The organism is Thiohalophilus sp. (genome assembly GCF_046483665.1).
Classification (GTDB): domain Bacteria; phylum Pseudomonadota; class Gammaproteobacteria; order UBA6429; family Thiohalophilaceae; genus Thiohalophilus.
In genome coordinates, this window is record NZ_JAWOCR010000012.1 from 1 (window position 1) to 50,383 (window position 50,383).

At 55.2% G+C, this 50,383-nt stretch carries 44 protein-coding genes, 1 tRNA gene and 1 other RNA gene; 6 read left to right on the top strand and 40 right to left on the bottom strand.

The annotated features are described in order from the left end of the window. From R6U90_RS02925 to rlmE, 26 genes are all read right to left on the bottom strand, one after another. A partial coding sequence (locus R6U90_RS02925) for a hypothetical protein (protein WP_410351168.1) occupies positions 1 to 389 on the bottom strand: 389 nt, incomplete at its 3' end. Positions 390 to 576: 187 nt separating this feature from the next. Beyond that, positions 577 to 1,941, bottom strand: a complete 1,365-nt coding sequence (locus R6U90_RS02930) for a sigma-54-dependent transcriptional regulator (RefSeq protein ID WP_410351169.1) — start codon at positions 1,939 to 1,941, stop codon at positions 577 to 579. Then, entirely contained in the window at positions 1,931 to 3,895 is a 1,965-nt protein-coding gene (locus tag R6U90_RS02935; RefSeq protein WP_410351170.1) for an ATP-binding protein, read from the bottom strand. The genes R6U90_RS02930 and R6U90_RS02935 overlap by 11 nt, the downstream gene beginning before the upstream one ends. A 139-nt stretch (positions 3,896 to 4,034) precedes the next feature. Continuing rightward, complete coding sequence (locus R6U90_RS02940; RefSeq protein WP_410351171.1) at positions 4,035 to 4,358, bottom strand: DUF2818 family protein; 324 nt, start codon at positions 4,356 to 4,358, stop codon at positions 4,035 to 4,037. 25 nt (positions 4,359 to 4,383) lie between these two features. Beyond that, on the bottom strand, positions 4,384 to 5,823 hold the full coding sequence (gene nuoN, locus R6U90_RS02945; protein ID WP_410351172.1) for an NADH-quinone oxidoreductase subunit NuoN: 1,440 nt from the start codon (positions 5,821 to 5,823) through the stop codon (positions 4,384 to 4,386). 16 nt (positions 5,824 to 5,839) lie between these two features. After that, a complete protein-coding gene (locus R6U90_RS02950; RefSeq protein ID WP_410351173.1) occupies positions 5,840 to 7,363 on the bottom strand; it encodes an NADH-quinone oxidoreductase subunit M in 1,524 nt (507 codons plus the stop codon). A 29-nt stretch (positions 7,364 to 7,392) separates the two neighbouring features. Further along, positions 7,393 to 9,348, bottom strand: coding sequence for an NADH-quinone oxidoreductase subunit L (gene nuoL, locus R6U90_RS02955; protein ID WP_410351207.1), 1,956 nt, complete (start codon positions 9,346 to 9,348; stop codon positions 7,393 to 7,395). A gap of 16 nt (positions 9,349 to 9,364) precedes the next feature. Further along, positions 9,365 to 9,670 carry an NADH-quinone oxidoreductase subunit NuoK gene (nuoK, locus tag R6U90_RS02960; RefSeq protein WP_410351174.1) on the bottom strand — a complete coding sequence of 102 codons (306 nt, stop codon included), beginning with the start codon at positions 9,668 to 9,670 and terminating at the stop codon, positions 9,365 to 9,367. Positions 9,671 to 9,680: 10 nt separating this feature from the next. Further along, positions 9,681 to 10,283 carry an NADH-quinone oxidoreductase subunit J gene (locus R6U90_RS02965; RefSeq protein WP_410351175.1) on the bottom strand — a complete coding sequence of 201 codons (603 nt, stop codon included), beginning with the start codon at positions 10,281 to 10,283 and terminating at the stop codon, positions 9,681 to 9,683. Between the two features lie 41 nt (positions 10,284 to 10,324). After that, positions 10,325 to 10,813, bottom strand: coding sequence for an NADH-quinone oxidoreductase subunit NuoI (gene nuoI, locus R6U90_RS02970; protein WP_410351208.1), 489 nt, complete (start codon positions 10,811 to 10,813; stop codon positions 10,325 to 10,327). A gap of 18 nt (positions 10,814 to 10,831) precedes the next feature. Beyond that, positions 10,832 to 11,890, bottom strand: coding sequence for an NADH-quinone oxidoreductase subunit NuoH (nuoH, locus tag R6U90_RS02975; RefSeq protein WP_410351209.1), 1,059 nt, complete (start codon positions 11,888 to 11,890; stop codon positions 10,832 to 10,834). A gap of 41 nt (positions 11,891 to 11,931) precedes the next feature. Continuing rightward, on the bottom strand, positions 11,932 to 14,301 hold the full coding sequence (nuoG, locus tag R6U90_RS02980) for an NADH-quinone oxidoreductase subunit NuoG (protein ID WP_410351176.1): 2,370 nt from the start codon (positions 14,299 to 14,301) through the stop codon (positions 11,932 to 11,934). Positions 14,302 to 14,321: 20 nt separating this feature from the next. Continuing rightward, the gene (nuoF, locus tag R6U90_RS02985; RefSeq protein WP_410351177.1) at positions 14,322 to 15,599 is read right to left on the bottom strand and encodes an NADH-quinone oxidoreductase subunit NuoF; all 1,278 of its coding nucleotides are present in this window, start codon (positions 15,597 to 15,599) and stop codon (positions 14,322 to 14,324) included. Between the two features lie 51 nt (positions 15,600 to 15,650). After that, the gene (gene nuoE, locus R6U90_RS02990) at positions 15,651 to 16,163 is read right to left on the bottom strand and encodes an NADH-quinone oxidoreductase subunit NuoE (protein ID WP_410351178.1); all 513 of its coding nucleotides are present in this window, start codon (positions 16,161 to 16,163) and stop codon (positions 15,651 to 15,653) included. Further along, positions 16,160 to 17,413: an NADH-quinone oxidoreductase subunit D gene (locus R6U90_RS02995; RefSeq protein WP_410351179.1), complete on the bottom strand. Its 1,254-nt coding sequence runs from the start codon at positions 17,411 to 17,413 to the stop codon at positions 16,160 to 16,162. The genes nuoE and R6U90_RS02995 overlap by 4 nt, the downstream gene beginning before the upstream one ends. Before the next feature lie 2 nt (positions 17,414 to 17,415). After that, entirely contained in the window at positions 17,416 to 18,036 is a 621-nt protein-coding gene (locus R6U90_RS03000; RefSeq protein ID WP_410351180.1) for an NADH-quinone oxidoreductase subunit C, read from the bottom strand. A 10-nt stretch (positions 18,037 to 18,046) separates the two neighbouring features. Continuing rightward, the gene (locus R6U90_RS03005) at positions 18,047 to 18,523 is read right to left on the bottom strand and encodes an NADH-quinone oxidoreductase subunit B family protein (protein ID WP_310693835.1); all 477 of its coding nucleotides are present in this window, start codon (positions 18,521 to 18,523) and stop codon (positions 18,047 to 18,049) included. Beyond that, positions 18,514 to 18,870 (bottom strand): NADH-quinone oxidoreductase subunit A, encoded by a 357-nt coding sequence (locus R6U90_RS03010; protein ID WP_410351181.1) that lies wholly within the window; start codon positions 18,868 to 18,870, stop codon positions 18,514 to 18,516. Before R6U90_RS03010 ends, R6U90_RS03005 begins: the two co-directional genes overlap by 10 nt. Before the next feature lie 374 nt (positions 18,871 to 19,244). After that, positions 19,245 to 19,329 (bottom strand) — tRNA-Leu (locus tag R6U90_RS03015). Between the two features lie 58 nt (positions 19,330 to 19,387). Continuing rightward, positions 19,388 to 19,777 carry a preprotein translocase subunit SecG gene (gene secG / locus R6U90_RS03020; protein WP_410351182.1) on the bottom strand — a complete coding sequence of 130 codons (390 nt, stop codon included), beginning with the start codon at positions 19,775 to 19,777 and terminating at the stop codon, positions 19,388 to 19,390. Between the two features lie 19 nt (positions 19,778 to 19,796). After that, complete coding sequence (gene tpiA / locus R6U90_RS03025; protein ID WP_410351183.1) at positions 19,797 to 20,555, bottom strand: triose-phosphate isomerase; 759 nt, start codon at positions 20,553 to 20,555, stop codon at positions 19,797 to 19,799. Positions 20,556 to 20,689: 134 nt separating this feature from the next. Continuing rightward, on the bottom strand, positions 20,690 to 22,030 hold the full coding sequence (glmM, locus tag R6U90_RS03030) for a phosphoglucosamine mutase (protein ID WP_410351184.1): 1,341 nt from the start codon (positions 22,028 to 22,030) through the stop codon (positions 20,690 to 20,692). Positions 22,031 to 22,110: 80 nt separating this feature from the next. Then, the gene (gene folP, locus R6U90_RS03035; RefSeq protein ID WP_410351185.1) at positions 22,111 to 22,929 is read right to left on the bottom strand and encodes a dihydropteroate synthase; all 819 of its coding nucleotides are present in this window, start codon (positions 22,927 to 22,929) and stop codon (positions 22,111 to 22,113) included. Between the two features lie 144 nt (positions 22,930 to 23,073). Continuing rightward, positions 23,074 to 25,494 (bottom strand): DUF748 domain-containing protein, encoded by a 2,421-nt coding sequence (locus R6U90_RS03040; protein WP_410351186.1) that lies wholly within the window; start codon positions 25,492 to 25,494, stop codon positions 23,074 to 23,076. A gap of 96 nt (positions 25,495 to 25,590) precedes the next feature. Beyond that, positions 25,591 to 27,516, bottom strand: coding sequence for an ATP-dependent zinc metalloprotease FtsH (ftsH, locus tag R6U90_RS03045; RefSeq protein ID WP_410351187.1), 1,926 nt, complete (start codon positions 27,514 to 27,516; stop codon positions 25,591 to 25,593). Between the two features lie 55 nt (positions 27,517 to 27,571). Then, entirely contained in the window at positions 27,572 to 28,192 is a 621-nt protein-coding gene (gene rlmE, locus R6U90_RS03050; RefSeq protein ID WP_410351188.1) for a 23S rRNA (uridine(2552)-2'-O)-methyltransferase RlmE, read from the bottom strand. A 91-nt stretch (positions 28,193 to 28,283) separates the two neighbouring features. Between rlmE and yhbY the strand changes: the two genes are divergently transcribed. Further along, on the top strand, positions 28,284 to 28,577 hold the full coding sequence (gene yhbY / locus R6U90_RS03055) for a ribosome assembly RNA-binding protein YhbY (protein ID WP_410351189.1): 294 nt from the start codon (positions 28,284 to 28,286) through the stop codon (positions 28,575 to 28,577). Here the strand turns inward: yhbY and R6U90_RS03060 are convergent. The 9 genes from R6U90_RS03060 to hrcA all read right to left on the bottom strand — a co-directional run bounded on the left by R6U90_RS03060 (position 28,562) and on the right by hrcA (position 40,634). Continuing rightward, positions 28,562 to 29,020: a DUF4149 domain-containing protein gene (locus R6U90_RS03060; RefSeq protein WP_410351190.1), complete on the bottom strand. Its 459-nt coding sequence runs from the start codon at positions 29,018 to 29,020 to the stop codon at positions 28,562 to 28,564. The two genes, yhbY and R6U90_RS03060, sit on opposite strands and share 16 nt — an antisense overlap. A 212-nt stretch (positions 29,021 to 29,232) precedes the next feature. Continuing rightward, entirely contained in the window at positions 29,233 to 29,715 is a 483-nt protein-coding gene (greA, locus tag R6U90_RS03065; protein WP_410351191.1) for a transcription elongation factor GreA, read from the bottom strand. Further along, a complete protein-coding gene (gene carB, locus R6U90_RS03070) occupies positions 29,712 to 32,933 on the bottom strand; it encodes a carbamoyl-phosphate synthase large subunit (protein ID WP_410351192.1) in 3,222 nt (1,073 codons plus the stop codon). Before carB ends, greA begins: the two co-directional genes overlap by 4 nt. A gap of 36 nt (positions 32,934 to 32,969) precedes the next feature. Then, positions 32,970 to 34,118 carry a glutamine-hydrolyzing carbamoyl-phosphate synthase small subunit gene (carA, locus tag R6U90_RS03075; RefSeq protein WP_410351193.1) on the bottom strand — a complete coding sequence of 383 codons (1,149 nt, stop codon included), beginning with the start codon at positions 34,116 to 34,118 and terminating at the stop codon, positions 32,970 to 32,972. A 277-nt stretch (positions 34,119 to 34,395) separates the two neighbouring features. Beyond that, positions 34,396 to 35,208 carry a 4-hydroxy-tetrahydrodipicolinate reductase gene (dapB, locus tag R6U90_RS03080; protein WP_410351194.1) on the bottom strand — a complete coding sequence of 271 codons (813 nt, stop codon included), beginning with the start codon at positions 35,206 to 35,208 and terminating at the stop codon, positions 34,396 to 34,398. 222 nt (positions 35,209 to 35,430) lie between these two features. Next, positions 35,431 to 36,573, bottom strand: a complete 1,143-nt coding sequence (gene dnaJ / locus R6U90_RS03085; protein ID WP_410351195.1) for a molecular chaperone DnaJ — start codon at positions 36,571 to 36,573, stop codon at positions 35,431 to 35,433. A 320-nt stretch (positions 36,574 to 36,893) separates the two neighbouring features. After that, a complete protein-coding gene (gene dnaK, locus R6U90_RS03090) occupies positions 36,894 to 38,831 on the bottom strand; it encodes a molecular chaperone DnaK (RefSeq protein ID WP_410351196.1) in 1,938 nt (645 codons plus the stop codon). A gap of 79 nt (positions 38,832 to 38,910) precedes the next feature. Then, positions 38,911 to 39,522, bottom strand: coding sequence for a nucleotide exchange factor GrpE (grpE, locus tag R6U90_RS03095; protein WP_410351197.1), 612 nt, complete (start codon positions 39,520 to 39,522; stop codon positions 38,911 to 38,913). Positions 39,523 to 39,596: 74 nt separating this feature from the next. Further along, positions 39,597 to 40,634, bottom strand: a complete 1,038-nt coding sequence (gene hrcA, locus R6U90_RS03100) for a heat-inducible transcriptional repressor HrcA (RefSeq protein ID WP_410351198.1) — start codon at positions 40,632 to 40,634, stop codon at positions 39,597 to 39,599. 141 nt (positions 40,635 to 40,775) lie between these two features. Between hrcA and R6U90_RS03105 the strand changes: the two genes are divergently transcribed. Together R6U90_RS03105 and recN are read left to right on the top strand one after the other, a co-directional pair. After that, positions 40,776 to 41,654: an NAD(+) kinase gene (locus R6U90_RS03105; RefSeq protein WP_410351199.1), complete on the top strand. Its 879-nt coding sequence runs from the start codon at positions 40,776 to 40,778 to the stop codon at positions 41,652 to 41,654. A 233-nt stretch (positions 41,655 to 41,887) separates the two neighbouring features. Further along, positions 41,888 to 43,561, top strand: a complete 1,674-nt coding sequence (recN, locus tag R6U90_RS03110; RefSeq protein ID WP_410351200.1) for a DNA repair protein RecN — start codon at positions 41,888 to 41,890, stop codon at positions 43,559 to 43,561. Positions 43,562 to 43,859: 298 nt separating this feature from the next. On the opposite strand, the gene fur is transcribed toward recN, so the two are convergent. After that, entirely contained in the window at positions 43,860 to 44,279 is a 420-nt protein-coding gene (gene fur, locus R6U90_RS03115; protein WP_410351210.1) for a ferric iron uptake transcriptional regulator, read from the bottom strand. Between the two features lie 71 nt (positions 44,280 to 44,350). Between fur and R6U90_RS03120 the strand changes: the two genes are divergently transcribed. Further along, positions 44,351 to 44,791 carry an outer membrane protein assembly factor BamE gene (locus R6U90_RS03120; protein WP_410351201.1) on the top strand — a complete coding sequence of 147 codons (441 nt, stop codon included), beginning with the start codon at positions 44,351 to 44,353 and terminating at the stop codon, positions 44,789 to 44,791. Between the two features lie 10 nt (positions 44,792 to 44,801). Here R6U90_RS03120 and R6U90_RS03125 read toward each other — a convergent pair whose 3' ends face one another. The 3 genes from R6U90_RS03125 to R6U90_RS03135 are packed head-to-tail and all read right to left on the bottom strand — an operon-like array spanning position 44,802 to position 46,932. Beyond that, positions 44,802 to 45,116, bottom strand: a complete 315-nt coding sequence (locus R6U90_RS03125; RefSeq protein WP_410351202.1) for an RnfH family protein — start codon at positions 45,114 to 45,116, stop codon at positions 44,802 to 44,804. Continuing rightward, positions 45,109 to 45,537 carry a type II toxin-antitoxin system RatA family toxin gene (locus R6U90_RS03130; protein WP_410351203.1) on the bottom strand — a complete coding sequence of 143 codons (429 nt, stop codon included), beginning with the start codon at positions 45,535 to 45,537 and terminating at the stop codon, positions 45,109 to 45,111. The genes R6U90_RS03125 and R6U90_RS03130 overlap by 8 nt, the downstream gene beginning before the upstream one ends. A gap of 18 nt (positions 45,538 to 45,555) precedes the next feature. Beyond that, entirely contained in the window at positions 45,556 to 46,932 is a 1,377-nt protein-coding gene (locus tag R6U90_RS03135) for a sodium-dependent transporter (protein WP_410351204.1), read from the bottom strand. Positions 46,933 to 47,059: 127 nt separating this feature from the next. On the opposite strand from R6U90_RS03135, the gene smpB reads away from it, so the two are divergent. Together smpB and ssrA are read left to right on the top strand one after the other, a co-directional pair. Beyond that, positions 47,060 to 47,545 carry an SsrA-binding protein SmpB gene (gene smpB / locus R6U90_RS03140; RefSeq protein WP_410351205.1) on the top strand — a complete coding sequence of 162 codons (486 nt, stop codon included), beginning with the start codon at positions 47,060 to 47,062 and terminating at the stop codon, positions 47,543 to 47,545. Between the two features lie 139 nt (positions 47,546 to 47,684). Next, positions 47,685 to 48,048, top strand: a transfer-messenger RNA (tmRNA) gene (ssrA, locus tag R6U90_RS03145). A 100-nt stretch (positions 48,049 to 48,148) separates the two neighbouring features. Here the strand turns inward: ssrA and R6U90_RS03150 are convergent. Beyond that, positions 48,149 to 50,383: EAL domain-containing protein (locus R6U90_RS03150; protein WP_410351206.1), on the bottom strand; the 2,235-nt coding region annotated here is incomplete at its 5' end.

Sequence of the window (50,383 nt, forward strand, 5' to 3'; positions counted from 1 at the left end):
GGGCTGACCTTGTTCTTGTCGATCTTCTTGCCACGGATCGTGTTGGCGCAGATCTGGAACTTGACGCCACGGTTGGCCAGACCGGCAATAGTGTCTCGAAAATCATAGACCTTACCGTTTTTGTCTTTCTTGCCCATGGAATCGTCAACCATCGCGAAGGCACCGCTGCTGTGGGTAACCACGATGACTTCGACGTTTTCATCACCGGTCGCGTTGAGGTGATTCTTGACGTTACGCAAGGCACCCGTGGCAGTGTGAATGTTGTTCACGTGATAGACGACTTTCTGCTTGTCGTAACCGTTATTGGCGCTACCGGCCTGAGCAGTAAAAGCCAGACCCAGCAGGGAAACGCCCAGCACCAGACTTTTTGAGAGGCTTGATCGCATCATACTCGTTCTCCTCATGGTTTTAGAGTAGTTATGTGGTTTATATCAAAGCAAGGATTATTCCAGTTTTGCCAAATGCCACTATTTTGGTTTTTATCAACCACTTACAGATCAAGAACATGAATAGCTGCTAATATATTGATAGACAGAAGGTGCAGTTTGCAGAAGAAATATTTTGAAAGGGTGTAATTTACACCGCCTCATCGGTCTCCAGCCGGCGCAGTTTTCGCCACAGGGTTGTTTTATCGATGCCCAGCACTTCGGCAGCGCGGGTTTTCTTGCCATTGAAACAGCGCAGCACATGATGAATGTATTCCTGTTCCAGTTCGTTGAGCGAGAAGAATTCCTGCTCGGAAAACTGTACCGGCAGACCAGAGCTGTTCTGCTGTGAAGGCGCCCCTTCCCAGTGCAATATGGGGCCTTCTGCGAGAATGACACTGCGCTCAATCGTATTGCGTAATTCGCGCACATTGCCCGGCCAGTTTGCATCGCAGAGACGTCGCATTGACGCTTTATCGAACCCCTCTACCTGACGGACATAACGTTGTGCGAATTCACGCACAAATTTTTCTATCAAAGCGGGGATATCCTCACGTCTTTCTGAGAGGGACGGCACGTGAATATTAACCACATTAAGTCGATGATAAAAATCATGTCGCAGGGTTCCTTCTTCGACCATCTGTTCGAGATGGCGATTACTGGCTGCAATGACGCGCACATCAACGGGTATTGACGAGGCAGCCCCGACACGCGTCACGGTACCACTCTCCAGGGCACGCATGAGTTTAATTTGCATGGTATCGGAAATATTGCAAATCTCGTCAAGAAACAGCGTACCGCCATCGGCCTGTTCCATCACCCCGTATTTGCGCTGGGTTGCCCCGGTAAAGGCGCCTTTCTCATGGCCAAACAGTTCACTTTCGAGCAAGGTTGTTGTCAGGGCGCCGCAATCCACCGCCACAAACGGCTCGTCCTTGCGAGGACTGTAATCGTGCAGTGCACGAGCGACCAGTTCCTTGCCGGTACCCGATTCACCACTGATAATGGCGCTGCATCTGACTTCAGATACCTTCTCAATAGTATTGAACAGAGTTTTCATTATGGCGGAGTCACCGATCATGCCAAAATGATTGCGATTTTCCTCCAGTCGTTTTTTCAGCAGGCGATTCTCATTATGCAGTCGGGTCGCTTTAAGTGCCCGCTCCATAAGCAGACGAAGCTCGGCAAAATCAAATGGCTTTTTAATGAAATCCGAGGCACCCCGCTTCATGGCCTCTACGGCATTTTCCACCGATGAGTAGCCGGTCATCACCAGTACAGGCACTACCGTGTCGATCTTACGGATTTCACTCAATAGTTCAAAACCGTTCATATCCGGCATACGCAAGTCGGTAATGACCAAATCGGCTCCCTCGTTAGTGAAAGCAGACAGACAGTCATGCGCATTTTGATATGCCTGGCAATGGTAATTGGCATTATCGCAATTACGTTGCATAACCCGACAGGTCACCAGGTCATCATCCACAAAAAGGATCCGTGGTGTTTTATCCGACATCTCTTGTCTCCAGTACTTCAAAGGTATTCAGTTCCTGTAACTCGCTCTGTTTGGGTAGCCGGATATGAACTCTCACTCCGGCATGTTTGCTGTTCTCCAGTGTAATATTGCCTCCATGGCGTTTGACTATGCCATAGCTTACCGACAACCCCAGACCAGTCCCCTGGCCTTCCGGCTTGGTGGTGAAAAAAGGATCGAATATCTTCGAGAAGTTCTCGGCCCGGACACCTTCGCCTTCATCGATAATCTCCAGATTAATATGTTCATGACTGGAACAGGCAGTTACATGCAATCGACACTTGGCCGGTGTAGCCTGAATGGCATTCAGCAGGATATTTACCAGCACCTGTTGCAGTTGTGGGGCATCACCTTCCATCAGCAGGGGGGGTTCGATCAGGCTCTGCAACTCGATTTCCTCGGACTCGATACGATGCTGCAGCAGGTCCAGTGTTTCATGGAGCAGAACCGCCATATCGAATTCCTCGAACTTCGGCTCACTCTGTCGGGCAAAATTAAGAATCCCCTGTACGATTTGGGCACAACGCTCGCCTTCTTTTTTTAGCAGTTGCAAATCGTTACGCCCCTGTTTGTCATCGTCGGACAACGAATCCTCGACGAGTGATGCCAGCGACATCATATTCATTAATGGATTATTGATTTCATGGCCGATACCGGCAGCCAGCTGTCCAAGAGCCGCCAGCCGTTCGGAGTGGCAGGCCGCACGCACCGCTGTTTCACGTTCTTTTTCCGTCCTGTCCAGGCTTTCTGCCAGATAGTTAAAGGCCTTGCCGGCCTGGCCGATCTCATCCCGGCGCCCCGGTTTGACTTCGATGCGCGCTTCGCGTTGGCCGTCGGCAAATCGCCGGATAATCTCGGCCAGCTGATGAACCGGCGCAGTGAGGCGACCGGACGCCCAGACAGCAACCAGCAAACTGATAAACAGCAACGCGCCCAGCAACAGCCAGATGGATTTGCGCATATTGTTGATGGGCGCGTAAACCACTTCCGGATCCGCCTCAATGACCAGTAACCATTGCGTCGAACGATCCGGATAGGGCGCGAGTTTCTGGTAAAACAGCATCCGTTCAGGATTGCTCAGCAAAGAGCCGATATTGTCACCCGTTTTGATAGCTTGCCAATCGGCCGGCTCAAGCATGCTGGTCAGTCTATATTCGGAGCCGAGTTGATCCGCAAAGCGTTTGTCATCATGCGGATGATAAAGAAAAATGCCATCCCGCCGGGCATTGTCGGATAGTTCCACAATATAGGTTTTGCCGGGGAAACCGCCCAGCGAGGAGGTCATGGTCGAATCCAGCCGCGAACCCCACATATTGACCACCAGAACTCCTTCGAAATCGCCGAGCTCGTCCAGCAGGGGAACCGAGTAACGTACCATGGCAGGACAGAAATCAGCATCGCGTTCGACCTGCCCCAGTTCGAAGTCGGACATCAGTATGTCGCCGTTTGAGGTCATGGCCTCCTTGAAGAACGGCCGATTGGACTGGTCGGCAATAAACATGCGGCTCTGTTCTTCATCGGTGTAGACTGGCTCCACCGGATTACCTTCCTTGATCTTGAGCAGGGTTTTCCCCGAAGCATCAATGAAACGTACAGCCTGGATACTGGAGACCGATTTCTGGTAACCGAGCAGGAACTGCTCAAGGATTTCGGCACGCTGCTGGTATTGCCCGGCATCAAAGCGCCGGGGGAAACGGGCAGCCGCCGCAAATTCGCGGACCACCGGTACGCGTCCGAGGCCACTGGCCACCGATTTCTGATTGTCCAGAATCAATTGCAACTCACTGGCCATTTTGTCGAGCGACCCGTGCAATTGTGTTTCGGTACGTATGGTGACCTCGTGTTCCATCCGTTCAACGACGCCAAATAACAGCACCAGCAAGGGCACACTGGTCAGCAGAGAAAGAACGATAAAGAATTTATGTCTCAGATGCATAACTGCAAATTACCAAACAGGTTGCAGGATGCAGTAATTATGACAGAACCAGGCCTGGCGACAAGTTCAGAATGTATATTTTTTGTACATTAACAGAGGCTAATGGAGCAGTGGTTCAACAGAATGATGCAATATGCAACTAACGAGGACGCTGACGCTCCAGAATCGGACGTAACTGATAGCGATAGATGAAGCCGGGAATAGCAAAAACGACAAACAAGCAGAGTGTGACGACGTAAAACTCCCAGTCCTGGGCATACCGGTCACCGGTGGCCTTCTGCTCCAGCCCGACAGCGGTCAGACCGACCAGCAGATAGAGTACCAGCCACTCGAGCAGGCGCATCCAGGCACGTTTGATATTCCCCGGTGGATTGAAGAAGAAGAAGAACCGTTCGCCGAGCCACGGCAGGTTGGCCGCAAGCACGGCGACCAGCAGAAGAATCCAGATAAAGAGTGCTGACATGAGACCGCCTGTTGTTGATGGGGCATTATGCCCCGGATAGCGCGGCGAGGCAAAGGGCCATCAACGTGCCCGGGAAGACCCCGATCAACAATACCGACAAACCATTGGCGCTGAGCAACAGGCGCATGTCCAGCGACATTTCCAGTCGAGCCGTATCCTGCGGCTTGTCAAAATACATCAGGCGGATCACCCGCAGATAGTAGAACGCCCCGATGATCGAGAAGATCACCGCGACAACCGCGAGCCAGACCATATCGGCGGCGACAATCTCCTTGAGTACAGACAGTTTGGCCCAGAAGCCGATAAAGGGGGGCACCCCGGCCATGGAAAACATCACAATCAGCATCATAAAGGCAAACCAGGGACTACGCTGGTTCAGGCCCCTGAAATCATCCAGCTTGTCAGCCTCAAAACCTTCCCGACTCAAAAGGATGACCATACCGAATCCGCCCAGAGTCATCAGGACGTAACTCAGAGTATAGAACATGGCAGCGGCATAGCCTTCGGCGGTGCCGGTCAGCACCCCCAGCAGTAAAAATCCGACGTGCGAGATAGTCGAATAGGCCAGCATACGTTTGATATTGCTCTGCGCGATGGCCACGATGTTCCCCACACCCATGGAAAGTACCGCCAGGATTATCAGTATGTCCTGCCACTGGGCATGCAGGCCGCCCAGGCCATCCACCAGCAAGCGCATCAACATGGCGAAGGCCGCGATCTTGGGCGCGCTGCCGATAAACAGTGTTGTAGGGGTCGCCGCGCCGTGATACACATCCGGGACCCACATATGAAACGGAACCGCACCAAGCTTGAAGGCAACACCAACAATCAAAAATACCAGACCAAAGGTTAGCAACAATTGCTTTTCGCTACCGGGGATCTGTTGTGCCACTTCGGCCAGATCCAGTGTTCCGGTTACGCCGTATATCATGGAGATACCATATAACAACATCCCCGAGGCGATGGCACCGAGAATAAAATATTTCATCGCCGCTTCGGAGGCGGTGACTGAATCACGGTGCATGGCCACCATGGCATACAAAGACAGAGAGAGCAGTTCCAAGCCCAGATAGATAGTCAAAAAGTTGTGCGCAGAGGTGAGGATCATCATACCCAGGATGGCGAACAGCCCGAGCACAAGGAACTCCCCTTTAAATATCTGGCGCTGTTGCAGGTAATCACGGGAATAGGTAAATGTCACAAAGCCGGCAATGAAGATACAGGACTTGAGAATATCCGCCATGGGGTCGCGCACGAATGTATCACTGAAAGTTAACACCCTGCCCTGACTGAAATCCATCACCACCAGAATAAATGCCACGACCAGTGTCAGCTGAGTCAACAGATAAGTGATAATCCGTTGTCGGTCCTGTAAAAACAGATCAACGATCAGAATCAGACAGGCCATCGAGAGAATGAATATCTCGGGCAGCGCCGGAGCAATATTGGGTATGGTAAAGTTCATCATCACTCTTGTCGTTCTATGGTATGACCTTGGACTGGGTCATATGCAGTAACAGGTTTTCCACGCTGGCATCCATCACTTCCAGCAAAGGTGCCGGCCAGATCCCCAGCAGGAGGACCGCGACGGCCAGAATCGCCAGGATCAGAAACTCACGTCGGCCGATATCCTGCAACGCCGCGACCTTGTCGTTGGCGACCGCCCCGAAGATAACTCGTTTGACCATCCACAGGGTATATGCCGCCCCCAGAATCAGGGTCAGCGCTGCCAGGAAGGCGTACCAGAAATTGGCCTTGAAGCTGCTGAGGATGACCATGAACTCGCCGACAAAACCGGAGGTGCCCGGCAGCCCGGCATTGGCCATGGCAAACAGGACCATGAAAGCGGCAAATACCGGCATGGTATTCACCACCCCGCCATAATCGTTGATCTCACGCGAGTGCAGCCGATCGTAGAGGACGCCGACACACAGGAACATGGCCCCGGAGATAAAACCGTGCGAGATCATCTGCACGATACCACCGGAAATACCCATGGCCGCCCCTTCATAGCTGCCAGTGTTGGCGTAAATCTGCCAGGCGATGAAAAAGCCCAGCGTGACGAACCCCATATGCGATATAGACGAATAGGCGATGAGCTTCTTCATGTCCTGCTGCACCAGCGCCACAAACCCGATGTAGACTATTGCGATTAATGACAGCATGATCATTAGCCAGGCCAGTTCCTGACTGGCATCAGGCGTAATTGGCAGCGAGAAGCGCAGAAAACCGTAAGCCCCCACTTTGAGCATGATCGCCGCCAGGATCACGGAACCGCCGGTGGGGGCTTCGACATGGGCATCCGGCAACCAGGTATGGACCGGCCACATCGGTACCTTGACTGCAAAGGCCATCAAAAAAGCCAGGAAGATCAACAGCTGCGGCATCATAGCCAGCGGTTGCTGGTGAAAATCGAGAATCGCGAAACTGCCGCTCTGAAAATAGAGGTACAGCAGAGCCACCAGCATGAATACCGAGCCGAAGAAGGTATACAGGAAAAACTTGATGGTGGCATAAATTCGGTTGGGACCACCCCAGACACCAATGATAATAAACATCGGGATCAGCATCGCTTCCCAGAACACGTAAAACAGGGCCGCATCAAGTGCCGCAAATACCCCATTGATCACCCCTTCCATAATCAGGAAGGCCGCCATGTACTGGGCCACCCGTTCCTTGATCACTTCCCAGCCGGCGATCACCACCAGCACGGTAATAAAAGTCGTCAGCAGGATCATCGGCATGGAGATACCATCTACACCCAGGTGATAGAAGATACCCCAGGACTCGATCCACTCATGCCGCTCGGTGAACTGCATGGCCGCAGTTCCCGTCTCGAACTCGGTATACAGCGGGATAGAGATTAAAAAGGTCACCACCGACCAGAACAGCGCGGTCAGCCGGGCCAAAGGCGCCTGCCTGTCACTGCCCGTGGTCAACACCAGCAAGCCGCCCAGAATGGGCGTCCAGATCACGAGGCTTAACAATGGCCAGTCAGAAAACATGCGTTCGACCCTTTATTATTTATTCTTTATTAATTAAGAAACACAAACAGCCCGAGCAGCACGACAACCCCGATAATCATGGCAAAGGCGTAATGAAACAGATAACCGGTCTGGACATGCCGAATACGCCCGGCAAACCAGCCCACCAGTGATGCTGAACCGTTGACGATCAACCCGTCGATCAGTTTTACATCACCGATGCGCCACAGTTTCTGACCGATCTGACGCCCGCCCCCCGCAAACACGATTTCATTAAATCGATCAAAACCGTATTTGTTTATCAGGATCGAATGCAGCCATTGCAGACGTGCCTGTATCTGGCCGGGAATATCCGGACGTTTCATATACAGGAACCAGGCAGTCAATACCCCTGCAGCCGCTAACCAGAAGGGCCAGGTCACAAAGGCATGCAGGGCCATCGCCCACCAACCGTGGAAACCGGCGGCCCATTCACCCAGTGCATCATGTTCCGGAAGAACAAAGATCGCCTCACGGAAGAAATCGCCGGCGATCATATCGCCCATGAAAATAGCACCGATGATTACCGAAGGAATCGCCAGCAGGATCAGCGGAATGGTCACCACGGCCGGGGGTTCATGCAGGTGCTCCCGGGTATGCTCGTCCATGCGTTCCTTGCCATGGAATACCAGAAAATACATACGGAAGCTGTACAGCGCGGTCACAAACACGCCGGCCAGCACGGCGAAATAGGCAAAACCGGAACCGGCGATCTGCGAATGGGCGACTGCCTCAATGATCGAATCCTTGGAGTAAAAGCCGGCAAACAATGGCGTGCCAATCAATGCCAGCGACCCGATCAGCGAGGTAATCCAGGTAATCGGCATATATTTACGCAGCCCACCCATCTTGCGCATGTCCTGCTCATGATGCATGGCGATAATCACCGAACCGGCGGCCAAAAACAGCAGCGCCTTGAAAAATGCATGAGTCATCAGGTGAAAGATACCGGCGGCATAGGCCGAGGCGCCGAGCGCGACAGTCATGTAACCCAGCTGGGAGAGCGTCGAATAAGCAACGACTCGCTTGATGTCATTCTGCACAAGTCCCAGGAAACCCATGAACAGCGCGGTAATGGCCCCGATTACCAGCACCACAGTCAGCGCCGTTTCGGAGAATTCGAACAGCGGCGACATGCGAGCCACCATGAAAATCCCCGCAGTCACCATAGTCGCGGCATGGATCAAGGCAGAGATCGGGGTCGGGCCTTCCATGGAATCGGGCAGCCAGACATGCAGCGGTACCTGGGCTGACTTGCCCATCGCACCGATGAAAAGCAGGATGCAGATCACCGTAATCACCGACCAGGCGTTATCGCCGAACAGGGTGATGGTCTGGCCGTTGACCTGCTCTACCTGTCCGAAGACGGTCGCATAATCGAGCGAGCCAAAATACATCAGAACCGCTGCGATTCCGAGCAGAAAACCGAAATCCCCTACCCGGTTGACCAGAAAGGCCTTGAGGTTGGCATAAATCGCCGTGTCGCGGGTATACCAGAAACCGATCAGTAAATAGGAGACCAGGCCTACGGCTTCCCAGCCGAAGAACAGTTGCAGGAAGTTGTTGGCCATCACCAGCATCAGCATCGAAAAGGTGAACAGGGAGATATAGCTGAAAAAGCGCTGATACCCCGGATCCTCGTGCATATAACCAACGGTATAGATATGCACCATCAGGGAGACGAAAGTCACCACCACCATCATCACGGCAGTCAGATTATCGATCAAAAAGCCGATCTCAAAACGGATCCCTTCACTGACCATCCAGGTATAGACCGACGCATTGTAGACTTCGGCTCCGTCGATGACCATGTGTTTGAAGGTGATAGCGGACAACACGAAAGCCACTGCCACACCGATGATAGTCACCCAGTGAGCGCCGGCACGACCAATTCTTTTACCGAACAAACCGGCAATAATCGCCCCGATCAACGGTGCCAGCACGGTCCACAGATAGACGCTTTCCATATTATGATTCATCAATCTAGCCTTTCATGCTGTCCAGTTCGGTGACATTGATCGTGCGTTTGTTACGGAACAACACCACGAGAATCGCCAGACCAATCGCCGCCTCGGCTGCCGCCACAGTCAGAATAAAGAACACGAATATCTGACCTGCCGTATCGCCCAAAAAATGAGAAAAAGCGATAAAATTCATATTCACCGCCAGCAGCATCAACTCGATCGCCATTAAGAGAATGATGATGTTTTTCCGGTTGATAAAAATGCCAGCAATACTCAGGCCGAACATCACCGCGCCCAGGATCAAAAAGTCGGATAACGCTAACATCGAAGCTCCCCTATTTCCTGTCGTCGGATTGCATTTTAATCACCCGCACCCTATCCTCGCGCTTGACCGATATCTGGCTGTCCGGATTCTGATATTTGGTCGTCGGCCGTTTGCGCAGGGTCAGGGAAATGGCTGCGACGATCGCCACCAGCAGAATGACCGCAGCAATCTCGAACGGATAGACATACACGGTATACAGTACGTTACCCAGTTCCCGGGTATTACTGTAATCAGCGTCATGGCGTTCCGGCGCAGGCATCTTGTCCAGGCTGAAGTTTTCGGGACCGACCACCCCGACCAGCATAACCACCAGCAGAATAGCTACGCCAATGCCAACCGGCAGATAACGAATGAATCCCTCTTTCAGCTGGGCCGTATTGATATCCAGCATCATAACCACGAACAAAAACAACACCATGACCGCGCCGACATAAACCAGCACCAGGGTAATAGCGAGAAATTCCGCTTCCAGTAGCATCCAGATGGCGGCGCTGGCAAAAAAGGTCAGTACCAGAAACAGGGCAGCACGTACCGGATTGCGCACACTGATCACCATGGTGGCGCCAAACACCATGATAGCGGCAAAAATATAAAAAATGATTTTTTCTACCATGTCATTATGATCTTCTGGTTATCGTTATGGTTACTACGCGTTTAACGGTATGGGGCATCTTCGGCCCGGGCATCGGCAATCTCTTTTTCGTATTTATCACCAACCGCCAGCAGACGGTCCTTGGTCATGTAGAGATCGCCCCGCTTTTCCCCGTGATACTCGAAAATATGGGTTTCGACAATCGAGTCGACCGGGCAGGACTCTTCACAATAGCCACAGAAAATACACTTGGTCAGATCAATGTCGTAACGGGTCGTGCGCCGGGTTCCATCATCACGCTGTTCCGATTCAATGGTAATGGCCAGCGCCGGGCAAACGACTTCGCAAAGTTTACAGGCGATGCAACGTTCTTCCCCGTTGGGATAACGACGCAGTGCGTGCAACCCCCGAAAACGCGGTGACAGTGGCGTGTGTTCTTCGGGATATTGCAGGGTGACCTTGCGTACGAACAAGTGTCTCCCGGTTAGTCGCATACCCCGGAACAATTCCAGCAGGAACAGACTCTTGAGAAACCGTACTGCGGTATTCATCATTTGCGCCTCCTGTTCCTAGTCAAACCACCAACCGAAACCGGTCAGTATCATAACGCCAACCACCATCAGCCAGACGATGGTAATCGGGATGAAGACCTTCCAACCCAGGCGCATAATCTGATCATAGCGATAGCGTGGGAAGGTGGCGCGGAACCATAAATAAAAAAACAAGAAAATAGCCGTTTTTATCAGCAGCCAGTGGACGCCGTGTCCCAGCAACAGCCCCAGGCCGGTGATCTCGAACCAGGCTTCGGGCATCCAGCCTTCAAACGGTGACAACCAGCCGCCCAGAAACAAGACCGCGGCCAGTACCGAAATCAGGATCATGTTGGCGTATTCCGCCAGAAAGAACACGGCGAAAACCATGCCGGAATATTCGACATGGAAACCGGCGACGATTTCCGACTCACCCTCGGCTACATCAAATGGTGCCCGGTTAGTCTCAGCCACGCCGGAAATAAAATAGATCACGAACATCGGTAGCAGTGGCAGCCAGAACCAGTGCAGCGGACTGCCGGCCTGGGATTCGATAATGGTGCCAATGTTAAGGCTGCCAGCGGCCATGATCACGGTAACCAGTGCGAAACCCATAGCAATCTCGTAAGCCACGATCTGTGCTGCCGAACGCATCGCCCCGAGCAGGGCATATTTGGAATTGGAAGCCCAGCCGGCGATAATCACGCCATAAACCCCGACCGAGGTAATGGCCAGTATATAAAGCAATCCGGCATTGATATCGGCCAGTACATACTCGGCATTGAACGGAATCACCGCCCACGCCGCCAGCGCCGGACCGATGGAGAGAATCGGCGCAATAACAAACAACACCTTGTTGGCACCGGTCGGAATAACGATTTCCTTGAAGATCAGCTTGAGCGCATCGGCGATCGGTTGCAGCCAGCCGCGAGGTCCGACACGGGTAGGCCCCATGCGCACCTGCATGGCCCCGATAATCTTGCGTTCGGCAAAAGTCAGATAGGCAACGGCCAGCATCAGTGGCGCGACAATCATCACGATCTGCAGCATGATCAGCACGGCGGGCTGAGCGAACCACCAGCTGGTGAATTCGGCCATTGATTGGTAGGTTGAATCAAGCCATTCCATCTCGTTGCGCCCTAATCCTGTTGCAATTCAATCGGCCCGTAGGCAAGCCCCAGTGTTTCACTGCCCGGTACTCCGTAAGGAATCAAAATACAGTGTGCAGGCACCGCTTCATCGATCACCAGGGGCAGACGGGCTTCACCGCCGTCCTGGCGTACCAGCACACTGTCGGCCTCAAGTATCCCGTTATCGAGAGCTGTCTGCTCATTCATATAAGCCGCGGCGGCAATCGCATCGGCCGTATCCTGGAGTGGCCGGGCCCGACGCACCAGCGAGTCCACCGCATAGACAGGCAGATGACCAATACGTTGTAAATGACTATCCGCAGAACGTACTGCCGGGGGATGCCATTGTCCCTGATCAGATTTCGGCGTCTCAACGGTAAGTTGTTTGAGTTCATCCCGAACTTCCTCGGAGGTCACCTGTTCAAAACCGTCCAGTTCAAACAGGTTGCCCAGGACCCGCAATACTTTCCAGGCCGGCTTGGCCTCTTGCAGCGGGTTCACTGCCGCGCTAAAGCTCTGCCAGTGTCCCTCAATATTCACCAGGGTGCCGGACATTTCGGTGAACGGGGTCACCGGCAGGATGACATCGCAACAGTGCTTGAGGCTGTCGCTGACAAACGGGGTCAGGCAAACGACAAAATCAGTGGTATCGATCGCCTTCAACGCTTCGGCACCGTAGGCCGAATCAAACTCCGGCTCGACATGCAGGAGCAACATGGCGCCCATGGCCTGGCTCAACATCTCGCCGGCATGCAGGCCCGCCTCGGCAACAGCGCCTCCCCCGGCCTGGCGGTGCGGTACCGCGCCGGCCAGCCAGGCGCCGGCACTATTGGCACCATCGCTCAAATAGCCAAAACTGGCGCCGGACAGGCGGGCAATCAAACTGCCCAGCGCCTGCAGTTCGCTGAATTCGTGCTGTCCCATGCCCTGAATCCCGAGCAGAACCGCGGCTTTTTCAGCACTGTACAGATGTCTGGCCATGGCCAGATGATCGTCACAGGTGGTGATATTTTCCAGCTCAGCGGCCAGTTCCGCCGGGGCCGACTCGCCGCTCAGGGTCAGCAACGCCTTTGCGATACCAGCCAGTGCCAATGGCATCTCGCTCGGCGCGGTCACGATAGACTCGGCCAACGGAAAATTAACATCATACTCAATGGCATTAACCGACATGATGCTGGCGCCGTCGAGCGCGGCCTTGCGCAGACGATGGGCAAGTATAGGCTGGTCCTTGCGGATGCAGGCACCGATCAGCAGTCCCGCATCGAGTTGTTCCAGTTCGGCAATGCTTGTACCCAGCGAGGGATAACGTGGCATCGTCTCCTGGTTGCGAAAATCAAGCTGACGCAGACGATGATCGATATTGTGACTGCCAAGACCACGCAGCAGTTTTTGCAACAGGTACATTTCCTCAAGCGTGGCACTATAAGACGTCAGTGCGCCTATCTTGCCGGTATTCTGTTTCTGAACCGTCCTGATGCCCTCGACCGCGTAATCGAGTGCGATCTGCCAGTCAACCTGTTTCCATTCATCCCCCTGTTTTATCAGGGCATGACTGGCGCGTTGCTCATCATACAGCGCGGTATAACTGAAACGATCCCGGTCGGAGATCCAGACTTCGTTAATCGCCTCGTTTTCCTTCGGTAATACCCGCATTACGGTATTACGCCGAACTTCAATATCCAGGTTGGAGCCAACGCAGTCATGCGCGGCAATGCTGTCCCGCTGCTGGTTTTCCCAGGGTCGGCCGCGATAACGATAGGGTTTGGAGGTCAGCGCTCCGACCGGACACAGGTCAATGACATTGCCGGACATCTCCGAGGAGACAGCGCTTTCCATATAGGTTCCGATACGCGTATCCTCGCCACGTCCATAGGCCCCCAGCTCCATAATACCGCCGATCTCCTGACCAAAACGCACGCAACGGGTACAATGAATGCAACGGGTCATGTCGGTGGCAATCAGCGGCCCGATATTCTTATTCGGGACCACACGCTTCTTTTCAGAAAAACGCGACACATCCTTGCCATAACCCATAGCGATATCCTGCAGATCACACTCCCCGCCCTGATCACAGATCGGGCAATCCAGCGGATGGTTAATCAACAGAAATTCCATCACGCTCTTCTGAGCTTCAATCGCACGCTCTGATTGGGTAAACACTTTCATACCATCGGTTACCGGCGTGGCACAGGCGGGTAATGGTTTGGGGGCTTTTTCCACTTCGACCAGACACATACGGCAGTTGGCTGCGACCGACAGTTTCTTGTGATAACAGAACCGCGGAATCGTGATCCCGACATTATCCGCCGCTTCGATCAGCATCGTGCCCGAAGGTACCTGAAGCGGAATCCCGTTGATTTCGATGTTAACGTCTGACATTCAACCGTCGCCTGTTAGCGTTATGAGCGTCCACCGACCAGGCACTTGCCATGATCGATGTGATACTGGAATTCCTCACGGTAATGCTTGAGGAAACTCTGCACGGGCATCGCCGCCGCATCCCCCAGCGCACAGATGGTGCGCCCGGCAATGCGCGAAGCGACATCATCCAGCAGGTTCATATCTTCCGGTTTGCCCTGACCGTGCTCGATACGATGTATCACCCGCGACAACCAGCCGGTCCCCTCGCGGCAGGGTGTGCACTGTCCACAGGATTCTTCAAAGTAGAAATGTGACAGGCGTGCCAGCGCGTCCACCATACAGGTGGTATCATCCATTACTATCACTGACCCGGCGCCCAGCATACTACCCGCCTTGGCCAGCGAGTCATAATCCATGTCGGTGTCCATAATCACCTCGGCAGGTAATACCGGTACCGATGACCCGCCCGGAATTACGGCTTTGAGTTTGCGTCCGTCACGCATACCACCGGCCAGCTCCAGCAATTCAGCAAACGGGGTACCCAGCGGGACTTCGAAATTGCCGGGTTTATTCACATGACCGGAGACGCTGAACAGCTTGGTCCCGCCATTGTTGGGCTTGCCCAACTCCAGAAACCACTGCCCCCCATGTTGCAAAATCACAGGCACCGAAGCCAGTGTCTCGGTATTATTTATGGTGGTCGGTTTGCCATACAGTCCGTAACCGGCGGGAAAGGGTGGTTTGAAACGCGGCTGGCCTTTCTTGCCTTCCAGGGATTCGAGCAGGGCCGTTTCTTCGCCACAGATATAGGCACCCGCCCCGAGATGATTGTGCAATTCAAAATCGAAGCCGCTGCCGAGGATATTCTTGCCCAGCAGACCGGCTGCACGTGCCTCTTCCAGCGCGGCTTCGACCCGTTCGTAGGGTTCCCAGAACTCACCGCGAATATAGTTGTAACCGGCCGAGGCACCAATGGTATAACCAGCGATGATCATGCCCTCGATCAGCTGATGCGGGTTGTAACGCAAGATATCGCGATCTTTGCAGGTCCCCGGCTCACCTTCGTCCGAGTTACAGACGATATATTTCTGACCCGGCGCATTGCGTGGCATGAAGCTCCATTTGAGCCCCGTCGGAAAGCCGGCACCACCACGGCCACGCAGCGAGGAAGTTTTCAGCTCCTCGATGATCTGTTCCTGCGGCGTTTGCTCGGCGAGAATTTTTTTCAGCACCTCGTAACCGCCGACGCTGAGATAACTGTCCAGCGTCCAGGGTTTGTCGAGATGTAGCGTGCGGAAGCACACTTCATTTGCCATCGGTTACTCTCCCGCCCGGTTGATTGTTATTGTTATCATCATATTCCGGTTTTAATCGAGACCATCGAGAATTTCGTCAATACGTTGCGGCGTCAGCTTGCCGTAATAGGTATCGCTGATCTGGAACATCGGCGCATCCACGCAGGCACCCAGGCATTCGACTTCCTTGAGGGTAAACCGTCCATCGTCGGACGTTTCGCCCAGTCCGATACCCAGCCGCTCCTGCAGATGGCTGACTATCTCATCGGAACCACACAGTTTGCAGGAGATATTGGTGCAAATACAGATCTTGTGGCGACCGACCGGCTTCAGTTCATACATCGAATAGAAAGTGGCCACCTCGTAAACCGCGATGGGCGGCATTTGCAGATATTCCGCCGTGGCCTCGAGTAAATCATCGGTCAGATAACCGCTGTTTTGATCCTGCAGTATACGCAGGGCCGCCATCACTGCCGACTGTTTCTGATCGGCCGGATATTTGGCAATCCATTGATCGATTTCTGCACGAGATTCATCGTTAATCAGATGCCTTTTGCTGCCGGCTTTTTTGTGTTGCGCCATCATCGATCGATCTCTCCGAAAACAATATCCATGGTGCCGATAATAGCGACCACATCGGCCAGCATGTGTCCTTCGCTCATTTCATCCATGGCCGCCAGATGAGCAAAACCCGGAGCCCGCACTTTCAGGCGATAGGGTTTGTTGGCGCCATCGGAGACCAGATAAACCCCGAACTCCCCCTTGGGATGTTCGATCGAGGTATAGACCTCGCCAGCCGGCAGGGTGTAGCCCTCGGTAAACAGTTTGAAATGATGAATCAACGCTTCCATGTCATCTTTCATTTCCTCGCGTTTCGGCGGCGCCAGCTTGTGATCATCGAGCATGACCGGACCGGGGTTGTGACGCAGCCATTCGATACATTGCTTGATAATCCGGGTTGACTGGCGCATCTCCTCGATCCGTACCAGATAGCGATCATAGCAATCGCCATTCACACCAACCGGTATATCGAAATCCATTTTCTCGTACACTTCATAAGGCTGCTTCTTGCGCAGATCCCATTCAAAACCCGAACCGCGCAACATCGGACCGGTGAAACCCAGTTGCAAGGCGCGCTCGGGTGAGACAACGCCAATACCGACTGTACGCTGTTTCCAGATGCGATTGTCTGTCAGCAAGGTTTCGTATTCATCGATCAAGGCCGGGAAACGCTGCGTGAAGTTTTCAATAAAGTCCAGTAACGAGCCACTACGGGCTTCATTCAGGCGTTTGGTTTCAGATTCATCTTTGTATTTGCTGCTCTGATATTGCGGCATTTTGCCGGGCAGATCGCGATACACCCCACCGGGCCGATAATAGGCCGCATGCATACGCGCACCGGAAACCGCCTCATACATGTCCATCAGATCCTCACGTTCGCGGAAACAATAGAGGAACATGGTCATCGCGCCCACATCCAGGGCGTGGGTTCCCAGCCACATCAGGTGATTGAGTATGCGGGTAATCTCATCGAACATTACACGAATATATTGGGCGCGCAGTGGCGGCGTAATATCCAGCAATTTTTCCAGGGCCAGCACATAACCGTGCTCGTTACACATCATGGAGACATAATCGAGCCGATCCATGTAGGGAATGGTCTGGTTATAGGGTTTACTTTCAGCCAGTTTTTCGGTCGCGCGATGCAGCAGACCCACATGCGGATCGGCCCGTTGAATCACTTCGCCATCCATCTCCAGTACCAGGCGCAAAACACCGTGCGCAGCCGGATGCTGGGGCCCGAAATTCAACGTATAGTTTCGGATCTCGGGCATAATTATTCCTCTTCTTCCTGCGTCAGACGATCAGCATAACGATGATCATCGCGAATAACTCGCTGCTGCGCGACCCGCGGTTCTATGCTGACCGGCTGATACACCACCCGCTGTTTATCCGGGTCGTAACGCATTTCCACATTGCCGATGAGCGGGAAATCCTTGCGAAACGGATGACCGATAAAGCCATAGTCCGTCAGTATACGGCGTAAATCGGGATGCCCTTCATACACGATGCCGAACAGATCGAAGGCCTCGCGCTCGAACCAATTGGCTGAGGCCCAGATATCCACCATCGAGGGAATCACCGGCGGCTCCTCGTCCAGCATCACTTTCAGGCGCAGGCGATGATTATGTTTGATCGATAACAGGTGATAGACCGAGGCAAACCGTGGTCCCTGCCAGGCACCATCACCACCATAGTCCCGGTAGTCTACCCCGCAAACATCGATCAGCTCGGCAAAGGCCAGAGCCGGATCATCACGCAGCAGCGTTGCCACCTCGACCAGCTGCTGCTTGTCGGCGGTAACGGTCAGTTGGCCCCAGTTCACATCGCAGGCGTCGATACGCTCGCCAAGTTTTTCCCGGACCTGTTCGGCCAGTTGTGTGTAATATCTGGACATATATAAGGAATCAGCGGGCTATGGTGTTGGTTCTTTTTATTTTGTTCTGCAACTGCAAAACCCCGTACAGCAGCGCTTCCGCCGTGGGCGGACAACCCGGCACGTAAATATCCACCGGGACGATGCGATCGCAACCGCGCACCACCGAATAGGAATAATGATAATAACCGCCGCCATTGGCACAGGACCCCATGGAGATCACCCAGCGCGGCTCGGCCATCTGGTCATACACCTTGCGCAGGGCCGGGGCCATCTTGTTGACCAGGGTACCGGCGACGATCATCACATCCGACTGGCGCGGACTGGGCCGGAAAATCAGTCCCATGCGATCCATGTCATAACGGGCTGCGGCGGCATGCATCATCTCCACTGCGCAACAGGCCAGACCAAAGGTCATCGGCCACATCGAGCCGGTGCGTGCCCAGTTGATCAGTCGATCCGCCGTGGTGGTGACATAACCTTCTTTGAGTAACCCTTCTATTCCCATTCCAGGGCTCCTTTTTTCCATTCATAAATGAAGCCAATAACCAGAATCCCCAGAAAAATTGCCATGGCGACATAGCCGAACAGACCAATGTCTTTCAGCACCACGCCCCACGGGAATAAAAACGCAATTTCCAGATCGAAAATAATAAAGAGAATGGCAACCAGGTAATAACGCACATCGAACTTCATGCGCGAATCTTCAAACGCCTCGAAGCCACATTCATAGGGAGAGAGTTTTTCACTGTCAGGACGGCTCGGCGCAAGGACAAAGCCCAGCACGATCATGACGACGCCGACGGTTAATCCGACGATCATGAAAAGGAGAACCGGCAGATAGTTCTCTAGCATCGTTGCGTTCCTCCGCCGCATCCCGCAGTCACTGCGGATGTATTTAAAGCCGACTCAACAGGCGGCTTTGTTTATTATTTTTCTGGTGGCTGATCATCGCGATCAAAGCCGAATCAGTCTAGGCTAGCCGCAAACTTTGTGTCAAGTTTGCATAAAGCACCAAAAACTTTATATATCAGGTAGTTAGCTTATTTTTAGGGGTCTATAAAAAGATTCAGGGGCTAGGGGCTAGCTACCAGGTGCTAGAAAAAGTACAAAGTCATGAAAAGTATAAGCATCAAGCTCTTTTCCCTAGGACCTAGCCCCTAGAAACTAGAACCTCACAAACAAAAAGGCCTCCCGGGCGTGCGCCCGGGAGGCCTTTTTGTTTGTGTTGGTGCCGAAGGCCGGACTCGAACCGGCACGGCTTGCGCCACTACCCCCTCAAGATAGCGTGTCTACCAATTCCACCACTTCGGCAAGGTTTTTCGTTCCTGGAAAAGAGCCGGGAGGCTTTTCTCAACTGCCCGTAACCGGATTATTCCGATTTAGGCATATCCTCTGGCGTCTCCTGTTCGGCATCAGCGGGCGGCGCCGCCGGGACATCGCGCGGGCGTTCCTGGCGGCTTTCCTGTTGTTCTTGCTGCTGCTGTTCAGCCTGATCAACCAGACTTTCACTTTTCGTGACGTCGCCGGCAAGTCGAAATAACGCCAGCGAGAGCACGAAAAACAGAGTTGCCAGAATCCCCGTCGTGCGAGTCAAAAAGTTGGCTGCGCCTTGTGAGCCGAACATCGTGCCCGAGGCGCCACCGCCCCCGCCACCAAAGGCCGCACCGGCATCGGCGCCCTTGCCCTGCTGCAGCAGTACCAGTACCACCAGCGCCACGGCGACGATGACATGCAGGACCAGAATAATGTTATACAACATGGTGTCAGAATCTCCCGGATTATTCCTGACCGGCTGCTTTGCAGATAGCCAGGAAATCCTCCGCTTTGAGTGACGCGCCGCCGATCAGGCCGCCGTCGATATCGGGTTTGGCCAGCAGCTCGGCCGCGTTGCCCGCGTTCATGCTGCCGCCGTATTGAATTCGCAGCCCTTCGGCCACGGCCGGGTCCTGTTTGGCAATCTCGGCTCGAATGAAGGCGTGCACATTCTGGGCCTGCTCCGGGCTGGCGGTTTTGCCGGTGCCGATGGCCCAGACCGGTTCATAGGCAATTACGCCATCCGCCAGGGCAGCGACGCCGGCATGGGCGATGACCGCGTCAATCTGGCGGGCCACCACCTGTTCAGTAATACCCTGCTCGCGCTCTTCCAGTGTCTCGCCGATACAAAGGATCGGGCTCAGGCCGGCCTGACGGGCCACTTCGTACTTCTCGGCCACCAGCTGATCATCCTCACCGTAGAGGCTGCGCCGTTCGGAATGGCCCACAATGACAAATTTGCAGCCAAAATCGAGCAACATCGCGGCGGAAATTTCGCCCGTAAAAGCACCCTTGGCCTCGGTGCTCAGGTTCTGCGCCCCCCAGGCGATGGGCGTCCCGTCCAGTTGTTGCTGAACATCCGCCAGGTAGACATAGGGGACACACACGGCCACTTCCGCATTGTTAACCTCACCGATTCCCGCCTTGATGCCGTCCAGCAGAGTCTTATTGTCGGCGCGCGAACCGTTCATTTTCCAGTTGCCGGCGATTAGTGGCTGACGCATGCCCTCTCCCCTTGTTATTCCGGTTTTGACTATATAAAAGAGCGCGAAAGCTTACCGCCCAGACCGCAATAAATCAATGAAAAACCGGACTATTCAGTTCACGAAGCAGGTTTCACGCCCTGGGTTAGCGCTGTTCAACCGGGCCCCAGGGCCTGTTCAACGACCCCGGCCAGCTCCTGCGCGACCCGTAGCACCTGTTCGGCGTCCCGGCCCTCCACCATGACCCGCAACAGAGGTTCAGTCCCCGACGGACGCAGTAGCACCCGACCCCGGGTCGCCAGCTCCGACTCGGCAGCCACCACGGCCGCCTGCACCTCGGGCGTCCGCAGAACATCGACCTTGCGGGCCAGACGCACGTTGATCAACTGCTGCGGGTATTTGTCCATCCCGCTGACCAGATCGGACAATGTGCGGCCCGACTCCACGACAGCCGCCAGCACCTGCAACGCGGCCACAATACCGTCGCCGGTGCTGGTCTTGTCCAGGCAGATCAGATGGCCGGAACCTTCCCCGCCCAGCTCCCAGCCATGGGCCTGTAATTGCTCCATCACATAGCGATCCCCGACCCGGGACCGAACAAAAGGAACTCCGGCGGCCTGCAGAGCATGTTCCATCCCCAGATTGGTCATCAGGGTGCCCACCACGCCGCCTGCCAGTCGTTGCATACGCTGGCGGTGGATCGTCATGACATAGAGCAGCTCGTCACCATCGATGACACGCCCCTCGCAATCCACCATCAAAACCCGATCGCCGTCACCGTCGAAGGCAATGCCCAGATCCGCACCCTGCAGCTGCACATTTTTCTGCAGCCATTCCAGGTGGGTGGAACCGCAGCCGTCATTGATATTGAGACCGTCAGGATCGTTGCCAATCACCGTCAGGTCCGCCCCCAGTTCGGCGAAGACCTTGGGTGCAATCTGATAGGTGGCGCCGTTGGCGCAATCGAGCACGATATGCAAACCGTTGAGATCGAGCTGCTCGGGAAAGGTGCTTTTGCAAAACTCGATATAGCGCCCGGCCGCGTCGTCTACCCGGTTCGCACGGCCGAGTTTATCCGGCGCGCTGGTGACCAGCTCCTGATCGATCATCGCCTCGATCGCCAGCTCTACTTCCTCGGGCAGCTTGGTCCCCTCGGCAGAGAAAAACTTGATACCGTTATCCGGATACGCATTGTGGGAGGCACTGATGACGATCCCGGCCCGGGCATGCAGGGTGCGGGTCAGGTGGGCAATACCCGGCGTTGGCATCGGCCCCAGCAAACAGACATTCATCCCGGCGGCCGCCAGTCCCGCTTCGAGGGCCGATTCGAAAATATAGCCGGAAATCCGGGTATCCTTGCCGATGAGTACCTTGCCGCCGCCATCGCCCAACACCCGGCCAGCGGCCCACCCCAGTTTGAGAATGAATTCGGGGGTGATCGGAAACTCCCCGACCCGCCCGCGCACCCCGTCGGTGCCAAAATATTTACGTGACATAAATCCAGCGTCCTCTTGCCGCCGATCCCGGCGACCGGCTTGAAGTTTTCACGATTATAAAGCAATAACCCTGCCGATAGTCAGGCGTGCCGCACAGCCCGGCAAAGAGTCAGGGCATCGACGCTCTCGCGCACATCATGTACCCGCACAATGGCAGCCCCCAGCCAGCCGGCCAGGGTGGCCAGCGCCAGGCTGCCCGCCAGTCGTTCGTCCACCGGCCGCTCCCCCAGCAGTTTGCCAATCATCGATTTGCGCGACACTCCCACCAGCACGGGATACCCGGTCTTGACAAACCGCGGCAGATAGCGGAACAGGGCCAGATTATGTTGCACGGTTTTGCCAAAGCCGAAACCGGGATCGATAATCAATCGCGCCGGGGCAATTCCGGCGGCCTGGCAGAGCTCGATCCGTTGCTGTAAAAATGCCAGAACTTCTTCCACCACATCATCATAGTGCGGGTTGGCCTGCATAGTGCGCGGCTGTCCCTGCATGTGCATCAGACAGATCGGCACACCCAGCTGCGCCGCCATATCCAGGGCCCCCGGTTCCTGCAGAGCCCGTACATCGTTAATCAGGCTGGCGCCGGCAGCCACTGCGGCATGCATGACCGCCGGCTTACTGGTATCGACGGAGATCGGGATCGCGCTGTCGTGACGAATCGCCTCGATCACGGGAATCACCCGTGCCAGTTCCTCTTCTTCTGAGATGGCAGGCGCTCCTGGTCGGGTTGACTCACCCCCGATATCGATAATATCCGCCCCCTCCTGAATCATCTGACGGACACGCTCGACCGCCACCTGTGCCTGGTTAAAGCGCCCGCCATCAGAAAAAGAATCGGGGGTCATATTCAAAATCCCCATGACCCGGGGTCGGCGTTCAAAATTGATATCTGATGACATAGGGTGCTTTATTCCATACTCGATATTAACGGGAAAACTAACCGCCCTGTTCGAATTGCCGAACAGGGTAGCTTTAAGCGGTGCGTTCGTATCCTGAAATACACGGCCGCAGCGCCTGTCTGTATTGCATCTGCAATGCTTAATTTAAAGACGAATTTCCACCCGCGGCAGGCGGGTCGTGTCGGCACTATACTCGGGCGCGCAGACGATCAATCGCTTCGGGTCGATGCCTGACTGGTTCACCAGGTAATGCTTGACATTGTCGGCGCGTTGATTGGCCAGTTGCAATAACTGTTGAGCCTCGTCCTGACTCAGAGAATCCAGCGTCCACTTCGATTCAGGCTGGCTGGCCAGATCCATCTCTTGCTTTAACAAATCCGCCGGCGTTACATAGCCGCACAGTGTCAGATGAACTTCGGGCCGTTCTTTTAACATCTGTCCCAGTTCATCCAGGTAAGATTTCTGATCCTGTGAAATCGCCTGCTTGCCCGTATCAAAGGTAATATCATTAAACCGTAACTGGTTCAAAAAACCATACAGCTTTTGCGCCCCCTTGATTGCCAACCCGTATTGAGCAAGGCCGGCTATCGCCAGCCCGTAATCTGTATAATATTGACTCACCGCCGTGGCCAATACCCGTGTCACTACCTGCATATAGGCATCCCGGGTGTCGAATTGCGGATCGTTAATGTCCCCGCTGATCGGAATCTGCAATGAGATGCTCTTGTCCTCCTCTCGCAACAGGCCCAGGGCCGCGGTCAGGCGAGAACCGAGTAAACTGGTCAATTGACTTACCTGCTGTTGATCGACCTCTTGCAAATAAAACTGCTGCAATTCGACATTGGCTTCTCCATTGAGCTTACCGGCCATCGCCGTCAGCTTCACAACACCACTGATCTGGCCGCTTTTGATCCGATGCCCGAGATATTGCTCAAAATAGGCGTTTATCAGCCGCATATCGATGCCCTGCATTTGCATCTGCAGGTCGAAAAACAATTCATCGCGCAAGGGCTGAATATCACCTTGCAACTGTAACCTGCCATGTTGATCGACGCGGCTATCAAATTCCAGTGTCACTGCCTGTTCGGGCTGCTGCGAATCAAAATTTATCGCGGTTAAATCCGGGTCATGTAAAGAGAGAACAAACGGCGTCTCCAGGGTACGATCCACCACCTGAATCGTATGACTTTGTTCAAACACCAGTTGCCCGATACGCATGGGGAATATACTGTTTGCGGTTTGTTTCGGTATCACCGCCGCCGGGCTGCTCGGCGTCTCGGCACTTGGCAATGGCTGCAAATGTTCAATCACCTGCCACTGACCTGTCTGCTCGCGCACCAGATCCAGATTCGTGCCTTGCAACGTAATCGTATCGATTTCAAGTTGCTCCAGCTGACTCAATCCAGCCTTGTTCACCACCAGCCTATCAAAACCGGCAAATGCCGGTCCCTCCTCACGGGGCACAGTGAAGTTTGTTAACTGAATATTTTGCAGGTTAACCGATGACAAGCTGGCCAGTTGTACTGAATTAATCGCCAGGGTCTGCAGTGACCACAGAGTTTGTTGTTCGGAGCCGCGCAGCACAAGTTTGTTCGCACTCAGCTCCCCCTCCTTTTGCAAGTTCAGCTCCGACAAAGGCAGGCTGATGGTCGCCGTATCCAGAGAACTCTTTCCTTGCCAGTCCAGCTTCTGTATCTCCAGCCAGCTTTTTGCCGACAGGCCCGGTGGCCTGAGCCCAAGATTTTGAGTGCGGATATTACCAAGCTCAACATGTTGCAATCCGGTAAAACGTATCTGGTCGAGGCTCAGTTCATCAAACTGGCCAAGGGTGCTGCCCTGTCTGTCTGAAAGCGCAAATTCATCCAGGCGGATATTCTGCAGGGTAATCGACGCCAGACTCGCCAGTTGTGTGCTGTTGATCTCCAGTTGTTTCAGGGTAAGCAGAGCGGGTTGCCCGGTTTCGGTTAACGCCAGATCCTGTAGCGACAGATTGCCTTTGACCTGCAAGGGCAGTTGGGCCAGCGACGTCGTCATGGTCGATGTCAGCCGCGCTTCGCCTTGCCAGGCCAGATGTTCGACATCCAGGCACATCGGGGTTGACTCACGCGTTTGACAAATCCGGCTGTCACGCAGAGTTACTTCACCCACCCCCGGCAGCCAGGCGCCGGGCTTGAAGGATTCAAAGGGCGATTCGCTGGCCTCGTCTGCCGGCGCGGTTTTGCCGAACGCCACTTCCAGGCCTTCAAAGGTGATACTGACAAAGACCGGTTCCCGCTCGAACAATGCCGACCAGCTCCAGGAGAATACGGCCTTGTCAAAAGCCAGTTGTTGATCGGACCTGTCTGCCCGAAATGATTTGCTGGTCATGCGGCCCGACCACAGATTGAGTTCAATACTATCCAGTGTGGTTTGATAGCCCTGCTGTTCAAGCGTAGAGACAACTGCCCAGCGACCCAGCAGTGGCAACAGGACAACCAGCACTGCCAGTAACACAATCAGAGCCAGCGGCAACCAGAGAAAGCGCCGCAATCGATGCTGCCGTTTTGTCCGGGTCCCAGACATCATCTACTCATGTAAGCAAAGATTGTACAGATTTGCCACACAGAAACGAAAAACGCCCCGTCGAAACGGGGCGTCGTTTCCGTATGTCAGCAAAGATGATCAGTGTTCACCCGCCGGTCCACCAATCTTGCCTTCGCCCTTATCATCCCGGGCAGACTTCTTACCCTCGTCGGGCGAAGGCGAATGGGGTGGCTCCTTATCATCCCAGTCCGCCGGCGGCGGCGGTTCATTACCGGACATGATCGCATCGATTTGCCGCTTGTCGATCGTTTCGTATTTGATCAGCGCCTGAGCCATCATGTGCAACTTCTCCATATTCTCATCGAGAATCGTCTTGGCACGATCATAGTTGTGGTCGATAATCGCCCGAATTTCCTCATCAATAATATGCGCGGTTTCATCGGACAGGTTCTTGTGCTGGGTCACGGAGTGACCGAGGAATACCTCGCCTTCGTCTTCGCCGTAGGTCATCGGACCGAGTCGCTCGGACAGCCCCCACTTGGTCACCATATTACGGGCGATCTCGGTGGTACGCTGAATATCATTGGAGGCACCGGTAGTGACGTTTTCGTGGCCGAAAATCAGCTCCTCGGCCAGGCGTCCTCCGAACAGCGAAGCGATCTGGCTCTGCAACCGTTCCTTGGTGTAACTGTAGCGATCCTCTTCGGGCAGGAACATGGTCACGCCCAGCGCCCGGCCACGAGGAATAATGCTAACCTTGTACACCGGATCATGCGACGGCACACTCAGACCCACGATGGCATGACCGGCCTCGTGATAGGCAGTGAGCTTTTTCTCTTCCTCGTTCATCACCATGGACTTGCGCTCGGCGCCCATCATGATCTTGTCCTTGGCCTTCTCGAACTCTTCCATACTGACCAGACGCTTGTTGCCACGGGCTGCAAACAGGGCAGCCTCATTGACCAGGTTGGCCAGATCGGCCCCGGAGAAACCGGGTGTCCCGCGGGCAATCACCATGGGCTCGACATCATCCCCCACCGGCACCTTGCGCATATGGACCTTGAGAATCTGTTCGCGGCCGCGCATGTCGGGCAGCGGCACGACGACCTGGCGGTCAAAACGACCGGGACGTAGCAAAGCCGGATCCAGGACGTCGGGACGGTTGGTCGCAGCGATGACAATCACGCCCTCGTTACCTTCAAAGCCGTCCATCTCCACCAGCAACTGGTTGAGGGTCTGCTCGCGTTCATCATGACCACCGCCCAGACCGGCACCGCGATGCCGACCGACCGCGTCTATTTCGTCGATGAAGATAATGCACGGGGCCTGCTTCTTGGCCTGCTCGAACATGTCACGCACCCGTGATGCACCAACGCCGACAAACATTTCCACGAAGTCGGAACCGGAAATCGTAAAGAAGGGCACCTTGGCTTCGCCGGCGATCGCCTTGGCCAGCAGGGTTTTACCGGTACCGGGTGGGCCGACCATCAGGACACCGCGCGGGATCATTCCACCTAGCTTCTGGAACTTACCGGGATCGCGCAGGAATTCGACTAGCTCCTGCACTTCATCCTTGGCTTCGTCACAACCGGCCACGTCATTGAAGCGGATATTAACCTGATCTTCACCCAGCATGCGGGCCTTGCTCTTGCCGAACGACATAGCGCCGCGACCACCGCCGCCACCTTGCATCTGGCGCATGAAGAAAATCCACAGGCCGATGATCAACAGGAACGGGAACCAGGAGATAAAGATCTGGGTCCAGATGGATTGTTCCGGCGGCTTGGCCTTGATGGTCACATTGTGCTTCATCAGGTCGCCGATCATGGCGGTGTTGTCGGTTTCAGGACTGAAAGTCTTGAAGTTCTCACCACCTTGAGTGCGACCGGTAATGTTTCGCCCCTGGATAGTGACTTCCATCACCTGCCCGCTTTTCACATCCTGCATGAATTGTGAATAGGGCTTTTCAGTCGCCGGAGTGGTCGTGCTCAGGTTCTGGAACACCGACATGAGGATGATCGCCACGATCACCCACAACAAAATATTCTTGGTCAAGTCGTTCAATGGTCTACCTCATGGCCTGCCATTACAGGCGTTTGCTATCGTGCAAAATACACTACTACACATTGTAACCCCTCGCCAGCAGATAAATCTCGGGAGAACGGGCCCGTGAAGCCTTCGGTTTTCGGACAATCAATTTCGCGAAATGTTGCCGGATTTCGCGTTTAAATTCATCCAGACCTTCGCCGGTAAACGCCTTGATCAGCATATCCCCGCCCGGCTTGAGGACTTTTTGCGCCAGCTCCAGGCTCAACTCGGCCAGATACATGGCACGCGGCTGATCGACCGCCTTCATACCACTCATATTGGGGGCCATATCCGACATTACAAGGTCTACTGGCCTCCCGTCGAGCACCGCCAGCAGCTGCTCGTAGACCGGTTCCTCGCGAAAATCTCCCTCGATGAATTCGACCCCGACAATCGCATCCATGGGCAGCAGATCCAGCGCGATCACCCGTCCCTTGCTCCCCACCTGGCGTGCGGCATATTCCGACCACCCCCCCGGGGCCGCCCCCAGGTCGACGACGGTCATGCCAGATTTGAGCAATTTGTCCCGCTCATCGATTTCGATCAGTTTGTAGATGGCACGACTGCGCCAGCCCTCCTGCCGGGCTTTTTTGACATATTGATCATCAAAATGCTCATTGAGCCATTTTTTGCTGGTTTTGGATCGGGCCATCAGAATTCCAGTCGTCAGTTAGCCGTTGGCAGTCGTCAGCAGGGATATGACTTGATACAATTCAGGGTCTTCGTTATCCGGATTCCACTTCATGTCCCTGACCAGCAGCCAGAAAAAATTCCTGCGCCAGCGCGCCCATCATCTCAAACCCGTCGTCATTATCGGTCAACACGGGCTGGGGGAAAACGTGCTGGGCGAAATCGACAACGCGCTGGCCCATCACGAACTGATCAAGGTGCGGGTCAATGCGTCGGATCGCGAGGAGCGCCAGCAGCTCATCGATGCCATCCTCCAGCAGAGCCAGGCCGAACAGGTACAGCTGATCGGCCATGTCGCGGTCTTCTACCGTCCGGCTGACGAACCCAAAATTCAGCTGCCACGCTGATCATCCGGCTCCAGTCCGAAGATCACCAGCACCAGTCCCGCCAGGCTGTTAAACAAAAACAGACTTGAGGAGATGCCGTGCAACATGCCAAAGCGCTGTTGCGCCGCGCTGCCCTCTTCCAGTCCCGCCGCCTTGAGCTCGGCCATCATCGGCTGCAAGACAAACTCGCCGATCACAATCACCAGCAACATTGCCAGCAACAATCCACGGCGCCATTCGCGCCAGCCCTTCGGCGTCGGCTTGCGGGTCTGGATCAACAGTAACAATGCCGCGCACACCAGACCCACATAACTCATGGCACTGAACAGCTTGCCCGCCAGCATCCCGGCCAGCGCCCGATCCTCCAGCGTGGCGAACAACATCGGCGCCACCAGATAACCGGCAATCCACATCCCCCCGACCCACAGGGTCAGGGCAATGCGTTCAGGAATCGCGTAGTTCATCGACATCATCCTGTAGAGAGTTCACTGGGAAATAACGCGGAGTTCGCGGAGGCGCAAAGACGCAGAGAAAACAAAACCATTTTGAGTTTTTAAATGTTGAGTGCTGTATTCAATACCAAATCTAATTCAAAATTTAAAATTCAACATTAAAAATTATTTCTCTCCGCGCCTCTGCGCCTCCGCGTCCTCTGCGTTTATTCTCAGTGCCCCGGCTAAATGTACTTGACCGACACGATTTCGTAGTCGCGATCGCCGCCCGGTGCCTGAACGGTGACTTCGTCGCCTTCGAGCTTGCCGATCAGGGCGCGGGCGATGGGGGAGGTGATGGAGATCAGGTTCTGTTTGATATCCGCCTCCTGTTCACCGACGATCTGGTAGGTTACTTCCTTGTCCCCTTCGATGTCGTACAGCTCTACGCTAGCGCCGAACACGACCTTGCCGTCGGCGTTTTTGCCCACCGCCTGGACGTCGATGATTTCGGAATTAGACAGGGCCGCTTCGATTTCCTTGATCCGGCCTTCGATAAAGCTCTGCTGTTCGCGCGCGGCATGGTACTCCGCGTTCTCCTTCAGATCGCCGTGTTCGCGCGCGGTAGCAATCGCCTCGATCACCTTCGGGCGCTGGACGCTTTTAAGATCCTTGAGCTCGGTGCGCAATTTATCGGCGCCCGCGGCGGTCATCGGTTGACGACTCATGCATTCATCTCCTGATGCAGATCCTGCAAACAATGTACCTTGATGTTGTGCAAATTGTGTAGCGCCTCACAGGTTGCTCGTGCGCCGGCCACGGTCGTGGTATAGCCCACCTTGTGGTTCAACGCCTGGCGCCGGATTTCGTAGGAATCTGCAATCGCCTGCTTGCCTTCGGTGGTATTCACGATAAAGTTGATTTCATCGTTCTTGATCATATCGACGATATCCGGGCGACCCTCATTGACCTTGTTAACCCGCTGATGGGGAACCCCGGCTTCACTCAATACATCTGATGTGCCGCTGGTCGCTACCAGATTGAAACCGAGCTCGACCAGATCCCGCGCCACATCAACCACCGCGCTCTTGTCCACATCGCGAACACTGACAAAGGCGGTGCCGGCAGCAGGCAGAGCCACACCGGCGCCCAGCTGGGCACGGCCGAAGGCTTCACCGAAACTGCGCCCCACCCCCATTACCTCGCCGGTGGACTTCATCTCAGGACCCAGCAGGGGATCCACACCCGGGAATTTGATAAACGGGAACACCGCTTCCTTGACTGAATAATAGGGCGGAATCCGCTCGGTGGTCATGCCCTGCTCCGCCAGGGTCTTGCCGGCCATGCAGCGTGCAGCGATCTTGGCCAGCGGCAGTCCCACCGTTTTGGAAACAAACGGGACCGTGCGCGAGGCGCGCGGATTGACCTCGATGACAAAAATATTGTCTCCCTGTACGGCGAGCTGGGCGTTCATCAGACCGATGACCTTCAACTCGATGGCCATGGCCTTGACCTGTTCGCGAATCCGATCCTGAACCTCCGCACTCAAACTGTACGGCGGCAGGGAACAGGCCGAGTCACCGGAGTGAACGCCGGCCTGCTCGATATGCTGCATGATGCCGCCGATCACCACGGTCTCGCCGTCGCACACCGCATCCACATCCACTTCGATAGCATCGTCCAGGAAACGGTCCAGCAGTACCGGGGCATCGGGGTAGACCTCGACCGCCGTGCGCATATAGCGATCCAGATCCTCGGGCTGGTAAACGATTTCCATGGCCCGCCCACCAAGTACATAGGAAGGTCGAACCACCAGCGGGTATCCGATCTCCTCCGCCAGTTTCATGGCCTCCTCTTCGCTGCGCGCCGTGCGGTTAGGCGGCTGCTGCAGATTGAGCTTGTCGATCATCGCCTGAAAGCGTTCCCGATCCTCGGCCAGATCGATGGAGTCGGGCGAAGTACCGATGATCGGTGCTCCGGCCTGCTCCAGATCCCGGGCCAGCTTGAGCGGTGTCTGTCCGCCATACTGCACGATAATGCCGGTCGGCTTTTCAACTTCAATCAGCGCCAGCACGTCTTCCAGTGTCAACGGCTCAAAATAGAGACGATCCGAGGTGTCATAGTCTGTGGACACGGTTTCGGGATTGCAGTTGACCATGATGGTCTCGTAACCGTCCTCGCGCATGGCCAGCGCGGCATGCACGCAACAGTAATCGAACTCGATGCCCTGACCGATGCGGTTGGGTCCGCCCCCGAGCACCATGATCTTTTTGCGATCGGAGACATCGGCCTCGCACTCTTCCTCGTAGGTGGAATACATATAGGCAGTATTGGTCGCAAATTCAGCGGCACAGGTATCGACCCGTTTGTAGACCGGGCGAACCTCCAGCTCGTAGCGATGCTGGCGCAGCACCTTCTCGCTGACCCCGACCAGCCTGGCCAGGCGGGTGTCGGCAAAACCCTTGCGTTTGAGTTCGCGCATGCGCCCGGCGTTGAGTGCCTTCATACCGCCCTCACGGACCTGCGCTTCGAGTTGAATGAGTTCTTCGATCTGGACCAGGAACCACGGGTCGATCGCCGTCATCTCGTGCACGTCTTCCACGCTGAAGCCCGCCCGGAAAGCATCGCCAACATACCAGATGCGTTCGGGTCCGGTATTTTTCAGCTCGGCACGAATCTTCTCCAGCGCGTCCTGATCGTTGAGATCAACCATTTCATTGAAGCCGTCCGCGCCGGTCTCCAGACCACGCAGCGCTTTTTGCAGCGATTCCTGCTGGGTACGGCCTATAGCCATCACCTCGCCCACCGATTTCATCTGGGTGGTGAGCCGGGCCTCGGCCTGGGGGAATTTCTCGAAGGTAAACCGTGGAATCTTGGTCACCACGTAGTCGATGCTCGGTTCGAATGAGGCGGGTGTCGCGCCGCCGGTAATTTCGTTCTGCAGCTCGTCCAGGGTATAACCCACCGCCAGCTTCGCGGCCACCTTGGCAATCGGAAAGCCGGTGGCCTTGGAGGCCAGCGCCGAGGAGCGTGATACCCGGGGATTCATTTCGATGATGATCATGCGACCGTCGTCGGGGTTGATGGCAAACTGCACATTGGAACCACCGGTATCCACCCCGATCTCGCGCAGCACCGCCAGCGAGGCGTCGCGCATGATCTGGTATTCCTTGTCGGTCAGGGTCTGGGCCGGGGCCACGGTGATCGAGTCACCGGTATGCACCCCCATCGGATCGAGGTTCTCGATGGAGCAGATAATGATGCAGTTGTCCTTGTGGTCCCGCACCACCTCCATTTCGTATTCCTTCCAGCCCAGCGCCGACTCCTCGATCAACAGTTCGTTGGTCGGCGACAATTCCAGGCCGCGCTCGCAGATCTCGACGAATTCTTCCTTGTTATAGGCAATGCCGCCGCCGCTGCCGCCCATAGTAAACGACGGACGAATAATGGCCGGGAAACCGATCTTCTTCTGCACCTCGTTGGCCTCGTCCATGCTGTAGGCCACTTCCGAATGGGGCAGCTCGAGTCCGATCTTGCGCATTGCCTTGCGGAAACGATCCCGGTCCTCGGCCTTGTCGATGGCATCCATGGAGGCCCCGATCAGTTCCACGCCGTATTCCTTCAATACCCCTTCGCGATCCAGATCCAGGGCACAGTTCAGGGCGGTCTGGCCGCCCATGGTCGGTAACAGGGCGTCGGGACGTTCGCTGGCGATAATGTTGCGCACGGTGGTCCACTCCACCGGTTCGATATAGATTCGGTCCGCCATCTCCGGATCGGTCATGATCGTGGCCGGATTGGAATTGACCAGAATGACGCGGTACCCCTCTTCCTTCAGCGCCTTGCAGGCCTGTGCGCCGGAGTAGTCAAACTCGCAGGCCTGACCGATAACAATCGGCCCGGCGCCGACGATGAGAATGCTTTTGATGTCGGTACGTTTTGGCATAAGAATCAGCTTCTAGGTCCCAGGACCCAGTCCTGGTTACTTGTTGAGTCGTTGTTCGATAAGTTCGACGAACTTATCAAATAATGGCGAAAGATCATGCGGCCCCGGGCTGGCTTCAGGGTGCCCCTGAAAACTGAACGCCGGGCAGTCGCTACGGGCCACCCCCTGTAGCGTGCCGTCGAACAGCGAACGGTGGGTTGCCACAACGTTATCCGGCAGGGATTGTTCATCGATGGCAAAGCCATGGTTCTGGCTGGTGATCATCACCTGTTTGCTTTGCAGATCCTGAACCGGATGGTTGGCGCCATGGTGACCAAATTTCATTTTGACGCTTTTAGCACCGCTGGCCAGTCCCAGCAGCTGATGGCCGAGACAGATACCGAACAGCGGAATGCCCTTGTCGAGAATCTGCCGGATCGCCTCGATGGCGTAATCGCAGGGCTCGGGATCGCCCGGTCCGTTGGAAAGAAAAACCCCGTCCGGGTCCATGGCCAGGACCTCTTCGGCCGGCGTTGTCGCTGGCACCACCGTCACCCGGCAGCCGCGACTGACCAGCAGGCGCAGGATGTTGCGCTTGACGCCGTAATCATAGGCCACCACCCGATAGGGAAGCGCCTCTTCAACCATGGCGGGAACATTGGGATACCCTTCACCGGGGTTCCACACTCCTTCCAGCCAGTCATAAGCCGTGCCGGTGCTGACCACTTTGGCCAGGTCCATGCCCTTGATTCCGGGAAATTCACGCGCGGCGTCCAGCGCCTGTTGCTCGTCAATGCTGTTGCCGGCCATGATACAGCCGTTCTGGGCCCCTTTTTCACGCAGGATACGGGTCAGCTTGCGGGTATCGATATTGGCAATACCAACCACGTTATTGCGTTGCAGATAATTGTCCAGGGTTTCCTGGCTGCGCCAGTTACTGGCGATCAGCGGCAGGTCGCGAATGATCAGGCCTTCGGCGAAGACGGCACGGGATTCTTCGTCCTCGTGATTGGCGCCAACGTTGCCAATGTGCGGATAGGTCAGGGTAACAAGTTGTTTGGCATAGGAGGGGTCGGTAAGAATTTCCTGGTAACCGGTCATGGCGGTATTGAACACCACCTCACCCACGGTCTGACCGTCAATACCTATAGACTCACCGTGAAAAATGGTACCGTCTTCCAACGCCAGCAGTGCCGGTTTTTTCAAGAGTCCTCCCTTGCGCGTGGCGCCTGCAAAAAGCGGGAGATACCAATCTGGAGTCTCCCGCTATGCAAAATTTCGATTCAATTTGTCGTTCTGACCTTCAAATCAGATCGTTTCTATTCTAACCAACTGGTCTGATAACCACAAGTAACGAGGGACGAGGGACGAGGGACGAGGAATAAAAACGGCAACACAACTACCTGATTTTAAAAAGAGAATTTAACTCCCAGGGTAGCACGGTCCGCCCGGGGTACCACGCATCGGGGGGATTGTTGCCTCGTCACTGCATGTGACGCAGACCCAGCACATCCTGCATGTCGAACAGGCCCTTGTCCTGTTGCCTGATCCAGTTGGCGGCACGCACCGCCCCGTTGGCAAAGGTCATGCGACTGGATGCCTTGTGCGTGATCTCGACCCGTTCGCCCAGCCCGGCAAACATCACGGTATGCTCGCCGACAATATCGCCGGCCCGAATCGTCTCAAAACCGATAATCTGGCGATCCCGTTCGCCGGTATCGCCTTCGCGGCCAAACACGGCGCATTCCATCAGATCTCGGCCCAGGGCATCAGCCACCACTTCGCCCATGCGCAGAGCCGTGCCGGAGGGCGCGTCCACCTTGTGGCGATGATGAGCCTCGATAATTTCAACATCTACCTCGTTGCCCAGAACCCGGGCGGCGATATCCAGTAACTTGAAAGAGAGATTGACCCCGACACTCATGTTAGGGGCGAATACGATCCCGACATTCTCGGCGACATGGGCGATCTGTTTTTTCTGCTCGTCAGTAAAACCGGTCGTGCCGATCACCATACGCTTGCCGGCAGCACGACAGATTTCCAGGTGCAACATGGTCGCCTCCGGACGGGTAAAATCGATCAGGACATCAAATTGATCCACCACCCGGGTCAGGCTGTCATCCACCTTGATACCCAGTTTGCCCAGGTTGGCCAGCTCACCGGCATCCACGCCAATCATACTGCTGCCAGGCCGTTCCACCACCGCGCCAATCTCGGCCTGTGGATCCTGATGCGTGGCTTCGAGCAGCACCCGACCCATACGGCCGGAGGCCCCTACAATTGCAACCCTGGTCATGAGAAATTCCCCTTGATCATTATTACTTGCCGTCTGGCGTGGCGCACATGCCCTTGCATCCCTGTCGGCAGCAATGACAGCTTTCTCTCGCGAAGAGGCAAAGCACGCCATAGAACCATGAACCTGTGTCAGGTTGAATTGAACGGTATTTCAGTTCAATTTGCCAGCGACGCTGTCACGCCTCATGTCCCGCAAGTTTAATCGTGTTTTTCGAGATCCTTTTCAGAACTTCATGTCTTCAAAGAACTTTTTCACGCCATCCAGCCAGGAAGCCGCGCGTGGGCTGTGCTTGATACCATCTTCCTGCATGGCCTCATCAAGCTGCTGCAACAGCTCTTTTTGCTTGTTGGTGAGATTGACCGGGGTTTCCACCGAAATCTGGCACAGCAGATCACCGACCCCGTCACCGCGCACGGACTTGACTCCCTTGCCGCGCATCCGGAACTGTTTGCCGCTCTGGCTTTCCGGCGGAACTTTGAGTTTGACCCGACCATCCAGGGTCGGGACCTCCAGTTCACCGCCCAGTGCCGCCACGCCGATGCTGACCGGAACATCACAGTGGAGATCGTTGCCGTCACGTTGGAAAATGGGATGGGGTTTGACGTGAATATGCACATAGAGATCGCCCGGCGGGCCGCCATTCTCGCCAGCTTCGCCCTCTCCGGCCAGGCGGATGCGATCGCCGTTGTCCACGCCGGCGGGAACCTTGACCGACAGGGTCCGGGTTTTTTCGACCCGGCCCTGACCATGGCAGGCGCCACAGGGGTCGGTGATAATCTGGCCGCTGCCCTGACAGCGCGGACAGGTCTGTTGCAACGAGAAAAACCCCTGTTGCATGCGCACCTGGCCGTGACCGCCACAGGTAGTACAGGTACTCGGTGAACTGCCTTTCTTCGCCCCGCTGCCGTCACACTCTTCACAGGTAACGTGCGTGGGAATACGAATACTGGCCGAATAGCCCTTGACCGCCTCTTCCAGGCTCAGTTCCAGGTTATAGCGCAGATCGGCGCCTCGATAGACACGCTGTCCGCCCCGACCGCCGCCGCCGCCAAAAATATCTCCGAAAACATCACCAAAAATGTCGCTGAAGCTGGCCCCACCGAAGCCGCCGCCAAACCCGGCTCCGCCACCGGCAGCGCCATCCAGGCCGGCATGGCCGAACTGATCATAAGCCGCCCGTTTTTGCGGATCGCTCAAGACATCATAGGCCTCACGGACCTCCTTGAACTTTTCCAGGGCCTCTTCATCATCCGGGTTGCGATCCGGATGATATTTCATCGCCATGCGCTTGAAGGCTTTTTTGATCTCGTCATCGCTGGCGTTTTTGGAAACTCCCAGCGCGTCGTAGTAATCCTGTTTGGCCATAATCGTTTTTGCTTTGTCGTGAATAAATATCGTTCGCGTACACAGGACATCCAAACCGAAAGTCGTTCATCCTGAAAATTGCACGCTGATGAATGGCAAGTTATCGCCGTATCATGCAGGGTCACCACCGAAGACACCGAAATCGCTGAACTCACCGGGAACCACAGGGTCAGCTAACTGTTTGGCGTTATTCTACACAGTGTCTCGCAGAGTTTTCAGCGGTTATATGCCGCTCTGTTAACCCCGAAACTTAAACAGCAATTGGCTGGATACAGTTACCTGCATCCAGCCAGTGTAGTGACAGCCGGGAAAGTGGCGACTTATTTCTTGTTGTCGTCCACTTCCTCGAACTCGGCATCGACCACGTCTTCGTTGGCCTGGCCGCTTCCGGCTTCGGAGGCCGCCTCCGCGCCGGCCTGAGCACCGGCACCGGCCGCACCCTGCTCGGCGTAGAGCCGTTCGGCCATCTTGGCGGACGCGTCGGTCAGCGCCTTGGTCTTGGCTTCGATCTCGTCCTTGCTGTCGCCGTTCATGGCTTCTTCCAGTTCCTTGATGGCCGTCTCGATATTTTCTTTCTCGCCAGCTTCCAGCTTGTCACCCAACTCCTCCATGGATTTGCGGGTCGCATGGATCAGGTTATCGGCCTGGTTACGGGCATCGACCATTTCGTGGAACTTCTGGTCGTCGGCCGCATGGGCTTCGGCGTCCTTGACCATCTGTTCGACTTCATCCTCGGAAAGACCGCTGGAGGCCTTGATTACGATCTTGTTCTCCTTGCCGGTCGCCTTGTCCTTGGCCGAGACATTCAGGATACCGTTGGCGTCGATGTCCAGTGTGACCTCGATCTGCGGTACACCGCGCGGTGCCGGCGGAATATCCTGCAGATCGAACCGGCCCAGCGACTTGTTGGCGTCAGCGCGTTCGCGCTCGCCCTGCAGGACGTGGACGGTCACCGCATTCTGGTTATCATCGGCGGTCGAGAACACCTGGGTCGCCTTGGTCGGGATGGTGGTGTTCTTCTCGATCAGCTTGGTCATGACACCGCCGAGGGTTTCGATACCCAGCGACAGCGGGGTCACATCGAGCAACAGTACGTCCTTGACGTCACCGCCCAGGACACCGGCCTGAATCGCCGCGCCCAGGGCCACAGCTTCGTCCGGATTCACGTCCTTGCGTGGTTCCTTGCCGAAGAATTCCTTGACCGCTTCCTGAACCTTGGGCATACGGGTCTGACCACCGACCAGAATGACATCATCCACGTCGGAAGCCGACAGACCGGCATCCTTGAGCGCCGTCTTGCACGGCTCCATGGAGCGGGTAATCAATTCCTCGACCAGTGATTCGAGCTTGGCGCGGGTGATCTTGACGTTCATGTGTTTCGGGCCACTGGCATCGGCCGTGATATACGGCAGATTGACGTCAGTCTGCTGCGAGGAAGACAGCTCGATCTTGGCTTTTTCCGCACCTTCCTTGAGGCGCTGCATGGCCAGCGGATCGCCCTTGAGGTCGATGCCCTGTTCCTTCTTGAACTGCTCGGCCAGATAGTCGATCAGGCGTTTGTCGAAGTCCTCACCACCGAGGAAGGTATCACCGTTGGTGGACAGTACCTCGATCTGGTGCTCGCCATCGATGTCGGCGATTTCGATAATGGAAATATCGAAGGTACCGCCACCGAGGTCATAGACGGCCAGTTTCTGGTCGCCGCGCTTCTTGTCCATGCCGTAAGCCAGCGCCGCTGCGGTCGGCTCATTAATGATCCGCTTGACATCCAGCCCGGCGATCTTGCCGGCGTCCTTGGTAGCCTGACGCTGGGAGTCGTTGAAATAGGCCGGCACGGTAATCACCGCCTCGGTGACTTCTTCACCGAGGTAGTCCTCGGCCGATTTTTTCATCTTCTGCAAGACTTTGGCGGAGATTTCCGGCGGAGCCATTTTCTTGCCGTTGACTTCCACCCAGGCGTCGCCGTTGTCGGCCTTCATGATGTTGTAGGGGACCATGTCGATGTCCTTCTGGACTTCATCATCCCCGAATTTGCGACCAATCAGTCGCTTGATGGCAAACAGTGTATTTTCCGGATTGGTGACGGCCTGACGCTTGGCAGACTGGCCCACCAGGATTTCATCGTCCTTGGTGTACGCCACGATCGAGGGCGTAGTGCGGTCACCTTCGCTGTTTTCAATCACCTTGGCCTTGCCGCTTTCCATGATAGCGACACAGGAGTTGGTTGTACCAAGGTCGATTCCGATTATTTTACCCATTGTTCAGTTCTCCACATTTTGCGAGTTTCGGGTCCTAAAATCTGATATTGCTTTCTAAATGGGGACATCCACGCCAACTTCAAGCCTGCTTGTCGACCTTTGTACCCTTGTCATCCGCCTCGGGAGCCCGGGAGACAATCACCATGGCCGGACGGATCAAACGATCATTGAGCAGATAGCCCTTTTGCATCACATTGATTACTGTATTGGGGGCCTTATCCGGGGTTTCAACCATCGACATCGCCTGATGGCGTTCCGGATCGAAGGGTTCGTCCTGCGGATCGATGGGCTGGATATTGAACTTGTCCATGGCGCCTTCGAGCATACGCAGGGTCAGCTCGGTTCCTTCCTTGATTTTCTCGACGCTGGCTTCTTCCTGTTCGGCGGCGGCCACGCCCATTTCCAGGCTGTCACGCACCGCCAGCAGTTCCTGGGCAAAGCGCTCCAGCGCGAATTTGTGGGCATTTTCCAGCTCCCGTTCGTTGCGCCGGCGCAGGTTGTCCATCTCGGCGTTGGCCCGCAGCAGCTTGTCCCAGTGTTCCTGGGCGCGGTTTTCCGCCTCGGTCAGTTTGGTCTGCAATTCCTCGACACTGTCGGCCTCCAGGGGAGTGCTGGAACCTCCCTCATTCTGGGCCTCGCTCTTGCCGGGGTTGTCCTGGGATTGTTCATCGGTCACATCTGTGTCACTCATGCTCTACTCCGAAGCGTTGCGATTACCTGAAAGTGGTTCAATCTGTTGAGAATTATGAGGGAATATGGGGATGATTATTCCGAGGTCAAGAGTGAGCCCAGCAATTTGGCGGTCACATCCACCACCGGTATTACCCGGTCATAAGCCATGCGGGTCGGGCCGATAACTCCCAGCACGCCCACCACCTGGTCCTGCACCCGATAGGGCGATGTCACCACCGAGCATTCGCCGAAGGCATCGTAGCCCGATTCCTCGCCAATGAAAATCTGCATCCCCTCGGCATGGATGGACTTGTCGAGAATATGCAGGATGTCCTGCTTGGTCTTGAGCGCCTCGAACAGCTGACGCAGGCGCTCCATATCGGCCATCTCGGTGTAGCTCATCAGATTGGTCTCGCCGTGGACCACGTAGTCGGCGGTCTGGCTGGTCTGGACCACCTCGTCGGCCAGTTGTACCGCCAGTTGCATGATCTGCTTCATGTCGTCGCGGATTTCTTCCATGTGCTGGAGCACCCGCGCGCGAATCGAGTCCAGCTCACGACCGGCGAATTCGCTGTTGAGATAATTGGCCGCCTGTTGCAACTCCGACTGGGTATAGGCCCGGTCGGTGTGAATAACCCGGTTTTGCACCTGCTGATCGTTGATCACCAGAATTACCAGCACCCGGTCCCCGGACAGGGGGAGGAATTCAATATGTTTTAACTGTACCGACCCGGCGCGCGGCAACATCACCAACCCCGCCATACGGGTCATACTGGAGAGCAGATTGGAGGCACGATCGATCAGCTCTTCGGGATCATCCAGGCGATGCAGCTCATCGCGAAAACGTTCAACAACGTTGCCGCGCAAGGGGCGTACGGTAAGCAGATTATCGACAAACAGACGGTATCCGCGTACTGTGGGAACCCGACCCGCGGAAGTGTGGGGTGCCTTGACCAGCCCCAGATCTTCCAGATCGGCCATGACATTGCGCACGGTTGCCGGACTGAGTTTCATGCCCGACTCACGCGACAGAGCCCGGGAACCGACCGGCTGGCCGTCCTGGATATAACGTTCGATCAGCGTTTTTAACAGCGACTGGGCGCGATCATTTATAATCGGATCGTAGCTCACGGCACATCCCGGTCTGGTCAAATGGAGGTATGATTGGCACTCGTCAGAATAGAGTGCCAATCGCGAATTTGCAACTCGTCGCGAGCGCTCTCAGGCCTGCCGACTGCCGTGCCGGGAGAATTGAAAACGGGAAGAATAACAATGAATAACGCTTTCAACACGATTGGACTGATTGGCAAATACGCCGACCCCGCTGTCAATGACGCCATTCTGGAAGTGGGCCGGCTTCTGGAACGGCGTCAGTGCAATATCCTGATTGAGGAAAGCACGGCGCAACACCTGAGCGATTGCGATTATATTCGCGTCAGCCTGGAGGAACTGGGGCAACGCTGCGATCTGGCCATTACCATCGGCGGTGACGGCACCCTGCTCAACGCCGCCCGCTCGCTGGTAGAAAGTAAGGTCCCGCTGCTGGGCATCAATCTTGGGCGACTCGGCTTCCTGGTGGATGTCTCACCTGACGAAATGGCGCAACAGATCAATGAAATCCTCAATGGCAAATACGAGGAAGAACACCGGATTATGCTGACCACGGTGATCCATCACCACGAAGGCCCACCCAGCCAGAGCGATGCCTTCAATGATGTAGCGCTGCATAAATGGGAAGTGGCCCGCATGATCGAAACCGAAACCTATATCAATGGACGCCTGCTCAACAGTGTCCGTTCCGACGGGTTGATCATCTCCACGCCTACCGGTTCCACCGCCTATGCCCTGTCGGCCGGCGGCCCGATCCTGGAACCGGACATGGACGCCATGATCATTGTGCCCATTTGCCCGCACACCATGAGTTACCGGCCTATCGTGGTCGACGGCGACAGTGAAATCGAAGTGGTGGTCAAAGACGATCCCCATTCTCACGCCCAGGTGACCTGTGACGGTCAGATCAACCTGGGCGTGATCTCCGGCGAGCGGATCCTGATCCGCAAAAAGGAGACCGTGGTCCGCCTGATCCATCCCTGCAAACACAATCATTATGAAATACTGCGCCGCAAGCTACACTGGGGCGAACACTTCTGAACCGTGTGGATTGTGATCGAAAAGGGATGAGTAACACGGCATGCTGACGCATCTCCATATCTGGAACGACGTACAGGGACATACTAATACCCACGGCATTCGCTGCGCTCATGGGGCAGGCCCCTGTCGCGGCAGGCATGGGCAAGGAATTGCTCCCGGCAATTCCCTGCATTTCCTCCATCCCTGGAGGTCATGCCGGGAGCGACCTTACAATTATGCAGTAACTGTCTGATATGCTTACACATATTCACATATGGAATTTTGCTATAGTCGAGAAACTCGACCTGGCCATGGACAACGGTTTGACCGTCTTTACCGGGGAGACCGGCGCCGGCAAATCGATCCTGCTTGATGCCCTGAGCCTGGCCCTGGGCGATCGCGCCGACAGCGCCGTGATTCGCCACGGCGCCGACAAGGCCGAGATTAGCGTCACCTTCAGTACCACAGATGCCCCCCAGGCCGAAACCTGGCTCGCTGAACGGGAGCTGGCCAGCGAAAACGAGTGCATCATTCGCCGCACCATCAGCAGCAACGGACCCTCCAAAGCCTTTATCAACGGCAAACCCAGCCCCATTCAGAGCCTGCGCGAGCTGGGAGAGATGCTGGTGGATCTGCATGGGCAGCACGAACACCAGTCCCTGCTCAAACGGGATATCCAGCGCCAGCTGCTGGACGATTACGCCGGTCATCAGACCCTGTTGCAACAATTGCGCGAAGTGTATCAACGCTGGCAACAACACAAGAACGAACTGGACAATCTGCGCCAGGCCAGCAGCGAGCGCGACGCCCGGCTGGATTTGCTGCGCTTTCAGGTCAACGAACTGGACACGCTCGCCCTGGATGAGGACGAACCGTCGGAGCTGGAGCAGGAACACAAGCGACTGGCCAATGCCAGCCAGCTGCTGGAGACCAGCGAGCGGGTCAGCCAGCTGCTGCAGGATAATGATGAAACCAATGCCAGTCAGCTGCTCAGCCAGTGCAGCAGTGAACTGCAACAGCTGGCCGAAACCGACTCACGCCTCAAGCCGGTCGCCGAGCTGCTTGACAGCGCGCTGATCCAGGTGCGCGAGGCCGGTAGTGAACTGCGCCATTACCTGGATGCGCTGGAACTGGATCCCGGACGTCTGAGCTGGGTCGAACAGCGTCTCTCAGACATCCATGCCCTGGCGCGCAAACACCATGTAGCGGTCGAGGAATTGCCCGGCGTACTGCCGCAACTGCAACAACAGCTCGAATCGCTGGAGCACGCCGACGTGCAACTGGGCCAGCTACAACAGGCCCTGGACGAGGCGGAAAACGATTATCGCCAGCTGGCGAAGCAATTAAGCGAGGGCCGTCACAAGGCCGCCACACGGCTGGCCGAACAGGTAACGCAAAACATGCAGACCCTGGGCATGGAAGGCGGTCGTTTCGATGTGCAACTGGAAGCCCGCGAGGAAAGTTTTTCGCCCAATGGTCTGGAACGGGTCGAATTCGTGGTCAGTGCCAATCCCGGACAACCGTTACGTCCCCTGAGCCGGGTCGCCTCAGGCGGAGAGCTCTCCCGGATCAGCCTGGCGATTCAGGTAATTACCGCCCGGGACACCCGTATCCCGACCCTGATCTTCGACGAGGTGGATGTCGGCATCGGCGGCCGGGTCGCGGAGATCGTCGGCCTGCAACTGCGCGAACTGGCCTCCCATCGCCAGGTATTATGCGTCACCCACCTGCCGCAAGTCGCCGCGCTGGGCCAGCATCATTTCCAGGTCAGTAAACGGGCCGCCTCCGATGTCACCATCAGCGAGATCGTCGAGCTTAAGCCCGAACAGCGCGTCGACGAAATCGCCCGCATGCTCGGCGGCATTGAAATCACCGACCAGACCCTCTCCCACGCCAAGGAGATGATCGACCGTGCCCAGGCGGGGTGAAGAAAACCCAACGCAGAGGCGCAGAGGCGCAAAGTCTTAATGACTCAATCAATCACGTATGATTGTTCAGTGAATTTGCAGGGACGGGCAGATTTCGGGAGGCGTTCTTTCTTGCTCGAATGAATCAGCAGACCAAGCAACTTGATGTAGCAGGCAAGAAATACAGATTTTCCGCTTCGTTATCTGTGCCCAGAAGGCAAATGATTTCGAAGTATATTTGTGATGACATGCATTTATTTGTGGGCAAAATTTTTGATGTTTTTTCTCTGCGCCTTTGCGCCTCTGCGTTAAAGCTCTTCTATTTTGCTTTTTTCTGGCAGTCAGGGCAGATGCCGTAGATATATAAAGAATGGTCGGTCATGGTGTAGCCCAGGCGGTCGGCGATGGCGTGCTGGCGTTCTTCGATGGTTTCGTCCATGAACTCGTCGACCCGGCCGCATTTGACACACAGGATGTGGTCGTGGTGGGTACCTTCGTTGAGTTCGAACACCGACTGTCCACCCTCGAAATGATGACGGGTCACGAGGCCAGCAGCTTCGAACTGGGTCAGGACCCGATAGACCGTCGCCAGGCCGATTTCATCCCCGCTTTCCAGCAGGGCCTTGTAGACTTCCTCGGCAGTCATGTGTCTGACGTCACTGCCCTCGAGGAAGTTCAAAATCTTGAGTCGTGGCAGGGTGGCCTTGAGACCGGCTTTTTTCAGATCCTGGCTTTCCATTTCGCCCTCTCTACAACCTGTCTTGCGCATGCTGTATCATGCGCTCAAGTATAACCGTATCCGGGATAGAAATGCGAAACCTTCTCATTCTGATTTTACCTGCCCTGTTCGCCCTCGGGCCGACAGCTTGTTCGATCTACAAGGTCGACATCCAGCAGGGCAACACGCTTGAAGTCCAACAGGTGAACGAACTCGAACCTGGCATGTCCAGGGAGCAGGTGGTTTATCTGCTGGGCACGCCATTGCTTCGGGATCCCTTTCATCCCGGGCGCTGGGACTACGTCTACAACTTCAAGCCCGGTGGTGGCGAGCCCGAAAGCCAGCATCTGACACTCTATTTCGAGAACGGAAGCCTGGCAAAAATCGACCGCTCGGCCTTTGTCGATTTCAACAAGATTTACGCGCCCACCGGTAGCGGACGTGCCGACACAGCCAGTCAGAGTACTGGTGGCGATCGGGGGCCGGCGCCACCACAACCCTCGCCCGGTGGTGGAGGCCTGCCGATGCCCTGAGGGCTGTAGGTCAGTTTTTCGACTCGTTCTGTGGTTCTTTTTTGGCTGCCCGCCGCCGGCGCGACTCCTTGGGATCGGCGATCAACGGCCGGTATATCTCTATCCGGTCCCGCTCCCGCAGTTCGGTATCCGGGCGAGTGATCTTGCCAAAGATACCCAGCTTGTTTTTGGCCAGATCAATTTCAGCAAAGTGTTCCAGCACCCCGGATAATTCGATGGCCTGCTGGACTGTCGTGCCCGGCGCGACCTCCAGTGGAATGAGGACCTGCTCATCAGGGCGCGCATAGGCCACTTCCACCGGAATTGTTGAGGCCGGCTCAGTCATACACTACCCGGGCACGTTCGATAAAGGAATCCACCAGCGTTCCGGCAATCCTGCTGAACAAGGGACCAAAAGTCATTCCCATCAACTTGCTGGAAAACTCGAAATCCATCTCCAGCGAAACCTTGCACCCATCATCCCCCAGAGGCTCGAATCCCCAGACCCCTTTCAGGCTTTTGAATGGTCCCTTGACCAGATTCATTTCGATCCGCTCGTGTGGATAGAGCTCATTGCGGGTAGTAAAGGATTTATGCAGGCCGCTGTGGGCGATTTCGAGACTGGCCTCGACATGACTGTCCGTGCGGTGATGTTCCTCGGCATGATGGCACCAGGGTAAAAACTGGGGATAAGCCACAATGTCATCGACCAGGGCATACATCTGGTCGGGGCTGTAAGGCACCAGAGCACTTTTATTTATCTGCATATATTACCAGGTCGCGGGTTAGATGATGCCTAGCATGTTTAAAAAGACCAGTAAAATGGCCGCCGGTGTAACGAATTTGACCAGGAAACGCCATAAATTATAGCGCATACCGTCACCCAGTCCGAGCTCATCACGGCTCGCTTCGCGGCTCATAAACCAGGCCGCAAAAATGGCGATGAACAGTCCGCCCAGCGGCAACATGATATTGGTAGTGAGGATATCCAGGATATCGAAAATTCCGTTTTCCTTCACTACGCCGGCAAACTCGAATTCAAACGCCCATTCATTGAAGGAGAAGACACTGGCCACTCCCAGCAGCCAGGTCACGATCCCCGCGTAAAGGGTAGCCGTGATCCGACGCAGATTAAAGGTTTCCACCAGCCACGTGACCACCGGCTCCAGCAGGGAAATACTTGAGGTCCAGGCGGCGAAACTCAGCAACACGAAAAACAGACTGCCAAACAAAACCCCGCCCGGCATATGCCCGAAGGCCAGCGGCAGGCTGATAAAGATCAACCCCGGCCCGGCCGATGGTTCCATGTTATTGGCAAAGATAATGGGGAAGATGGCGATCCCCGCCAGCAGAGCGACGCCGGTGTCGGCGGCGGCGATGGTAAATGTCGTCCGGCTAATAGACGCCGTGTGCGAAAGATAGGAACCATAAACCATGATTGCCCCCATCCCCAGGCTCAACGTGAAAAAAGCCTGCCCCATGGCGGTCAACACGCCCCCCCAGGTCAGGGCTGAAAAATCAGGCCTGAACATGAACTCCAGACCCTGCATGAAAGCTTCACCCTGGCTCATGGCATAGCCCACCATGACCAGTAACAGCAAAAACAGGGTTGGCATCAGGAATTTGACCGCCGATTCCAGTCCGCTTTTGACCCCGCGCGCAACGATTATTATGGTCATGGCCATAAACAGGGTATGCCAGAACAACAGAGTTTCAGGATGAGCCAGAAAACGATCCAGAAACAGACTCTCGACGCCATCGGCCGTGGCCCCGGTAAAGACGCCAGTGGCGGAGCGGAAGATATACGCCAGCGACCAGCCGGCAACGACGCTATAAAAAGAGAGAATCAGAAATCCGGCCAGTACTCCGAGCCAGCCCAACCATTTCCAGTTGGGATTGTGACCCGATTCGACAGCCAGATCGTACATGGTATTGATCGGGCTCTGGCGGCCGCGCCGGCCCAGCATGATCTCGGCCATCATTACCGGAATCCCGATCACGACAATACAGGCCAGATAGACCAGCACAAATGCACCGCCGCCGTTCTCTCCGGTGATATAAGGGAACTTCCAGATATTGCCCAGACCAACCGCTGAACCGGTCGCCGCCAGGACAAATGCCCAGCGCGAAGACCACTCTCCATGCATCGATTTGCGTGCCATGCCCCTGCTCCATTATTTTCGTTATGCCCGGATTTTCGGTGAATTCGCTCCCCGGCTCAACCTTCCGGGCCGCTTTTGTTCCTGCTTAACTATCTGCCCTCGCGTCGCTCCGGTATAATGCATGACCATGAGCAAGCCAAAGAAAAGCAAATCGGGGCACTCCAGCAGTACTATCGTGCTGAACAAGAAATCCCGTCACGATTATATCCTGGAGGAGCGTTTCGAAGCTGGTCTGGCGTTACAGGGCTGGGAAGTCAAAAGTCTGCGCGAGGGGCGGGTGCAGATCCGCGACAGCTACGTGATCCTCAAGGATGGCGAAGCCTGGTTATTGGGAGCGGTCATCACCCCTTTGCCCACCGTTTCTACCCATATTCAACCTGAGCCCCAGCGGACCCGCAAACTGTTACTGCACCACGATGAACTGAACAAGCTGATCGGTGCCGTAGAACGCAAGGGCTATGCCCTCATCCCTACCGCACTTTACTGGAAAAAAGGCCGTGCCAAACTGGAAATCGCTCTCGCCAAGGGCAAACAGGCCCACGATAAACGTGCCGCCATCAAAGAACGCGACTGGCAGCGGGACAAACAGCGGATCATCAAAAACAGGGCCTAGGTACAAGTGACGAGGGACGAGGCCCCTCTTTCCCAGTCCTGGCCCTCGTCACTCGTACCTCGTCCCTTGTTAATTACCGCACAGCCCCTATATATACAGGGAACTATCCGCTAGAATAACAGTCGAAAGAATATACCAAGGGGGCGACCTGGCTTCGACGTGGGTTGCGAAACCGGAGGTGCATGCCGAGGTGCAGATAACCTCGTAAATCAATCTGCAAACCTTATAGTTGCCAACGACGACAACTACGCACTCGCCGCTTAAAACCCGGTAGGGTGCCCTCTGACTGAAGCCGTGTCTGTGCGTTCAGATTCCAGGGGTCATATCTCACAGGATCGCGTCAAAGCTCGTCCGGGGCCGCGACGTTAAAACCTAACCGGAATCGCCGTCAGTTGGCCCTGCCCGTCGGGTTGCTGCCGGTTAAAATAATAGACGCGGATAAGCATGTAGAGCCAATGGCAGAGGACTTGCGGACGCGGGTTCGATTCCCGCCGCCTCCACCATTCAGTGACAACGCCACCATACCTGGTGGCGTTTTTTATTGCCCGTCGATAACAACTTTGCTTCCCACCGGCTGTTCCTTGCCCGCCGTTCCAGGCCGGATCAGGTTTGCATTCGAGAGCTTGAACTTTCGTTCCTGAGTAACTCCTGAAACTCCACAGCAGGTACCGGACGACTGAAATAATAGCCCTGGGCAATCTGGCAGTTTTGTGCCCGCAGGAAATCACAATGCGCTTTCTCTTCGACGCCCTCGGCTATTACCGTCAGCTGCAGATTTTCCGCCATGGCCAGAATCGCTCGCACAATGGCGGCATCGTCGGGATCGTTGACAATGTCCCGAATGAAATCCCGATCGATTTTCAGCTTGTTAACCGGGAGTTTCTTGAGATAGCCCAGTGAGGAATAACCGGTTCCAAAATCGTCAACAGTAATTGTCGCGCCGTACTTTTGCAGTTTGGTCAGAATATGAAATGCAGTCTCGGTATCTTCCATCAGAATCGATTCAGTAATTTCCAGTTCGAGATCGGAAACCGCCAGCTGATAATAATCGCAAGTCGTGAGAATATGTCCGACCAGATCACCACGTTGTAACTGGACGCCGGAGACATTAATCGCTATCTGCTGAATTGTATAGCCGTCATCGCGCCACTGGCGCAATTGTTGACAGGCCCGGGTAATGACCCAGTCACCAATCGGAACGATTAATCCGGTCTCCTCGGCTATCGGAATAAAACGATCCGGTGGGATAGCTCCCAGCTGGGGATGTGACCAGCGCAACAGGGCTTCGGCCGAGGTAATCCGTCCACTATCGAGATGGTTTTGAGGCTGGTAATAAAGATCCAGCTGACTCAATTCGATAGCCTTGCGCAGGTTGGTTTCGAGTGTCAGTTTTTCGTGGGCTCTGCGAGACAATTCCGCAGTAAAAAACTGGAACCCGTTGCGCCCCTGCTCCTTGGCACGATACATGGCCGCGTCAGCATTTTTCAGCAGCGTTTCCACATCCTGGCCGTCATAGGGGCTGATACATATCCCCATACTCAAGCTCATGTGCAGATGATTCGCATCGATGTCAAACGGGTCAACAAATGCATTGAGCAGTTTTTCAGCGAAATAGGCAACATTCTCTTCTGATTCAATATTCTCCAGCAAAACCACAAATTCATCACCACCTAGCCGGGCGACTGTATCGTTTTTGCGTATATTCATAAGAAACCGTGACGCCACATTCACCAGTAATTTATCGCCCAGGGCATGGCCCAGTGTGTCGTTAATATTCTTGAATCGATCCAGGTCGATAAAGATAATCGCCAGCTTGGTTTTATTACGTGCAGTTCTCTCCAGCGCCTGAGTCAGGCGATCATTGAACAACACACGGTTGGGCAGCGAGGTCAAAGGGTCATGATAGGCCAGAAAGTCGAGTTTTTCCTGTGACTGCCTGATGTCGCTGATATCAGAGAAGACAGAGACATAATTGAGTATATCACCGCTCTCATTACGTATTATGTTTATCGTTTGCCAGGCCGGAAACAGTTCGCCATTTTTACGTCTGTCCCAGATTTCTCCGCGCCATACCCCTTCTTTTTGAAGCTGCGCCCAGACTTCGGCATAAAAATGCCGGTCATGGATACCGGAACCGAATATGTTCGGATTCTGACCCAGCAATTCTTCTTTACTGTACCCGGTAATATTCAGCAGAGCCTCGTTGACCTCTATAATCTGGTTATTGTGGTCGGTCACCACCACACCTTCACTGGTATTTTCCAGAACTACCGCAGACAGTTTCTGGCGATTAAAATCCCCGCGCTGATGAGTTACATCAAAGAACATAAAAATTATCTTTTCAGGTTCACTCCGTTCATCGAGAATTGGTGCGACTGTCACATTATAATAGACATCATCGATCAAAAATTCAGGATAGTTTACTCTTACACCCTGCGCCATCAACTCCCGCAGATTTTGCTGATTTTCCTTGTAAGGGCAGTTACTTATTTGTTCAAAAAGCACCTTGCCGATGACTTCATCACTGTCGCCGTGTAACAGGGATTGGGCCTGTTCGTTGAACATTTCAATACGCATATCATCATCGATAACAATGATCGCAGTACCCGCGGCATTGAGGACTGCGCATATCTCAACATAAGCGCTGCGCAGTTCTTCAGTCGTCATCCGATGACGTTCAATTATTTCTGTCAGAGCATCAGTCACAAGAACGAGTGGGTCCTGTTCAAGCAGGGCCTGATCGTCAAGGTTATTGGGATCGATGGTATCGACCCCTGCAAGGGGTAAAAGGCGTTGCAGGCGATAACGAAGATAGCGGATGGCATTGTTATGCATCGC

Coding starts and splice junctions, on each gene's coding strand:
- dapB (WP_410351194.1), bottom strand. CDS start 35,208: ATGACCAGGGTTGCAATTGTAGGGGCCTCCGGCCGTATGGGTCGGGTG.
- nuoI (WP_410351208.1), bottom strand. CDS start 10,813: ATGAATACCGCAGTACGGTTTCTCAAGAGTCTGTTCCTGCTGGAATTG.
- carB (WP_410351192.1), bottom strand. CDS start 32,933: ATGCCAAAACGTACCGACATCAAAAGCATTCTCATCGTCGGCGCCGGG.
- grpE (WP_410351197.1), bottom strand. CDS start 39,522: ATGAGTGACACAGATGTGACCGATGAACAATCCCAGGACAACCCCGGC.
- dnaK (WP_410351196.1), bottom strand. CDS start 38,831: ATGGGTAAAATAATCGGAATCGACCTTGGTACAACCAACTCCTGTGTC.
- recN (WP_410351200.1), top strand. CDS start 41,888: ATGCTTACACATATTCACATATGGAATTTTGCTATAGTCGAGAAACTC.
- nuoG (WP_410351176.1), bottom strand. CDS start 14,301: ATGTCAGACGTTAACATCGAAATCAACGGGATTCCGCTTCAGGTACCT.
- nuoK (WP_410351174.1), bottom strand. CDS start 9,670: ATGTTAGCGTTATCCGACTTTTTGATCCTGGGCGCGGTGATGTTCGGC.
- tpiA (WP_410351183.1), bottom strand. CDS start 20,555: ATGCGTCAGCCACTAATCGCCGGCAACTGGAAAATGAACGGTTCGCGC.
- yhbY (WP_410351189.1), top strand. CDS start 28,284: ATGTCCCTGACCAGCAGCCAGAAAAAATTCCTGCGCCAGCGCGCCCAT.
- nuoF (WP_410351177.1), bottom strand. CDS start 15,599: ATGGCAAATGAAGTGTGCTTCCGCACGCTACATCTCGACAAACCCTGG.
- secG (WP_410351182.1), bottom strand. CDS start 19,777: ATGTTGTATAACATTATTCTGGTCCTGCATGTCATCGTCGCCGTGGCG.
- R6U90_RS02950 (WP_410351173.1), bottom strand. CDS start 7,363: ATGTTTTCTGACTGGCCATTGTTAAGCCTCGTGATCTGGACGCCCATT.
- R6U90_RS03120 (WP_410351201.1), top strand. CDS start 44,351: ATGCGAAACCTTCTCATTCTGATTTTACCTGCCCTGTTCGCCCTCGGG.
- R6U90_RS03040 (WP_410351186.1), bottom strand. CDS start 25,494: ATGATGTCTGGGACCCGGACAAAACGGCAGCATCGATTGCGGCGCTTT.
- R6U90_RS03060 (WP_410351190.1), bottom strand. CDS start 29,020: ATGAACTACGCGATTCCTGAACGCATTGCCCTGACCCTGTGGGTCGGG.
- nuoL (WP_410351207.1), bottom strand. CDS start 9,348: ATGGAAAGCGTCTATCTGTGGACCGTGCTGGCACCGTTGATCGGGGCG.
- greA (WP_410351191.1), bottom strand. CDS start 29,715: ATGAGTCGTCAACCGATGACCGCCGCGGGCGCCGATAAATTGCGCACC.
- nuoN (WP_410351172.1), bottom strand. CDS start 5,823: ATGAACTTTACCATACCCAATATTGCTCCGGCGCTGCCCGAGATATTC.
- R6U90_RS02930 (WP_410351169.1), bottom strand. CDS start 1,941: ATGTCGGATAAAACACCACGGATCCTTTTTGTGGATGATGACCTGGTG.
- R6U90_RS02995 (WP_410351179.1), bottom strand. CDS start 17,413: ATGCCCGAGATCCGAAACTATACGTTGAATTTCGGGCCCCAGCATCCG.
- R6U90_RS03125 (WP_410351202.1), bottom strand. CDS start 45,116: ATGACTGAGCCGGCCTCAACAATTCCGGTGGAAGTGGCCTATGCGCGC.
- nuoE (WP_410351178.1), bottom strand. CDS start 16,163: ATGATGGCGCAACACAAAAAAGCCGGCAGCAAAAGGCATCTGATTAAC.
- R6U90_RS02940 (WP_410351171.1), bottom strand. CDS start 4,358: ATGTCAGCACTCTTTATCTGGATTCTTCTGCTGGTCGCCGTGCTTGCG.
- glmM (WP_410351184.1), bottom strand. CDS start 22,030: ATGTCACGTAAATATTTTGGCACCGACGGGGTGCGCGGGCGGGTCGGG.
- rlmE (WP_410351188.1), bottom strand. CDS start 28,192: ATGGCCCGATCCAAAACCAGCAAAAAATGGCTCAATGAGCATTTTGAT.
- R6U90_RS03135 (WP_410351204.1), bottom strand. CDS start 46,932: ATGGCACGCAAATCGATGCATGGAGAGTGGTCTTCGCGCTGGGCATTT.
- R6U90_RS03130 (WP_410351203.1), bottom strand. CDS start 45,537: ATGCAGATAAATAAAAGTGCTCTGGTGCCTTACAGCCCCGACCAGATG.
- nuoH (WP_410351209.1), bottom strand. CDS start 11,890: ATGGCCGAATTCACCAGCTGGTGGTTCGCTCAGCCCGCCGTGCTGATC.
- folP (WP_410351185.1), bottom strand. CDS start 22,929: ATGTCATCAGATATCAATTTTGAACGCCGACCCCGGGTCATGGGGATT.
- smpB (WP_410351205.1), top strand. CDS start 47,060: ATGAGCAAGCCAAAGAAAAGCAAATCGGGGCACTCCAGCAGTACTATC.
- R6U90_RS02935 (WP_410351170.1), bottom strand. CDS start 3,895: ATGCATCTGAGACATAAATTCTTTATCGTTCTTTCTCTGCTGACCAGT.
- R6U90_RS03105 (WP_410351199.1), top strand. CDS start 40,776: ATGAATAACGCTTTCAACACGATTGGACTGATTGGCAAATACGCCGAC.
- R6U90_RS03005 (WP_310693835.1), bottom strand. CDS start 18,523: ATGGGAATAGAAGGGTTACTCAAAGAAGGTTATGTCACCACCACGGCG.
- R6U90_RS02965 (WP_410351175.1), bottom strand. CDS start 10,283: ATGGTAGAAAAAATCATTTTTTATATTTTTGCCGCTATCATGGTGTTT.
- R6U90_RS03000 (WP_410351180.1), bottom strand. CDS start 18,036: ATGTCCAGATATTACACACAACTGGCCGAACAGGTCCGGGAAAAACTT.
- dnaJ (WP_410351195.1), bottom strand. CDS start 36,573: ATGGCCAAACAGGATTACTACGACGCGCTGGGAGTTTCCAAAAACGCC.
- R6U90_RS03010 (WP_410351181.1), bottom strand. CDS start 18,870: ATGCTAGAGAACTATCTGCCGGTTCTCCTTTTCATGATCGTCGGATTA.
- fur (WP_410351210.1), bottom strand. CDS start 44,279: ATGGAAAGCCAGGATCTGAAAAAAGCCGGTCTCAAGGCCACCCTGCCA.